The 54554-nt window shown below is 67.3% G+C and carries 57 protein-coding genes and 1 pseudogene; 17 read left to right on the top strand and 41 right to left on the bottom strand.

All coding sequences use genetic code 11. The annotated features are described in order from the left end of the window. Window positions 1–152: 152 nt before the first annotated feature. Entirely contained in the window at window positions 153–2735 is a 2583-nt protein-coding gene (clpB, locus tag G020_RS0102185; RefSeq protein ID WP_024328482.1) for an ATP-dependent chaperone ClpB, read from the bottom strand. A 192-nt stretch (window positions 2736–2927) separates the two neighbouring features. Between clpB and G020_RS0102180 the strand changes: the two genes are divergently transcribed. Both G020_RS0102180 and G020_RS0102175 read left to right on the top strand, forming a co-directional pair. After that, complete coding sequence (locus G020_RS0102180; protein WP_024328481.1) at window positions 2928–5348, top strand: bifunctional diguanylate cyclase/phosphodiesterase; 2421 nt, start codon at window positions 2928–2930, stop codon at window positions 5346–5348. Between the two features lie 129 nt (window positions 5349–5477). Then, window positions 5478–6269: a ferredoxin--NADP reductase gene (locus G020_RS0102175; protein ID WP_024328480.1), complete on the top strand. Its 792-nt coding sequence runs from the start codon at window positions 5478–5480 to the stop codon at window positions 6267–6269. 26 nt (window positions 6270–6295) lie between these two features. Here the strand turns inward: G020_RS0102175 and G020_RS0102170 are convergent, their stop codons facing one another. Continuing rightward, the gene (locus G020_RS0102170; RefSeq protein WP_018946534.1) at window positions 6296–6943 is read right to left on the bottom strand and encodes a DNA-J related domain-containing protein; all 648 of its coding nucleotides are present in this window, start codon (window positions 6941–6943) and stop codon (window positions 6296–6298) included. Beyond that, on the bottom strand, window positions 6940–7353 hold the full coding sequence (locus tag G020_RS0102165) for a YchJ family protein (RefSeq protein WP_024328479.1): 414 nt from the start codon (window positions 7351–7353) through the stop codon (window positions 6940–6942). Before G020_RS0102165 ends, G020_RS0102170 begins: the two co-directional genes overlap by 4 nt. 95 nt (window positions 7354–7448) lie before the next feature. Here G020_RS0102165 and G020_RS0102160 point away from each other — a divergent pair, with 95 nt between their 5' ends. Further along, a complete protein-coding gene (locus tag G020_RS0102160; protein WP_024328478.1) occupies window positions 7449–8288 on the top strand; it encodes an SDR family oxidoreductase in 840 nt (279 codons plus the stop codon). Window positions 8289–8402: 114 nt separating this feature from the next. On the opposite strand, the gene G020_RS0102155 is transcribed toward G020_RS0102160, so the two are convergent. Together G020_RS0102155 and G020_RS0102150 are read right to left on the bottom strand one after the other, a co-directional pair. Further along, a complete protein-coding gene (locus tag G020_RS0102155; RefSeq protein ID WP_019641719.1) occupies window positions 8403–9029 on the bottom strand; it encodes a peroxiredoxin in 627 nt (208 codons plus the stop codon). 243 nt (window positions 9030–9272) lie between these two features. Continuing rightward, a complete protein-coding gene (locus G020_RS0102150; RefSeq protein ID WP_024328477.1) occupies window positions 9273–9881 on the bottom strand; it encodes a DUF938 domain-containing protein in 609 nt (202 codons plus the stop codon). Window positions 9882–10037: 156 nt separating this feature from the next. Here G020_RS0102150 and G020_RS0102145 point away from each other — a divergent pair, with 156 nt between their 5' ends. After that, window positions 10038–10916, top strand: coding sequence for a bifunctional nuclease family protein (locus G020_RS0102145; protein ID WP_024328476.1), 879 nt, complete (start codon window positions 10038–10040; stop codon window positions 10914–10916). A 31-nt stretch (window positions 10917–10947) separates the two neighbouring features. Here G020_RS0102145 and pgi read toward each other — a convergent pair whose 3' ends face one another. Beyond that, on the bottom strand, window positions 10948–12609 hold the full coding sequence (pgi, locus tag G020_RS0102140) for a glucose-6-phosphate isomerase (protein WP_024328475.1): 1662 nt from the start codon (window positions 12607–12609) through the stop codon (window positions 10948–10950). 125 nt (window positions 12610–12734) lie between these two features. On the opposite strand from pgi, the gene glgA reads away from it, so the two are divergent. Continuing rightward, window positions 12735–14213 carry a glycogen synthase GlgA gene (gene glgA / locus G020_RS0102135; RefSeq protein WP_024328474.1) on the top strand — a complete coding sequence of 493 codons (1479 nt, stop codon included), beginning with the start codon at window positions 12735–12737 and terminating at the stop codon, window positions 14211–14213. Window positions 14214–14309: 96 nt separating this feature from the next. Then, on the top strand, window positions 14310–17162 hold the full coding sequence (ppc, locus tag G020_RS0102130) for a phosphoenolpyruvate carboxylase (protein ID WP_024328473.1): 2853 nt from the start codon (window positions 14310–14312) through the stop codon (window positions 17160–17162). A gap of 70 nt (window positions 17163–17232) precedes the next feature. Here ppc and panD read toward each other — a convergent pair whose 3' ends face one another. From panD to G020_RS0102090, 8 genes are all read right to left on the bottom strand, one after another. Continuing rightward, entirely contained in the window at window positions 17233–17613 is a 381-nt protein-coding gene (gene panD / locus G020_RS0102125; protein WP_018871149.1) for an aspartate 1-decarboxylase, read from the bottom strand. 85 nt (window positions 17614–17698) lie between these two features. Beyond that, entirely contained in the window at window positions 17699–18571 is an 873-nt protein-coding gene (panC, locus tag G020_RS0102120) for a pantoate--beta-alanine ligase (RefSeq protein WP_029681186.1), read from the bottom strand. A gap of 33 nt (window positions 18572–18604) precedes the next feature. Continuing rightward, window positions 18605–19399 carry a 3-methyl-2-oxobutanoate hydroxymethyltransferase gene (gene panB / locus G020_RS0102115; RefSeq protein ID WP_024328471.1) on the bottom strand — a complete coding sequence of 265 codons (795 nt, stop codon included), beginning with the start codon at window positions 19397–19399 and terminating at the stop codon, window positions 18605–18607. A gap of 9 nt (window positions 19400–19408) precedes the next feature. Then, the gene (locus G020_RS0102110) at window positions 19409–20059 is read right to left on the bottom strand and encodes a deoxynucleoside kinase (RefSeq protein ID WP_018946545.1); all 651 of its coding nucleotides are present in this window, start codon (window positions 20057–20059) and stop codon (window positions 19409–19411) included. After that, window positions 20056–20646 (bottom strand): 2-amino-4-hydroxy-6-hydroxymethyldihydropteridine diphosphokinase, encoded by a 591-nt coding sequence (gene folK / locus G020_RS0102105; RefSeq protein WP_024328470.1) that lies wholly within the window; start codon window positions 20644–20646, stop codon window positions 20056–20058. The genes G020_RS0102110 and folK overlap by 4 nt, the downstream gene beginning before the upstream one ends. Continuing rightward, window positions 20643–22076 (bottom strand): polynucleotide adenylyltransferase PcnB, encoded by a 1434-nt coding sequence (gene pcnB, locus G020_RS0102100; protein ID WP_024328469.1) that lies wholly within the window; start codon window positions 22074–22076, stop codon window positions 20643–20645. Before pcnB ends, folK begins: the two co-directional genes overlap by 4 nt. A 40-nt stretch (window positions 22077–22116) precedes the next feature. After that, entirely contained in the window at window positions 22117–22566 is a 450-nt protein-coding gene (locus tag G020_RS0102095; RefSeq protein ID WP_024328468.1) for an NUDIX hydrolase, read from the bottom strand. Further along, window positions 22559–22990 carry an RNA-binding S4 domain-containing protein gene (locus tag G020_RS0102090; protein ID WP_019589205.1) on the bottom strand — a complete coding sequence of 144 codons (432 nt, stop codon included), beginning with the start codon at window positions 22988–22990 and terminating at the stop codon, window positions 22559–22561. Before G020_RS0102090 ends, G020_RS0102095 begins: the two co-directional genes overlap by 8 nt. Window positions 22991–23145: 155 nt before the next feature. Between G020_RS0102090 and G020_RS0102085 the strand changes: the two genes are divergently transcribed. Beyond that, window positions 23146–23832 (top strand): glutathione S-transferase family protein, encoded by a 687-nt coding sequence (locus G020_RS0102085; protein ID WP_024328467.1) that lies wholly within the window; start codon window positions 23146–23148, stop codon window positions 23830–23832. A 1-nt stretch (window position 23833) separates the two neighbouring features. On the opposite strand, the gene G020_RS0102080 is transcribed toward G020_RS0102085, so the two are convergent. Continuing rightward, window positions 23834–24337, bottom strand: coding sequence for a YcgN family cysteine cluster protein (locus tag G020_RS0102080; protein WP_018946551.1), 504 nt, complete (start codon window positions 24335–24337; stop codon window positions 23834–23836). Next, window positions 24334–25041 carry a hypothetical protein gene (locus G020_RS0102075; protein WP_018946552.1) on the bottom strand — a complete coding sequence of 236 codons (708 nt, stop codon included), beginning with the start codon at window positions 25039–25041 and terminating at the stop codon, window positions 24334–24336. Before G020_RS0102075 ends, G020_RS0102080 begins: the two co-directional genes overlap by 4 nt. Before the next feature lie 97 nt (window positions 25042–25138). On the opposite strand from G020_RS0102075, the gene G020_RS0102070 reads away from it, so the two are divergent. From G020_RS0102070 to G020_RS0102060, 3 genes are all read left to right on the top strand, one after another. After that, complete coding sequence (locus G020_RS0102070; protein WP_024328466.1) at window positions 25139–26302, top strand: hypothetical protein; 1164 nt, start codon at window positions 25139–25141, stop codon at window positions 26300–26302. 66 nt (window positions 26303–26368) lie between these two features. Beyond that, on the top strand, window positions 26369–26584 hold the full coding sequence (locus G020_RS0102065; protein ID WP_018946554.1) for a hypothetical protein: 216 nt from the start codon (window positions 26369–26371) through the stop codon (window positions 26582–26584). A gap of 19 nt (window positions 26585–26603) precedes the next feature. Beyond that, on the top strand, window positions 26604–27050 hold the full coding sequence (locus tag G020_RS0102060) for a hypothetical protein (RefSeq protein WP_024328465.1): 447 nt from the start codon (window positions 26604–26606) through the stop codon (window positions 27048–27050). A 24-nt stretch (window positions 27051–27074) separates the two neighbouring features. On the opposite strand, the gene G020_RS0102055 is transcribed toward G020_RS0102060, so the two are convergent. Further along, on the bottom strand, window positions 27075–27740 hold the full coding sequence (locus G020_RS0102055) for a tetratricopeptide repeat protein (RefSeq protein ID WP_019021358.1): 666 nt from the start codon (window positions 27738–27740) through the stop codon (window positions 27075–27077). Between the two features lie 247 nt (window positions 27741–27987). Here G020_RS0102055 and G020_RS0102050 point away from each other — a divergent pair, with 247 nt between their 5' ends. Then, window positions 27988–28263: a hypothetical protein gene (locus tag G020_RS0102050; protein WP_018946557.1), complete on the top strand. Its 276-nt coding sequence runs from the start codon at window positions 27988–27990 to the stop codon at window positions 28261–28263. Between the two features lie 189 nt (window positions 28264–28452). Here G020_RS0102050 and G020_RS0102045 read toward each other — a convergent pair. The 6 genes and pseudogenes from G020_RS0102045 to G020_RS0102020 all read right to left on the bottom strand — a co-directional run. Continuing rightward, window positions 28453–28686: pseudogene (locus tag G020_RS0102045) on the bottom strand (TonB-dependent receptor domain-containing protein); the annotation flags it as partial. 39 nt (window positions 28687–28725) lie between these two features. Continuing rightward, on the bottom strand, window positions 28726–29160 hold the full coding sequence (locus tag G020_RS0102040) for a hypothetical protein (RefSeq protein ID WP_024328463.1): 435 nt from the start codon (window positions 29158–29160) through the stop codon (window positions 28726–28728). 36 nt (window positions 29161–29196) lie between these two features. Continuing rightward, a complete protein-coding gene (locus tag G020_RS0102035; protein WP_024328462.1) occupies window positions 29197–30108 on the bottom strand; it encodes an energy transducer TonB in 912 nt (303 codons plus the stop codon). A gap of 3 nt (window positions 30109–30111) precedes the next feature. Further along, window positions 30112–30534 (bottom strand): biopolymer transporter ExbD, encoded by a 423-nt coding sequence (locus G020_RS0102030; protein WP_024328461.1) that lies wholly within the window; start codon window positions 30532–30534, stop codon window positions 30112–30114. Then, window positions 30531–30956, bottom strand: coding sequence for a biopolymer transporter ExbD (locus G020_RS0102025; RefSeq protein ID WP_024328460.1), 426 nt, complete (start codon window positions 30954–30956; stop codon window positions 30531–30533). Before G020_RS0102025 ends, G020_RS0102030 begins: the two co-directional genes overlap by 4 nt. Continuing rightward, entirely contained in the window at window positions 30953–31654 is a 702-nt protein-coding gene (locus G020_RS0102020; RefSeq protein WP_024328459.1) for a MotA/TolQ/ExbB proton channel family protein, read from the bottom strand. Before G020_RS0102020 ends, G020_RS0102025 begins: the two co-directional genes overlap by 4 nt. A 283-nt stretch (window positions 31655–31937) precedes the next feature. Here G020_RS0102020 and cydD point away from each other — a divergent pair, with 283 nt between their 5' ends. Then, the gene (cydD, locus tag G020_RS0102015; protein WP_024328458.1) at window positions 31938–33626 is read left to right on the top strand and encodes a thiol reductant ABC exporter subunit CydD; all 1689 of its coding nucleotides are present in this window, start codon (window positions 31938–31940) and stop codon (window positions 33624–33626) included. Continuing rightward, window positions 33623–35263, top strand: a complete 1641-nt coding sequence (gene cydC, locus G020_RS0102010; RefSeq protein WP_024328457.1) for a thiol reductant ABC exporter subunit CydC — start codon at window positions 33623–33625, stop codon at window positions 35261–35263. The genes cydD and cydC overlap by 4 nt, the downstream gene beginning before the upstream one ends. Window positions 35264–35354: 91 nt before the next feature. Here cydC and G020_RS0102005 read toward each other — a convergent pair whose 3' ends face one another. From G020_RS0102005 to ffh, 12 genes are all read right to left on the bottom strand, one after another. Further along, on the bottom strand, window positions 35355–35837 hold the full coding sequence (locus G020_RS0102005; protein WP_018946566.1) for a peptidylprolyl isomerase: 483 nt from the start codon (window positions 35835–35837) through the stop codon (window positions 35355–35357). A 161-nt stretch (window positions 35838–35998) separates the two neighbouring features. Then, on the bottom strand, window positions 35999–37912 hold the full coding sequence (htpG, locus tag G020_RS0102000) for a molecular chaperone HtpG (protein ID WP_024328456.1): 1914 nt from the start codon (window positions 37910–37912) through the stop codon (window positions 35999–36001). A 33-nt stretch (window positions 37913–37945) separates the two neighbouring features. Beyond that, the gene (locus G020_RS0101995; RefSeq protein WP_024328455.1) at window positions 37946–38839 is read right to left on the bottom strand and encodes a 23S rRNA (adenine(2030)-N(6))-methyltransferase RlmJ; all 894 of its coding nucleotides are present in this window, start codon (window positions 38837–38839) and stop codon (window positions 37946–37948) included. Window positions 38840–38953: 114 nt separating this feature from the next. Then, window positions 38954–39643 carry a sulfur oxidation c-type cytochrome SoxX gene (soxX, locus tag G020_RS0101990; RefSeq protein WP_029681185.1) on the bottom strand — a complete coding sequence of 230 codons (690 nt, stop codon included), beginning with the start codon at window positions 39641–39643 and terminating at the stop codon, window positions 38954–38956. Window positions 39644–39873: 230 nt separating this feature from the next. After that, entirely contained in the window at window positions 39874–40554 is a 681-nt protein-coding gene (gene soxX, locus G020_RS0101985) for a sulfur oxidation c-type cytochrome SoxX (protein WP_024328453.1), read from the bottom strand. A gap of 27 nt (window positions 40555–40581) precedes the next feature. Next, complete coding sequence (gene soxA, locus G020_RS0101980) at window positions 40582–41391, bottom strand: sulfur oxidation c-type cytochrome SoxA (protein ID WP_024328452.1); 810 nt, start codon at window positions 41389–41391, stop codon at window positions 40582–40584. Window positions 41392–41613: 222 nt separating this feature from the next. Further along, window positions 41614–42126, bottom strand: a complete 513-nt coding sequence (locus G020_RS0101975; RefSeq protein WP_024328451.1) for a methylated-DNA--[protein]-cysteine S-methyltransferase — start codon at window positions 42124–42126, stop codon at window positions 41614–41616. A 44-nt stretch (window positions 42127–42170) separates the two neighbouring features. After that, the gene (gene rplS, locus G020_RS0101970; protein WP_024328450.1) at window positions 42171–42539 is read right to left on the bottom strand and encodes a 50S ribosomal protein L19; all 369 of its coding nucleotides are present in this window, start codon (window positions 42537–42539) and stop codon (window positions 42171–42173) included. A gap of 9 nt (window positions 42540–42548) precedes the next feature. Further along, window positions 42549–43316 (bottom strand): tRNA (guanosine(37)-N1)-methyltransferase TrmD, encoded by a 768-nt coding sequence (gene trmD / locus G020_RS0101965; protein WP_024328449.1) that lies wholly within the window; start codon window positions 43314–43316, stop codon window positions 42549–42551. A gap of 7 nt (window positions 43317–43323) precedes the next feature. After that, a complete protein-coding gene (gene rimM / locus G020_RS0101960; protein ID WP_024328448.1) occupies window positions 43324–43833 on the bottom strand; it encodes a ribosome maturation factor RimM in 510 nt (169 codons plus the stop codon). Between the two features lie 16 nt (window positions 43834–43849). Next, complete coding sequence (gene rpsP / locus G020_RS0101955) at window positions 43850–44110, bottom strand: 30S ribosomal protein S16 (protein WP_018870607.1); 261 nt, start codon at window positions 44108–44110, stop codon at window positions 43850–43852. Window positions 44111–44199: 89 nt separating this feature from the next. After that, the gene (gene ffh / locus G020_RS0101950) at window positions 44200–45588 is read right to left on the bottom strand and encodes a signal recognition particle protein (RefSeq protein ID WP_024328447.1); all 1389 of its coding nucleotides are present in this window, start codon (window positions 45586–45588) and stop codon (window positions 44200–44202) included. A gap of 134 nt (window positions 45589–45722) precedes the next feature. Between ffh and G020_RS0101945 the strand changes: the two genes are divergently transcribed. From G020_RS0101945 to radA, 3 genes are all read left to right on the top strand, one after another. Further along, window positions 45723–46523: an inner membrane protein YpjD gene (locus G020_RS0101945; RefSeq protein WP_024328446.1), complete on the top strand. Its 801-nt coding sequence runs from the start codon at window positions 45723–45725 to the stop codon at window positions 46521–46523. A 79-nt stretch (window positions 46524–46602) separates the two neighbouring features. After that, window positions 46603–47883 carry an HlyC/CorC family transporter gene (locus G020_RS0101940; RefSeq protein ID WP_024328445.1) on the top strand — a complete coding sequence of 427 codons (1281 nt, stop codon included), beginning with the start codon at window positions 46603–46605 and terminating at the stop codon, window positions 47881–47883. 1 nt (window position 47884) lies between these two features. Beyond that, complete coding sequence (gene radA, locus G020_RS0101935; RefSeq protein WP_024328444.1) at window positions 47885–49234, top strand: DNA repair protein RadA; 1350 nt, start codon at window positions 47885–47887, stop codon at window positions 49232–49234. 143 nt (window positions 49235–49377) lie between these two features. On the opposite strand, the gene G020_RS0101930 is transcribed toward radA, so the two are convergent. The 6 genes from G020_RS0101930 to G020_RS15190 form a co-directional block, all read right to left on the bottom strand. After that, window positions 49378–50921 (bottom strand): IS3 family transposase gene (locus G020_RS0101930; RefSeq protein ID WP_156002668.1). Its coding sequence is split into 2 segments (ribosomal slippage): window positions 49378–50450 and window positions 50450–50921, totalling 1545 coding nucleotides; the frame shifts between segments, so codons are not numbered across the junction. 144 nt (window positions 50922–51065) lie between these two features. Next, the gene (locus G020_RS15205; protein WP_156002665.1) at window positions 51066–51587 is read right to left on the bottom strand and encodes a hypothetical protein; all 522 of its coding nucleotides are present in this window, start codon (window positions 51585–51587) and stop codon (window positions 51066–51068) included. A gap of 123 nt (window positions 51588–51710) precedes the next feature. Continuing rightward, on the bottom strand, window positions 51711–52343 hold the full coding sequence (locus tag G020_RS15200) for a hypothetical protein (protein WP_156002662.1): 633 nt from the start codon (window positions 52341–52343) through the stop codon (window positions 51711–51713). Window positions 52344–52440: 97 nt separating this feature from the next. Next, window positions 52441–53034: a hypothetical protein gene (locus tag G020_RS15195; RefSeq protein WP_156002659.1), complete on the bottom strand. Its 594-nt coding sequence runs from the start codon at window positions 53032–53034 to the stop codon at window positions 52441–52443. Between the two features lie 85 nt (window positions 53035–53119). Next, on the bottom strand, window positions 53120–53506 hold the full coding sequence (locus G020_RS0101920) for a tautomerase family protein (protein ID WP_024328441.1): 387 nt from the start codon (window positions 53504–53506) through the stop codon (window positions 53120–53122). 105 nt (window positions 53507–53611) lie between these two features. Then, entirely contained in the window at window positions 53612–54079 is a 468-nt protein-coding gene (locus tag G020_RS15190; protein ID WP_156002656.1) for a hypothetical protein, read from the bottom strand. A gap of 255 nt (window positions 54080–54334) precedes the next feature. Here G020_RS15190 and G020_RS0101915 point away from each other — a divergent pair. Continuing rightward, on the top strand, window positions 54335–54554 hold a 220-nt coding region (locus G020_RS0101915), incomplete at its 3' end, for a helix-turn-helix domain-containing protein (protein WP_196800299.1).

Here is a 54554-nt window from a genome sequence, read left to right as displayed (position 1 = left end):
CTTATACCTGACTCGGCACCACTGCTGAACGTGCAACCCGTTGCGGACGCAGCAGCCCCCGGTCAGCAAACAATAATTATCGTTTCCCCGCCCCCTCCCAGAAAAAGCCCGCGCAGGGCGGGCCCTGGAGGTGGGGAAATGCATCGGACGGATCAGGCGACGGCTGCGTACCTGGTGAAGCGGAGCTGGTTGCCCTCCATGTCCACGCGGATGGTATCGCCGGAGACGAACTCGCCGGACAGCAGCTGCTGCGCCAGCGGGTTCTCCAGCTGGGTCTGGATCGCCCGCTTCAGCGGCCGCGCCCCGTATACCGGGTCGAAGCCCGCCTCGCCAAGGTGATCCAGTGCCGCGTCGGAGACCTCCAGCCCCAGTTCGCGCTCCTCCAGGCGTTCGCGCAGATAGCGCAGCTGGATCTCGGTGATCGCACGGATCTGCTCGCGCTCCAGTGGGTGGAAGACCACCACGTCGTCCACGCGGTTGATGAACTCGGGCCGGAAGTGCTGCCCGACGATCTCCATCACCGCGCCCTTCATGCGATCGTAGTTGTCCTCGCCGGCCATCTCCTGGATCTGCTGCGAGCCCAGGTTGGAGGTCATCACGATCACCGTGTTGCGGAAGTCCACGGTGCGTCCGTGACCGTCGGTCAGACGGCCGTCATCCAGCACCTGCAGCAGCACGTTGAAGACATCCGGATGCGCCTTCTCGACCTCGTCCAGCAGGATCACGGAGTACGGCTTGCGGCGCACGGCCTCGGTCAGATAGCCGCCTTCCTCGTAGCCGACGTAGCCCGGAGGCGCCCCGATCAGCCGCGCCACGGAATGCTTCTCCATGAACTCCGACATGTCGATGCGCACCATGGCCTCCTCGGTGTCGAACAGGAAGCCGGCCAGCGACTTGGTCAGCTCGGTCTTGCCGACGCCGGTGGGGCCCAGGAACAGGAACGAGCCGTTCGGACGATTGGGATCCGCCAGCCCGGCGCGTGAACGGCGGATGGCGTTGGCCACGGCGGTGACCGCCTCGTTCTGGCCGACCACGCGCTCGCCGATGGCCTCTTCCATGCGCAGCAGCTTGTCCTTCTCGCCCTCCAGCATCTTCGCCACCGGGATCCCGGTCCAGCGCGAGACGACCTCGGCGACCTCCTCGTCGGTCACCTTGTTGCGCAGCAGCCGGGTCTCCTGGCTCTCCATCTCGTGGGCCATGGCCAGGGACTTCTCCAGATCCGGGATCTTCCCGTACTGCAGCTCGGACATGCGCGACAGGTCACCGGCACGCCGCGCGGTCTCCAGCTCCTGACGCGCGCGCTCCAGTTCTTCCTTGAGCTGCGCGGCGCCGGAGACCGAGGCCTTCTCGGACTTCCACACCTCTTCCAGGTCGGAGTACTCGCGCTCCAGGCGCTCGATCTCCGCCTCCAGCGTGCCCAGGCGCTTCTTCGAGGCCTCGTCGGACTCCTTGTTCAGCGCCTCGCGCTCGATCTTCAGCTGGATCAGGCGGCGCTCCAGCCGGTCCATGGACTCGGGCTTGGAGTCAATCTCCATGCGGATGCGCGAGCTGGCCTCGTCGATCAGGTCGATCGCCTTGTCCGGCAGCTGGCGGTCGGTGATGTAGCGCTGCGACAGCTGCGCCGCGGCGACGATCGCCGGGTCGGTGATCTCGATCCCGTGGTGCACCTCGTAGCGCTCCTTCAGCCCGCGCAGGATGGCGATGGTATCCTCCTGGCTCGGCTCGTCCACCAGCACCTTCTGGAAGCGGCGCTCCAGCGCGGCGTCCTTCTCGATGTTTTCGCGGTATTCGTTGAGCGTGGTGGCGCCGATGCAGTGCAGCTCGCCACGCGCCAGCGCCGGCTTGAGCATGTTGCCGGCGTCCATCGCGCCCTCGGCCTTGCCGGCGCCCACCAGGGTGTGGATCTCGTCGATGAACAGGATCACGCGACCCTCTTCCTGCGAGATCTCGTTGAGCACCGACTTCAGGCGTTCCTCAAAATCGCCGCGGTACTTGGCCCCGGCCAGCAGCGAGCCCATGTCCAGCGCCAGCACGCGCTTGTCCTTCAGGCCCTCGGGCACCTCGCCGTTGACGATGCGCTGGGCCAGACCCTCGACGATCGCGGTCTTGCCGACCCCGGGCTCGCCGATCAGCACCGGGTTGTTCTTGGTTCGCCGCTGCAGCACCTGCACCGAGCGACGGATCTCCTCGTCACGCCCGATCACCGGATCCAGCTTGCCCTGCTCCGCACGTTCGGTCAGGTCGGTGGTGTATTTCTCCAGCGCCTGCCGATTCTCCTCGGCATTGGGGTCGTCCACCTGGGCCCCGCCGCGGATCTGCTCCACCGCGTCCTCGATGGAATCCTTGTTGGCCCCCGCATTGCGCAGCATCTCGCCCACGCCGGCCTTCTCGTCGATGGCGGCGAGGAGAAACAGCTCGCTGGGGATGTACTGGTCCTTGCGCTCCTGGGCCAGCTTGTCACACACGTTGAGCATGCGCCCCAGGTCGCTGGACACGTGCACGTCGCCGGCGGCACCCTCCACCTTCGGCATGCGATCCAGCGCCTCGCCCAGCGCGGAGCGCAGCTGGCGCACGTTGACCCCGGCACGGTCGAGCACGTGGCGGGTGGTGCCGCCCTCCTGATCCAGCATGGCCAGCAGCAGGTGGGCCGGTTCAATGAACTGATGATCCCGGCCCACCGCCAGCGACTGGGCGTCGGAGATCGCGCTCTGGAATTTGGTCGTCAGGCGATCCATTCGCATCGGATTGATCCTCGCTTCAAAATTGGCAACTGACCCGAACGATGGGGCCGCCGCCCCCCCGCTTCAAGACCGAACCCGCAAATTCCCTGTCGAAATGACCGGACTCCCCCGGTCATGGTACGGGATCTGACAGCGGCCCGGGCACTCTGTATCGTCAGTGATCCAGCCCGTCACCCGACAACCGCGATGTCACCTGCGCCGGACTCCCAACGCTACCGCAACCTTTTCGAGCAGGCGCCCGAGGCTCACCTGGTCCTTGATCGAGCCGGGCATGTGGTGGCGGCCAACCAGGCGGCCTGCCGGCTTTTTCACTGCGCCGACGCCGGGGAGCTCGACGGCCGGAGCATCTCCGCACTGGACATGGAAGCCTCGCCCGACGATGTCCGGCGCGTTCACGAAAATCCGGCGCATCACCTGCCCGCACGCTTCGAGACCCGCATGCGGCGTCCGGACGGCAGCCATTTCCCGGCGGAGGTCCGTACCCGCGCGGTGGAACACGACGACGATATCGAGGTCTTCACCACCCTGCGCGACATCACCGGCCAGCGCATCTCGGAGCAGACCCTGCATGACCTCGAAAGCCAGCTGGAGGTCACCGTCGCCAATGCTCCGCTGATCCTGTTCTCCCTCGATGCCGACGGCTACATCACGCTGTCAGAGGGTGCCGGCCTGTACGGCCTGGGGCTGAACAACCACGACCTGGTGGGCGTGAACGCCTTCGAACGCTGGGCGGACCATCCGCAGGTGCCGCAGGACCTGCGTCGCGCCCTCGCGGGCGAGCACTTCGCCAGTGAATTCGATCTCGATGGCCGCCGCCTCAACATCAGCTGGACCCCGACCGCGGAGCCGGACGGCGTGATCTCGGGCGTGATCGGCGTGGCCTACGACCTGACCGACCTGCGCGTTACCGAACGGCACCTGGAAGCGGAACGCGACCGGCTCTCGACCACCCTGGAATCACTGGCCGACGGGGTCATCACCACCGATGCCGACGGCCGGATCCAGTACATCAACCCGGCCGCCGAAGCGCTCCTGGACGTGGACCGGGCGAACGTCCTGGACGCCGATGCGGATCGCACGATCGGTCTCCTGGAACCCGGCCAGGACAGCGCGACACCCCTCGCGGCGCGCTGTCTGCGCTGGGGCCGGCCCCTGGAGTACCCGGAAGGTCGCCTGGAAATCTGCGCGGGCCCCTGCCACGTGCGCGCCACGGTCTCGCCCCTGGGCGGAGCAACGGATGGAGACGTCACGGGCGCGGTCATCGTGCTGCAGGACATGACCGCCCTGTCGGACATGACCAGCCGCCTCAACCACCAGGCGACCCACGATGACCTGACCGAACTGTTCAACCGTCGGGAGTTCGAGCGCCGGGTGGAGTCGGCCCTGTCAATTCCGGGCCGGCACAGGACACCGCATGTGCTGTGCTACATGGACCTGGACCAGTTCAAGATCGTCAACGATACCTGCGGCCACCTGGCCGGCGATGCCCTGTTACAGCGCCTGGCCGAGCTGCTGCCCCGGCACATCCGGGAGAGCGACACCCTGGCGCGCCTGGGCGGTGACGAATTCGGCCTGCTGCTTAACCACTGTCCGGTGGAGCGCGCGCAGGAGATTGCGGAGGAAATCATCGACACGGTGCGCGATCTGCGCTTCGAATGGGAGGGCCGGCGCTTCGACATCGGGGTATCCATCGGCCTGGTCCCGGTGTACGGGGCGCAGAAGGATCTGAACATCCTTCTCAGCCAGGCCGATTCGGCCTGCTACGCCGCCAAGGAAACCGGGCGCAACACGGTGTACCTGTGGCGCGAGGGCGATGATCGCCTGCGCCAGCGCCACGGCGAGATGGAGTGGGTGGGGCGCATTCGCGACGCCCTGGAACAGGCCCGTTTCGTCCCCTTTGCCCAGCCCATTCAGCGTCTGGACCCGGCCGCCGGACACAGCCTGGACCATTTCGAGGTACTGGTGCGGCTGCAGGACGAGCAGGGCGAGCTCATCGCGCCCGGGGCATTCATTCCGGCTGCCGAACGCTACCACCTGATGCCCGAGATCGACCGTCACGTAATCGAGGCGGTGCTGATCGAGCTGACCACACACCCGGACGACTCGATCCCGGTGGCCATCAACCTGTCGGGCCAGTCGCTGGCCCAGCCGGAGATGCTGGACTTCATCGCCGACCGCCTGTCGCACCACGGCATCGCCCCGCGGCGCGTGACCTTCGAGATCACCGAAACCGCGGCGATCTCCAATCACGACCAGGCGATCAGCCTGATCCGCGCACTGCGCTATCTTGGCTGTCATTTCTCGCTGGACGACTTCGGCTCGGGGCTGTCCTCTTTCGGTTATCTGAAGAAACTCTCGGTGGACTTCCTCAAGATCGACGGCAGTTTCGTCCGCGGGATCGCTCAGGACCCGGTGGATGCGGCCATGGTCACGGCCATCCACCGGGTGGGCCGTGTTCTGGGTCTGCACACCATCGCCGAAGGGGTGGAGGACGCCGAGGGCATGGAACGGCTGCGCGCCATCGGTCTGGACTACGTGCAGGGTTATCACATCGCCCGTCCGCGTCCCCTGCGCGACTGCCTGCAGGACCTTCGCACTTCGTCCTGACCAACGAGCGGTTGTCTGCCGGGGATCCCCGTGTTTCGCTGCATGGCCCCGGCGCAAGCCCGCTCATTGGGCACCTCTTTCCTCCGCCTGTTAAATTGTTGACCAGATCACTCGGAGAATAGCCCCGTCATGCCCTACTCGGAACAGCAGATCACGTCCCTGCACCACTGGTCGGACAAGACCTTCAGCTTCACCACCACGCGGCCGGAGGGCTTCGAATTCCGCAATGGCCAGTTCGTGACACTGGGCCTGCGCCCGGAGGGCAAACTGATCCCGCGCGCCTATTCGATCGTGTCGGACCCGTCCAGCGAGGAGCTCGAGTTCCTCAGCATCCACGTGCCCGACGGTGACCTGACCAGCCGCCTCGCCCATGTCGAACCGGGCGACTCGATCTGGATCAATACCAAGGTCACCGGCTCGCTGACGGTGGATTACGTGCAGCCCGGGCGGCACCTGTACATGCTGGCCACGGGCACCGGCATCGCGCCGTTCGTCTCCCTGGTCCGCAGCGACGAAGTGTTCGAACATTTCGAACGGGTCATCCTGGTGCACAGCGTGCGCACCGTGGAGGAACTGGCCTATCGCGAGGAGCTGGAAGCGAAGATCAGCGATCGCTTCCGCTACATGCCCACCGTGACCCGCGAGGATCACGACTTCGCCTGCCCCGTGGCGCAGCAGCCGTTCGACAACAACCAGCGCGGCGCCGAGCTGTTCCGCTCGGGCGAGCTGTTCCGGGCGCTGGATCTGCCGCCCGCGGACCCGGAACAGGATCGCGTGATGCTGTGCGGCAACCCGGCGATGAACCGCGAGATGAGCCAGTGGCTCGAGGAGCACGGCTGGGTACAGACCAGCTACAAGGGGACCGGCACCTACACCGTGGAACAGGCCTTCGTGACCACCATGGACGACGCCGACGACTGAGCCCTCCGGCGGCGGAGCGAGACGTGTCAGTCGCCCAGCAGGATCCAGCGCGCCTCGTTGAGGCGCTGCAGGGTGGCCGTGTCGCCACCCCGGTCGGGGTGGTGGCGCTGGGCCAGGCGGCGGTAGCGGGACTGGATCTCCGCGTCGTCCACCGGATCCGCCAGCTCCAGCACCGCCAGCGCCGCTGCCCGGCGGTCGCCGCCGTCCATCCGCCGCCAGAAGCCGTCCAGCAGGGCCTGCACCGCGGCCGCATCCATGTGATCCAGAGTGCTCAGGTCGAGGTAATAGGCCCGCAAAGGGTCCTCGCGCACCAGGGCCGCGGAGACCGTGCCGGCGGTTGCCGCGGCCCCCGCGCCGTCCGTGGCCCGCGCCTGAATGCCGATATCCAGGCAATGGATGCGCAGCCATTCGCCTTCGGCCGCCAGCCGGTCGCGCAGGCGATAGAGGCAGTGAAACAGCAGGAAATGGGTGCGGAACAGCCCCAGCGGTTCACGCAGGTCGGCCCCGGCGAAGGGCACCACGCCAGCGTCGCGCAGGCGGGCGATCAGCGCGTGCTCGGTCTGTCCCGCAGCCTGCGCACGCACGCCCCGCTCCACCGCCGCCAGCAGCCCCGGATCGACCTCGGTATCCACCCCGGTACGCGCATCCGCGGCGGCAGCGACGACGGGGTTCACGAGGCGTCCGGCGTGTCGCCGTCGATGTAGTACCAGTGGCCGTCGATTCGCCGGAACCGGCTGCGTTCGTGCAGGCGCATGCCCTGGCCGTGCAGCCGCGCGCGGGCGACGAATTCGACCCTCCCGGCGGTGTCGTCGGGGCCGCCGGCTTCGCTGCCGCGCACACTCAGCCCGAGCCAGCGCCGGTCCGGGTCCAGCTCCAGCGAGGCCGGGCGGGTCTGCGGATGCCAGGTCGCCAGGATGTAGGCCTCGTTATGCTCGGTGTAGGCGGTGTAGCGCGAGCGCATCAGCGCCTCGGCGGTCTCCGCCGGGGCCGTGCCATCGATGCGCGGCCCGCAGCACCGCTCACGCGGGCGACCGGACCCGCAGGGGCAGTTCACGCTGTCCGGTTTCGGCTTGCGGCGACCCATCTCGACCCCCGAGAAAAAATGATCAGGACGCGGGAAATCCCCCAACGCCGGAGCAGGGGAGTAGCGTAACCCCCAGCCACACCGGAGTGAACCGCATGGACGATATACTGATCCTCGGCTGCGGAGACCTGGGCACCGGGCTGGCCGGCCGGCTGCACGACGCCGGACACCGGGTCTGGGGTCTGCGGCGCCATCCCGAACGCCTGCCCGGATGGATCCGGCCGCTGCAGGGGGACCTGACGGACCCCGACGGCCTGCCGGAGCTGCCGCGCTCGACCCGGGCGGTGTATTTCATCACCACCCCCGACCAGATGGACGACACCGGCTACCGGCGCGCCTATGTCGACGCCCTGCAGCACGCGCTGGGCGCCCTGGAGCGCCAGGGCCTGCAGCCGGAACGCGTGATCTTCGTGTCGTCCACCGGCGTCTACGGCGTCGATGACGGCAGCCGGGTCGACGAAGACACCCCCGCCCTGCCACAACGCTTCTCCGGACGCCGCCTGCTGGAGGCCGAACGCCTGCTGGAGGCCTCGCCGTACCGTGGCATCCGCCTGCGCCTGGGCGGGATCTACGGACCGGGGCGCGAACGCATGCTGGATCTGGCGCGCGCCGGCCAGCTGGGCGATGACGAACCGCCGACGTGGACCAACCGCATCCACCGCGATGATGCGGTCGGCATCCTGCACCACCTGTTCACGCTGGCCGATCCCGATCCGGTCTATCTCGGCGTGGACACCGAACCGGCCCTGAAAAGCGAAGTGCTGCACTGGCTCGCCGCGCGCCTGGGCACCCTGCCGGCAGACGCGGCGGTCCACCGCGTGGATGCCCGCGACGGGGCCCGCGGCCGGCGCTGCGACAGCCGGCGCCTGCAGGACTCCGGCTACCGCTTCCGGTATCCCGACTATCGGGCCGGCTTCGCCCCGCTGCTGCCCTGAAACCCACGCGCGCCGCACACACAAAAAAGGCCCCGCCCGGCAGAACCGGAGGGGCCCGGAGAGACCCGGCCCGGGGAGGCAGAACCCCGGGACCGGTGGTCGGAACCCGGAGGTTCAGACCTTGGTGTAGCGCAGGTACGAGCGGATCTCGTCGAAGCCCTGCGGGAACTTCTTCTGCGCTTCTTCGTTGCTGACCGTCGGCGGGATGATCACCTTGTCACCCGGGGTCCAGTCGGCCGGCGTCGCGATGCCGTGCTTGTCAGCGGTCTGCAGGCCGTCGATGGCACGCAGGATCTCGTCGAAGTTGCGGCCCAGCGACATCGGGTAGGTCATCATCAGACGGATCTTCTTGTTCGGATCAATGATGTAGACCGAACGCACCGCCGCGGTGTCGCTCTCGCCGGGGTGGATCATCTCGTAGAGTTCCGAGATCTTCTTGTCGGCGTCGGCGACGATCGGGAATTCGAGGGTCGTGTTCTGCGTGTCGTTCACGTCCTCGATCCACTTGTTGTGCTCTTCCACCGTGTCGGTGGACAGGCCCAGCGGCTTCACGTTGCGGTCCGCGAACTGCTTCGCGAGCTGCGCGGTGCGACCCATCTCGGTGGTGCACACCGGGGTGAAGTCGGCCGGGTGGCTGAAGAAGAAGCACCAGGAATCGCCGATCCACTCGTGGAAGTCGATCTTGCCGGTGGTGGTGTCGACCTGGAAGTTCGGTGCGGTATCGCCCAGACGAAGCGTCATATCGCTATCTCCTTTGCTTGGTTCCGTTGATTCGGTTAGTGGCAGATGATCGTTATCGATCATGTGCATCACTATATCGGCGAATTCTTATGATGTGAATTCTATTATATCAATCACACCGATCGCCTAATCCTATGATTCGCCCTGGATCCATTTCCATGGCCATTTCATGGTCAACCATTGGTGTCGCCACCTCGCCCGAAGTTCCCGCCGGACCATGACCCGGTTCACAAACCGTACGGCTCAGACCGGATCCCGCCGCCAGATCAGGATCTGGTTGTTCACCGGCATGTCCACCACCGCCTCCCGGCTCAGGCCATGTGCCTGCGCCAGCGCGTCCAGATCGGCGCGATCGCGCACCCCCATGCCCGGGTCCTGCTGGCGCAGAGAACGGTCGAAGCGCGCATTGGATTCGGCCGTGTGCTCCCCGTCGTGCGCGAACGGCCCGTACAGCGCGAACAGCCCGTCCGGTTCCAGAACCCGGGCGACCCCGGCGAACAGCGCCTCCACCCCCGACCAGTGCAGGATGTGGACCGTGTTCGCGCTGTAGACGTAACGAAACGGACCATCCGGCCAGGGATCAGCGGCGACGTCGAGGGCGCGCGGCGGCTGCAGGTTGGGCGCCGCCGCCTCGCGCCGCCACGCCTCGATCCCCGGCAGGTGTTCGGCGACATCGGTGGGCAGCCACTGCAGATGTCCCAGGCGCGGCGCCATGAAAGCCGCGTGCTGGCCGGTCCCCGCCCCCAGCTCCAGCAGCGCACCCGGACGGATGAACCACCGTTCCAGGACCTCCAGGATCGGCTCGCGGTTCTGTTCGGCCGCCGGGGCATACGGGCGCTGCGTCACTTCCATGGGGTTCTCCGGTCTGCGGTGCGCGGGTTCCGGCCCAGCATAAACGACGCCCGGAGCGGCCACGTGCAAGACCGCACGTTCCTCAGGTCCGCGATGGACCCCGCGGGTGCGGGACTGCCATGATCCGTATTCAGGTCCCTTTTCACGGAGAGCCCCATGTCCCGCTACCCGCATCGTCCCGCCCGCTCCCGGATCGCTGCATGGGCCGCCGCCCTGGGGCTGCTCCTCGGCGCCGTGGCCGCCACCTCCCACGCCGACGCACGCGAGCCGGCCAGCGACCCGGACACCCTCCTGCCGGTGGAGCTGGCCACCGTGGGGGTGGACTCGCACAGCGGCCTGCCCATTGCGCTGCTGCGCGACCCCGAATCCGGGGAGGTGGTACCCATCGTCATCGGAACCGACCAGGCCCGCGCCATCCTGCTGGCCATGCAGGAGGTCGACGTGCCCCGACCGATGACCCACGACCTGATGGTCAGCCTGATGACAGAACTGGATGCGAAGCTCGAACGGGCCATCGTGGACGGGCTGGAAGACGGCACCTACCTCGGCATGCTGGAACTGCGTGTCCCCGGCGAGGGGGCACCACGCCGGATCGACGCGCGGCCCAGCGACGCCCTCGCACTGGCGGTGCGCACCGGCGCGCCCATCGCGGTGGCACCGGAAATCCTCGAGGCCGACGTCCCCTTCGATTTCCAGCCCCCCGGTGACGACGAGATCGTCACCGCGCTGGGCATCACCGTGATCGAGGCCCGTGCGGATCTGCGCGAGGCCCTGGGCCTGCCGGACGAGGCCGGCGTCCTCGTCAGCCGTGCCGAGGGAGCCGCCGCCGAGGCCGGCCTGGAGCAGGGCGCGCTGATCCTGGAGGTCAACGGACGCAGCCCGGAAACCCCGATCGACTTCCTCGAGGCCGTGGGAACCACCCCGGACGAGGAAGAAGCCGAACTGCGCTTCTGGCTGGACGGCGAGACCCACACCATCACGCTGCCCACTGACGTCCCGGTGCTGCCGGACGACGAAGACGCGATTCAGGCCTGAACGCGCGCCGCCGGGTCCCTCCGCGGGCGCTTCAGCGCATGTGCCGGCGCAGCCAGTCGATGCTGGCGGCGGTCGCCGGGTCGTGCGGACCCGGCTCGCCGGCCGGGTCCAGGTCCGCCAGCACCCGGCCGGCCAGCTGCTTGCCCAGCTCCACGCCCCACTGATCGAAGGCGTTGATCTCCCACAGGCTCGCAAGCACGTAGATCTTGTGCTCGAACAGGGCGATCAGCGCCCCCAGGCGCTCCGGATCCAGGTCTTCCAGCAGGATCAGCGTGCTCGGCCGGTCGCCGGGGAAGCTGCGATGCGCCGCCAGCGCCTCGATCTCGGCCGCATCGCGACCGGCGGCGGCCATCTCCGCCCGGGCCTCGTCCTCGCTGCGCCCCAGGGCGAGCGCCTCGGCCTGGGCCACCAGATTGGCCAGCAGCATGGGGTGCTGTTCCGGCAGGTCGTGTTCGGCGCGCGCAACGCCGACGAATTCCGCCGGAACCCGCCGCGTACCCTGATGCAGCAACTGATAGAACGCATGCTGCCCGTCGGTGCCCACTGCGCCCCAGACCAGCGCCCCGGTATGCCCTTCCACCGGCGTGCCGTCCAGCCGCACCCGCTTGCCCAGGCTTTCCATCTCCGCCTGCTGCAGATACGGCGGCAGGAAGTACAGCCGCTCGTCGTAGGGCAGCACCGCGCGCGACTCCGCACCCTGGGTGTCCTGATTCCACAGGTCCACCAGGGCCATGCGCGCCGCGGCATTGTCTTCCACCGTAGCGGTGCGCACGTGCTCGTCCATCTTGTGGGCCCCCGCCAGGAAGCGGCGGAAGCCCTCCATCCCCAGCATCAGGGCTACCGGCAGGCCGATCGCCGACCACACCGAATAGCGACCGCCGACCCAGTCCCAGAAACCGAACATGCGTTCGGGCGAGATACCGAAGGCCTCGACGCGCTCGCGCGCGGTGGAAACCGCCACAAAATGAGCCGCGACCGCGGACGCATCGCCGGCCGCATGCTCCACCAGCCACTCGCGGGCCGCACGGGCGTTGGTCAGGGTCTCCTGAGTCGTGAAGGTCTTGGAGGCGACCACGAACAGCGTGGTCTCCGGATCCACTTCGCGCAGCACCCGGGACAGGGCCTCGCCGTCGACATTGGAAACGAAATGCATGTCCAGCGGGCTTCCCCCGGCAGCCGGGCATGCATGGTCGGCAAGCGCGCGACAGACCATGCGCGGCCCCAGATCGGAGCCCCCGATCCCGATGTTCACCACCGTGTCGATCGCCCGCCCGCTGAATCCCCGGTGCGTCCCGTCGTGCACCGCCGTCACGAACGCCTCCATTCGGTCCAGGACCTCATGCACCACCGGCACCACGTCCTCGCCGTCCACCTCGCAGCGCGCTTCGCGCGGCAACCGCAGCGCGGTGTGCAGAGCCGCGCGCCCCTCGGTGACATTGACCCGCTCGCCCCCGAAGAGACGCTCCAGCGCGGCCGGGATGCCCGCCGCGCGGGCCGCATCGAACAGGCCTTCCCAGGCTCGAGCATCCAGCCGCTGGCGCGTCCAGTCCAGGCGCAGGCCGGCCACCTCGCAGACATCACGCTCCACCCGTTCCGGCTCGCGCACCAGCAGTTCGCGCAGGTGTTCCGGCTCCAGGCGCCGGGCTTCCTTCTGCAGGGCTTCGCGCGCGGCGATTCGATCGGAACGGTTCATGCGGCTACCTCGACGTCCGGGGGGATGGGTACAGCATAATCCGCGACCCGGCGCCCGTCAGCCTGCCCGGCCGTGAACCGGCGCCTCCTGCGTTACACTGGACGCCCCGTTACGGAGAAGCCGTCATGCGCATCCTCTTTGCCACCAGCGAGGTCTTCGGGCTGGTCAAGACCGGCGGTCTCGCCGATGTCAGCGCCAGCCTGCCTGTCGCCCTGCGGCGCCGGCGACAGGACGCGCGCCTGATCCTGCCGGCCTACCCCGAGGCGGTGCAGCGCCTGCGCCGGCCGGTCACCCACCCGGGACCGGAAGACGCTCCGTGGCAGCTGATCGAGGGCCACCTGCCGGGCACGCGCATGCCGGTCTACCTGGTCGACTGGCCGGAATATTTCCAGCGCGCCGGCAACCCGTACACCGCCTCCAACGACCAGGACTGGCCGGACAACGCGCAGCGCTTCGCCGGCTTCGCCCGTGCGGTGGCCCGGGTGGCCGCGGATGACGCCGGGCTGAACTGGACCCCGGAGATCGTCCACGGCAACGACTGGCAATGCGGCCTGCTGCCGATCTACCTGCGCGAGGCCTGCGGCACGCGGGATGCACCGGCGTCGGTATTCACCATCCACAACCTCGCCTATCAGGGCCTGTTTCCGGCCGAAACCGCGACCGCACTGGGTCTGCCCGCCGAGCTCTGGCACCCGGACGGCGTCGAGTTCCACCAGCAGTTGTCCTTCATGAAGGCCGGCCTGATGTTCAGCGACGCCATCACCACGGTCTCGCCCACCTATGCCCGCGAGATCCGGCAACCGGAACACGGCATGGGCCTGGACGGGGTGCTGCGCGCCCGGGCCAACGTGTTCCACGGCATCCTCAACGGCGTCGACTACCGCGCCTGGGACCCGGCCCGCGATCCGCACATCGCCGCCGCCTACGGCCCCGACGACCTCTCCGGCAAGGCCGCCTGCAAGGCCGCGCTGCAGCGCCGCCTGGGGCTGACCGAAGACCCGGACATCCCGCTGCTGGGACACGTCGGGCGCATGGTCGAGCAGAAGGGCATGGACCTGCTGCTGGCGGTGGCCGCCCCGCTGGCCGAGGCCGGGCACATCCAGCTGGCGCTGGTCGGCTCCGGACAGACGGACCTGGAGCACGCCGCGGGCGCCCTCTCGCGGGCCCACCCCGGGCGGGTTGGTGTCCACATCGGCTACGACGAACCGCTGGCCCATCAGATCGAGGCGGGCGCCGACCTGTTCGCGATGCCGTCGCGCTTCGAGCCCTGCGGGCTCAACCAGCTCTACAGCCTGCGCTATGGCACCCCGCCGGTGGTGCATGCCACCGGCGGCCTGGCCGATACCGTCGTCGACGCCACTCCCGAAGCCCTGGAGGACGGCCGTGCCACCGGTTTCAGCTTCACTCCGGACAGCATCCCGGCGCTCGGCGACGCCCTGGAGCGGGCCCTGGCGCTTTACCACGCCCGCGCCGACGGCCGCTGGGAACAGCTGATGCGCACCGGGATGCAGCAGAACTTCGACTGGCAGGTCGCCGCCGGGGCCTATCTCGAACTCTATCGCGAACACCGCCCCCGGGCGCGCGCAGGCGCATCTGCGCTATAATCGCCGGCTTTCGCCGCCGACCGGCACGGGCCGGCAGGCAAGCAACCACCACGGCGGGGCCGGCTGCGGCCGGCCCCCTGCTGCGCGGGCCGCCTCATGAACCAAGCCGATCACAACGACCGTTTCCTGCCCCAGGACAAGGAACTGCGCGCGCGCGTGCGTCTGTTCGGAGAACTGCTGGGCAACGTCATCTGGAAACTCGAGGGCAAGACCGTCTTCGACGCGGTGGAAACCCTGCGCCGTGGATTTGTCAGCCTGCGCAAGGAGGAAGACCCGGAGCTGCGCCAGCGACTGATGGATGATATCACGCAGTTCGACACGACCCTGACCGAACGCGTGATCCGTGCCTTCAGCATCTACTTCTCGCTGGTCAACATCGCCGAGGAAGACCTGTTCTACCGCTGGCGCCGCGCCCAGGTCTCCAGTGGCGAGCCGCTGTGGCTGGGCTCCTTCGACCAGGCCCTGCGCGAACTGCACGACGACGGCGTCACCGCGCAGGAACTGGAGCAACTGCTGGGACAGCTGCACTACCAGCCGGTGTTCACCGCGCATCCCACCGAGGCCCGGCGGCGGACCACCATGGAAAACCAGCGCCGGGTGTTCGAGACCGCCGACCGCCTCAATCAGCCGGGGCTGGGCGACGAGGAACGTCGCCTGATCACCGAAGAGCTGGAAAGCCAGATCCAGATCCTGTGGCGCACCAACGAGGTGCGGGTGAGGAAGCCGGAGGTCCAGGACGAGATCAAGTACGGCCTGTTCTATTTCGAGGAGAGCCTGTTCGAGGCGGTGCCGCAGAGCTACCGCTTCCTCGAGAAGGCGATCCGCCGCATCTACGGGGTCAACCCGGCCGGCTCCCTGCCGGTACGCATCCCCGCGTTCCTGCATTTCGGCTCCTGGATCGGCGGCGACCGCGACGGCAACCCCAACGTCACCCCGGAGGTCACGGCACTGGCGTCGCGCCTGGCCATGGAACAGGTGCTGCGCGAGTACATCAAGCGGGTCAACGACCTGCGCAACGTCCTCACGCACTCCTCCTACATGTGCGAGCCATCGGCCGAATTCCTCGCCAGCCTTCAGGCGGACTCGACCATCTCCAATGCCGTATTCCAGGGCGCCTCCGACCGCTTCGAGACCGAGCCCTACCGGCGCAAGCTCTACATCATGCGCTACCGCCTGCAGGAAACCCTGGCCACGGTCACCCGGCGGATCCGGGGCGAGGCCGCCGTGCTGCCGACCAACAGCGCCTACGCCACGCCAGAAACCTTCCTGCAGGACCTGAAGCTGATCCGTGACTCCCTGATCAGCCACGGTGACCGCAATATCGCCAGCGGCGCGCTGACCGACCTCATCCGCCTGGTGGAGACCTTCGGTTTCCATCTGCATCACCTGGACGTGCGCCAGGAATCCACCGTGCACACCGAGGCGGTCGCCGAGATCCTGCGCCACATCGATCCGTCCCTGGACTACGCGGCCATGGACGAGCCCGCCCGTCAGCGGTGTCTGGCGGAGCTGATTGGCCGCGGCGACGAGCTGCCGCAGCCCGATCGCGCCGCCCTCGACGAACGTACCCGCGAGACCCTGGAAGTTTTCGAGGTCATCCGGCGCATGCGCGGCGAGGTCGGTCCGGACGGCATCGGCACCTACGTCATCTCCATGACCCATGCGGCCTCGCACGTACTGGAGGTCCTGCTGCTGGGCCGCCTGGCCGGACTGGCCGGCGAGCACCCGGAACACGGCGCCTTCTGTCACCTGCGCATCTCGCCGCTGTTCGAGACCATCGAGGACCTGCTGCACGTCGAAGATGTACTGGAAGGCCTGCTCGACAACCCGGTGTACGCACGCCTGCTGGCCGCCTCGGGCAACGTCCAGGACGTGATGCTGGGCTACTCGGACTCCTGCAAGGACGGCGGCATCCTCGCCTCCAGCTGGAACCTCTACGAGGCGCAGAAGAAGATCGTCGGCATCACCGACCGCTACGGCGTGCGCTGCCAGCTGTTCCACGGCCGCGGCGGCACCGTCGGGCGCGGCGGCGGCCCGACCCACGAGTCCATCCTCGCCCAGCCCCCGGCCACCGTGCAGGGTCGGATCAAGTTCACCGAACAGGGCGAGGTCCTGTCGTACAAGTACTCCAACGTCGAGACCGCGGTGTACGAGCTGGGCATGGGCGCGACCGGCCTGATGCTCGCCTCGCGCAGCCTGATCCGTCCGCCGCGCTGCGACCGCGACGACTACCGCGAGACCATGGAAGAGCTGGCGCGTCTGGGCGAGGAGGCCTACCGCGATCTGATCGACCGCACCCCGGGCACCCTCGACTACTTCTACGAGATCACTCCGGTGCAGGAGATCGGCTATCTCAACATCGGTTCGCGACCCTCGCACCGGCGCAAGACCGACCGCTCCAAGAGCTCCATCCGCGCGATCCCGTGGGTCTTCGGCTGGGCCCAGTCGCGCCACACCCTGCCGGCCTGGTACGGCATCGGCAACGCGCTGCAACGCTGGCGCGGCGACGATCCGGCACGCCTGGAACAGCTGCAGCGCATGTATCAGGAGTGGCCGTTCTTCCGTTCGCTGCTGTCCAACTGCCAGATGGCCCTGACCAAGGCCGACATGCGCACCGCCGCCGAGTACGCCCGGCTGTCGCACGACACCGACCTGTCCGAGCGCATCTATTCGCGGGTACGCGAGGAACACAGCCGCACCGTCAACGAGGTGCTGCGGGTGGCTCAGCTGGACGGGCTGATGGAAGAAACGCCTCTGCTGGCGCGCTCGCTGCAGCGGCGCAACCCCTATCTGGATCCGCTCAACAGCATCCAGATCCACCTGCTGCGCCAGTCACGGGGTTTCGAGGCCGAGAACGAAGGGAACGGGGACGCCCGGGAGAACCCCTGGATCTCGCCGCTGCTGCGCTCGATCAACGCGATCGCCGCGGGTATGCGCAACACCGGCTGAGACCGGAGCGGGACACGCACTGGCCGGGGCCCCGGGGCTCATGCAGGGCCCCGGGCCAATAATGCCGTACTCAGGCGGCCTGGACGGGGATATCGTGCCCGGTTCGGGCGATGGCATTGTCGGCGTCGAGATACACCAGATCGGGGGTGAACTCGCGCGCCTCGGCGGCATCCAGCTGGCCGTAGGCACAGATGATCACGCGATCGCCCACCGATGCCTTGTGCGCAGCGGCGCCATTGACCGAGATCACCCCGGACCCGGCTTCCGCCTCGATCGCGTATGTGGTGAAGCGTTCGCCGTTGTCCACGTTGTAGATCTGGATCTGCTCGAACGGCAGGATCCCGGAGGCCTCCAGCAGACGCGTATCGATCGCGCAGGACCCCTCGTACTCGAGCTCACAGTGCGTGACTCGGGCCTTGTGCAGCTTGCCCTTGAGCATGGTGACCAGCATAAGCGTCTTCCGTCGGCGAACGGTCTTTTCACGGGGCCGGAATTATGCGCGATGCACGCGGGAGCGGCAATGTCCCGCGTCCGACTCAGGGCCGGCGATTATCGATCAGGCGCACGCTGTCCAGCCAGGCGGCCCCGAGGATCACGAGGTCCTGCTCGCACAGGGCCTCGCCGGCCACCGGCTCGGCGAGATCCATCGCCCGGCGGATGGCCACGTATTCGGCATCCAGCCCGGCCTCGCGCAGGCGGTCGCAGGCCTCCGCCTCGATCTCGGTGACCCGGTCGGCCGCGCCGCTGCGGTCGCGCCGGCAGACGATGGCGACCTCGTCGAGCACGCGCTTGAGCGCCGGCGCTCGCGCGCGCGACTCCGCGGTCAGCCGGCTGTTGCGCGAGGAACAGGCCAGCCCGTCCGGCTCGCGCACCGTGGGTACCGCATCCACCCGCACCGGCATGTCCAGCGAGCTGACCATGCGCTCGATCAGGCGGAACTGCTGGTAATCCTTCTCGCCGAACAGGGCGATGTCGGGGCGCACCAGGTTGAACAGCTTGGCGACCACCGTCGCCACACCGTCGAAATGGCCCGGACGGAACGCCCCCTCGAGGATCTCCGACAGCACCGGCACGACCACCTTCACCGGCGGCAGCCCGTCGTCCGGGTACATCACCGATTCGTCCGGGCAGAACAGGGCGTCGACGCCGGCATCCGCCAGCCGGCGGGAGTCTTCTTCCAGGCTGCGCGGGTAGTTCGCGAGGTCTTCCTCGCGGTCGAACTGCAGCGGATTAACGAAGATCGACACCACCACGCGCGAGGCCCGCGCCCGCGCCTCGCGCACCAGGGTCATGTGCCCCTCGTGCAGGTGTCCCATGGTGGGCACCAGGGCAATGGTTTCCTGGCTGCCGCGCCGGGTCCACTCACGGCGCATCGCCTGGATCTGTGGTCGATCTCGAAGGATTCTCATGGCCGTCCCGAGCCTCGTCTGAACCGGAGTTCGCTACGAAAAGGTATGCACGCCGGACTCGGGGAAGCGCCCCTCGCGCACCGCGCCGACATAGGCCCGGACCGCACCGGCCAGCGAGCCGCCTTCGGCGAGGAAATCGCGGGCGAAGCGCGGCGGATTCGGGGTCAGACCGATCACGTCGGCGATCACCAGCACCTGGCCGTCGCAGGCGGGGCTGGCGCCGATCCCGATCACCGGCACGTCGCCCGCCCGCGCCACCGCGGTCGCCAGCCCCTCGGTCACGCCTTCCAGCAGCAGGGCCTGGGCCCCGGCCTTCTCCAGCCGCCCGGCCAGGGATTCCAGCTGGGCCGCGGCTTCGGCATCGCGCCCCTGCACGCGATATCCGCCCATGCGGTGCACCGCCTGCGGGGTCAGTCCGAGGTGGGCGCACACCGGGATGCCGGCATCCACCAGGCGTTCGACCACCGGGATCTGGGTCGCGCTGCATTCGATCTTGACCATGTGCGCCCCGGCCCGCATCAACGCGCCCGACTGCGCCAGGGCGGTGGCCGGATCGGCATCGCCCAGGAACGGCAGGTCGGCCATGATCAGGGCCCGGCGTGCCCCGCGGGCCACCGCGGCGGTGTGATAGACCATGTCCTCCAGGGTTACCGGCAGCGTGGTGGCGTGCCCCTGCACCACCATGCCCAGCGAATCTCCGACCAGGATCACCTCCACGCCCTGCTCGTCCAGCAGGCGCGCGAACGCGGCGTCGTAGGCGGTCAGACAGGCAAAGCGCTCGCCGGCCCGCCGACGCTCGGCCAGGGTGTTGACGGTGATCGCCCCCATGCGTGTCCCCTACAGCGTGATCGGCAGCGGGTTGAAGTAGTGTCGCCCGCCCTGGATCGGTTCGAGAAACTGCAGCAGCTGGTCGAAATCGGCCGGGTTGTTCACCCAGTCGATCTCGGTCGCGTTGACGATCACCAGCGCCGGTCCCTCGAAATGATAGAAGAAATCCGCGTAGGCGGCGTTCAGCCGCTCCAGATAGGCGGTTTCGATCCGGCGTTCATAGGCCCGTCCGCGCTGACGGATGCGTTCCTGCAGCACGTCCACCGGCGCCTGCAGATAGATCACCAGATCCGGCTGCGGCAGCCCCTGGCGCAGCCGGCGGAACATCTCGTGGTAGATCTCCAGCTCGTCCGGGGCCAGATTGAGTTCGGCGAACAGCGGGTCCTTGTCCATCAGGTAGTCGGCCACATGCGCCTGCTGGAACAGCCCCTTCTGCGCCACCGGGGTCAGCTGGCGGACCCGCTGCACGAGGAAATACAGCTGGGTGGCCAGGGCATGCTTGGCCGGATCCTGATAGAAACGTTCCAGGAACGGGTTCTCGTCGGGGGCCTCCTGCAAGAGCTCCGCGCGCAGGTGTTCCGCCAGCCGCTGCGCCAGCGAGGACTTGCCGACGCCGATCGGCCCCTCGACCGCGATGAAGTCGAAATGGCCCAGGCTCATGCGCCCGCCCCCGCGCGGCGGCCCGGTGGTGGCTCCACCGCGGCGGCCTCCGCTTCACTGTCGCCCGACTCCTCCACCGGGATCAGGGCGGCGGGGTCAAAGGCACGGGCCAGCGCCGCCAGCGGGCCGCACCCGGGGATCTCCAGCCCCGGTGCCAGCTCCTGCAGCGGCAGGACCACGAAATTGCGCTCGGCCACCCCCGGATGCGGCACCGCGAGTCCCGGCTCGTTCAGCACCCGGTCGCCGTACAGCAGCAGGTCCAGATCCAGCAGCCGCGGCCCCCAGCGCTGGCCGTCGCGCACGCGCCCGCAGCGCTGTTCGATGGCCTGCAGCGCATGCAGCAGTTCGCGCGGCGTCAGGCGGGTATGCAGCCGGGCCACGGCATTGACGTAGTCCGGCTGATCCGGCGGTCCCATCGGCGGATTGCGGTACAGCCGCGAGCGTCCGGCCAGCCGCGTATCGGGCACCTCAACGGCAAGGCGGGCAAAGGAACCGCGAACCTGTGCCACCGGATCCCCCAGGTTGGCGCCGATGCCGATGTAGGCCGACACGGCCGCAGTGCGCCCGCCGGGCTGGATTCGGGTCATGCCGAGTCTTCCCCCGCCTTCTTCCCGCCCGAGCTGCCGGCGCGCCCCCGCGGCTTGCGCTTGCGGCGCTTGCGCTTGCCATCCCCGCCGGAGGCCCCGGTCATTTCCTTGCGTCCGGCCTCGTCCTTTTCCTGCAGTTCGGTCCACCAGCTGCAGATCTGCTCGTCGGCCTCGCCCACCTGCGCCCGCAGGCAGTAGAAATCGTAACCGGCACGGAAACGCGGATGCGTCAGCAGCTTCAGGGCGCGCGCCCCGGAGTGGGTCTCCAGCCGGCTCTGCATGTCCCAGATCTCGCGAATCACCAGCGCAAAGCGGCGCGGGATGGTGATGGTCTCGCCCTGCTCGTCGAGGATCTGCGACATCGCCTGATCCCAGGCCGGCGCCGGGTTCTCGCCTTCCTCGATGCGCGCCGTGGCCTCCCAGTGCAGCGGCGCCCACATCAGCGCGGCATACAAAAACGCCGGGTGCACGCCCTGGTCCTCGGCCAGACGCTTGTCGGTGTTGCGCAGCGCCTCGACCAGGAAAGCACGTTGGCTGAGACCGGCCTCGGGATCGTCGGGGTCGTCGAAGGCCTCGGCGGTGGACGGGAACATCGCCTCGAACAGGCCGAAGCGTTCGAGCTCGTCGAGGCAGGTGACCGCCTCGCCGCTGTGGAACAGCTTGATCGCCTCGTCGAACAGCCGTGCCGGGGCGACCTCCCGCATCAGCGGCGCCAGCCGGTGCATCGCCTCGTCCACCGCCGGGTCGATGCGCAGCCCCAGCTTGGCGGAGAAACGCACCGCCCGCAGCATGCGCACCGGATCCTCGCGCAGGCGCGTCTCGGGATCGTCGCCGATCAGGCGCAGAACGCCCTCGCGCAGGTCCTCGACGCCGCCGGTGTAGTCCAGCACCGAGAAGTCGTTGATGTCGTAGTACAGCGCGTTGACGCTGAAATCGCGCCGGAGGGCGTCCTGCTCGATGGTGCCGTAGCGATTGTCGCGCAGGATGCGGCCGTCGTCGCTCAGGACCACGTCGCCGTCGTCGTCGTCATCGTCCCCACCGGCATCGTGCGGAGCACGGAAGGTCGCGACCTCGATCACCTCGCGGCCGAACAGCACGTGAGCCAGCCGGAACCGCCGACCGATCAGTCGGCAGTTGCGGAACTCCCCGCGGACTTCCTCGGGGGTGGCGTCGGTGGCCACGTCGAAGTCCTTGGGCTCGCGCCCCAGCAGGAGGTCGCGCACGCCGCCGCCGACCAGACAGGCGCGGTACCCGGCGTCGCGCAGGCGGTACAGCACCTTGAGCGCGTTGTTGTCGATGGCCGCGCGCGAGATGCCGTGTTCCTCGCGGGTATAGACGCGCGGCACGACGTGTTCATCGCCGGCGCGCGAAGCGTCGTCGCGGGAATCGGATTCGGCCGGGGCCGGGATTTCGGTATCAGGGCGGGTCACACAGGGCCGTCAGAATGGCTTCGGGAGCGTATCTTAACAGCTAATCCGTCCTTGTTCTCAGTGGAGCCACTTCGCCGGTAAGGCGATAGCGCAGATAGTCGTCCACGATGCGGCGGTGATCGAAGGCCAGTGGCAAACCGGGGTCGCCCGGGTCCAGCCAGGCGCAGTCGCGCGCATCGTCGGCGGCCCGCGCCTGACCGTTCCCCTGAGCCAGATACACCACGCTCACGGTGTGCCCGCGGGGGTCACGATCGGGCGCCGAATACACCCCCAGCAGGGCCTGCAGTTCGACCTGCAGACCGATTTCCTCGCGGGCCTCGCGCTCAGCGGCATGTTCGGCGCTCTCGCCCACGTCGACAAAGCCCCCGGGAAGCGCCCACCCGTGCGGCGGGTTGTGACGCTCGATGACCAGGATCCGGCCGGGCTCGGCGGCATGCCGGATCACCAGATCCACCGCCAGGGCCGGCGTACGCGGGCGTCGGTCACTCATCGGTTCCTCCCTGATCCTGACGCACGAAACGCCGGATCTTGCGGCGCTCGCGTTTGTCCGGACGCCCCGAGGGCGCCGGGGCCCGTGCCTCGCGTTCGAGCCGCCGGCGGGATGCCTCCTGCTCGCGCGACTCGCGGCTCTCCGGGGTTTCGGTATAGAGCTGCTCCGCCTCGGTCGCCGGGCGCCGCCGATCATCCAGCGCCACCACGTCGACCTCCATGGACCAGCTCCCCTTGTGCACCCGTACGCGATCCCCCGGATGCAGCTTGCGTGCGGGCTTGCAGCGCTCGCCGTTGACATGGACCTTGCCGCCGGACACCGCCTCCGTCGCCAGGGCGCGGGTCTTGAAGAAGCGCGCCGCCCACAGCCACTTGTCCAGACGCAGGCTGGACGCAGGCGCCGCCGCTGGACCCGTCCGGCTCATGAGCACCCCCGCGGGGAGGTAGCGAACGCCCCGCGCACATCCGGGACAGGCCGGCCCGGGCTTTTATCCGCGGACCGGAGCGACCAGAATGCCGCCTTCATGCACCGATATTTCCGGAGGGGGAACCGGTCGCCCGCGGGCCACCGGGCCATGCCATGGACTTTCCGCATCTGCACCTGGTCAGCTTCGATATTTGTCCTTTCGTCCAGCGTAGCCTCATCACGCTGAATTACAAGGCAGCGCCGTACGAACTCACCCGCATCGACCTCGCCGACCCGCCCGACTGGTTCCGGGAACGCTCGCCGCTGGGCAAGGTCCCGATCCTGATCGTGAACGGGGACACGGTCCTGTTCGAATCGGCGGTCATCAACGAATACATCGACGCCGTTACCCCGCCCGAACGCCTGCCTCCGGAACCGCTGGAACGCGCCCGGGCCCGCGCCTGGATCGAGTACCTGTCGGAACAGACCTTCGCGCAGTACCGCTGGATGACCGCGGCCGACGAGGACGCCTTCGAACGGGCCGCACACGAGGCGGCACGAGGTCTGGAGCGGCTGGAACGCCAGATGGCCGGCGACCACGCGCTGGCCGGGGCGGAGTTCTCGCTGGTGGACGCGACCCTGGCGCCGCTGCTGATGCGCTACGCGCTGCTCAACCACGAAGACAGTCCCTGGGACCCCGAATCCTTCCCGCGCCTGGCGGCGCGCTGGCAGTGGCTGGAGGCGATGGACGCAGTACGCGACTCGGTACCGGCGGATTTCTCGCAGCGCCTGGCCACCTACCTGGATGGCCAGACCGGCACCGCGCCCCGGCAACTGGCGGCCGCACTGCGCCGCGGCTGAATCACTCGCATCCCCCGGTGGCATCCGACGCCGGCTGCAACAGGCGGGCGGCCAGCGGAACCTCGCCCGGCCAGTCCACCACGTAATCGATGATCGGCAGATCCGGGGCATCGCATTCGCGCAGGACCCGCCCGGCCACCGACACCCCGGCGCGGCGCACGCTGTCCGGGTCGCCGGTCAGCAGCGGGTGCCAGCTGGGCAGGGGCTGCCCGGCAAAGCGCAGGCGATAGGCGCAGGTGGGCGGCAGCCAGTCGTATTGCGCCACCTTCTCCAGGGTCAGCTGCAGACAGTCCGGCACGGACTCGCGACGCCGGGCATAGTCGGAGCAATGGCCGGTCTCGCAGTCGAGCAGGTCGCAGGCCAGCCAGGTGTGGGCCAGTTCGCCGGTATCCTCGTCCTCGAACTTGTGCAGGCAGCAGCGCCCGCAGCCGTCGCAAAGGGCCTCCCATTCGGCCGCGTCGAGTTCCTCCAGCGGGCGCTGGTAAAAGGGCCGTTCGCCGCTCACGGCGTCTCCGCCCGGTGGTCCTCTTCGCCCAGCCGCCGGCGCCCCTCTTCCTGCAGGCGCTGCTCGACCCGGCTCCAGCGCTCCTGCGTGGTGTAGTGCATGGTCGGCCGTCCGCGGTCGGGCAGCAGCACGGCCACACCCTGATCGGGATAAAGCCAGTAGGCGTGGTCGCTGTCGATCTGCATGCGCTCGGCCGGCTCGCCGAAATGCCGGCGCAGCAGATCCGCGTCCCAGCGTGCCCGGGGGATATAGCTCATCTCCACCACCGGCACGTTACCCAGCGATGCAAGGGTGTCGTCGTCCAGGCCGTAGCGCCGGGCACCCGACGGCATCGGCCGTTCGGAGGTCGTCCCCGCCTCGATACGGTCCAGGTCGGCCTCGTCCAGATCGGGGCGCAGGATCAGGTTGGTCTCGAACGGCTCGATGCGGGCGTTCACGTAATACGCCTCCACCGAGCGCGTCCCGTCGGGATCCTCGAACATCCGGATCTCGGGCACCGGCAGCCGCCCCATGAGATCCGCCATGGTGGTCTCGCCCAGGGTAATCCCCAGCACCCGCGTGTGCTGCCGGTCCAGCACCTCCACCTGCCAGGGCAGGCTCTCGAACTGCCGGGTCTGCTGCCCGCCGGGCTGCATGTAGACGAACATCGCCAGGGCCAGAATGCCCGCGAGGACGACCGCCCCGATGGTCCAGCGTAGATTCATGCCGACTTCTGCTCCCGAGCCACCCCTGCGCGAATCCTCGCGGGGTCGCTATACTGGGCGGCTCGCAAACCACCCGGCGCCCCGCGTCCGATCACGCATGATCTCACGTTTGTCTGCCTGGATCACGGCCCGCTCGGTCCCGTCCGCATACACCGGCCGTACCCTGATCATCGCCTCGCACCGCGAACTCGCGCGGGCGCCCGACTGGCTCGCCGGTCTCGGCGAGGCCCTGGGCCCGCTGCTGCTGGGCGTCAGCGATGCCCCCCGCGACAGGGAGGCCGCCGTGCCCGGAGCCCCCGAAGACCTTCCGGCGGTGGCCCTGCCCCCCGAACTCGCTCCGGCGCGCCTGGCCCGCCTGCGCCCCCGGGCCGTGGTGCTGCTGGGCCCGGTCGATCTCCCCGGCGAGGCGCTGCGGGCCACTGTGGCCGCCGGGGCCCGCGTGGCCTGGATCAACGCCGAGGGCCCCGCCCCGGAAGGGGTCACCTTCGCCACCGTGCTGTCCGCGCGGGATGGCGCCGTGGACCCGGCACTGGGCGCCGAGACCACCGGCGACCCGCTCGCCGGGGCCGTATCCCTGCCCCCCGCACCGGAAGACCCGGATCCCGAGCGGGCGTTCTGCGAACGCTTCGCCGAATACCGCGAACGCGGCCACCCGATCCTGCTGGCCCCGAACACCGGCCCGGACGAGGAGGCGTTCGCCTTCGCAGTGCTGTTCGCGGTCCTGCAGAAGACCGCCGCCCTGCTCCTGCTGGCGCCGGCGGACCCCGAACGCCACGAGCCGGTCTACCGCGACGCAATCAAGTACTCGCTGCCGATCGTGCGCCACAACCGGTTCATGACGTCGTATGTCCCGCGCAAGAACCGGGTCTACTACATCGAGGATCCGCAGACCCTGCAGGCCGCCTACGCCTGCGCCGACATCACCCTGCCCGGGGGTACCTTGGCGGCCACGCGGACCCCGCCGGATCTGGCACGCCCCCTTGCCTGCGGCAGTGCCGTGGTGACCGGCCCGGCCGCCAGCGGCGACGCCCCGGAAGACGAGGTCCGTCTGCGTCGCGCCGCGGAGACCACCGGCCTGATCCGCCGCGGAGAAGATCCCGATGCCGTGGCCGGGGCGATTCTCGAGACCCTTTCGACCCTGCCGGATGCCGGGCAGCGCCAGACGCGGCTGACTCGATGGCTGGAACGACAGGCCACGGCCCGCGATCGGGTCACGGCCCGCCTGGCCGAACATCTCGGGGCTGCCCCCGCGGCTTCCTGAGCGCCCTTAGCATATCTCCCGGGGTCTGGTCTATAATTCGAGACAAGTGCGAATCCGGACCGGAAAATGATCGACGGCAGCAGCGGCCTGCAGGGCATCCAGAAGGGCATGACGCAGATGCGTCAGCAGGCCCACACCGTGGCCACCGAGAACGCCGGCAGCCGCCAGAGCAACACGGCGATGGTCGAGATGAGCGCGAGCCAGCGTCACGTGGAAGCGAACGTGAAGACCCTGCAAGCCGAAGACCGCATGATCGGGAGCCTGCTCGACGTCCGTGCCTGACGCGGAAGCGAGGGACACCATGGAAGCACCGCTGACCAATCCGGCACCACCGACCGTCCCGGCCACCCGGCCGAGCGGTTCGGACCGCCTGGGTCTCGGCCAGCTGTCTGCGCCATCGGAGTTCGATCGCCCGCTGAACGACCCCGAAGCCGGGGCCGCGCGCCGTCCGATCGAGGACCGCGCCGAGCAGCAGCGCAACCGCAACGGGGACGAGGGCGACCCGCGTGCCGACCTGGTCCTGCCCCGCAACGACCGCGAAATGGCCGGCCAGGCGCGCCTGGCGGCCGAGATCGAGGCGTTTCAGTCCGGCACGACCGACGACGCCCGTCCGGGCGAGGAGCGCATCGCCGACGGTGGCGTGCTGGAGGATTCCGGGGTCGAGGCCCTGCGCCGGCGTGTGGAACTGGCCTTCAGCTTTGCCGGCCCGGCCGAGGAACCCCGCCGCGAGCTGAACATCGTCGTCTGACCGCGGCGGTGCCGCCCTGCGGACTCAGGCATCCCCGCGCCGGGGGAACTCCGCCAGCCACTCCTGCGCCCGCTCCCCCGCATGCAGCCGCTCGTCCGCGTTGAGTTCGCGTGCCACCCGCTCGCGATAGCGCGCCGCACTGGCCACGCCCATCTCCGCCGCGATCGCATACCACTTGAAGGCGGAGACATCCGAGCGCTCCACGCCCTCGCCCATCGCGAACAGCCGCGCCAGGTTGGCGGCCCCGCGGCCCTCGCCGGCCTCGGCCGCCAGCAGATACCACTGCGCCGCCTGCTCGGCGTCCTGCGGCAACCCGCGCCCCTCGTCGAACTTCAGGCCCAGGTTGAACATCGCCTGCGGATTGCCGCCCTCGGCGGCGGCATGGAACCAGCGCGCCGCCTCGTTCGGGCTGGCCTCCACGCCGTCGCCCTGTTCGAACAGCACCGCCAGATTGAACGCGGCATCCGGCCAGCCCGCCTCGGCCGCCTGCAGATACCAGATCGCGGCACGCGCCGGGTCGCGCGGCATGTGCGTGCCTTCATCCAGCAGCACCCCCAGGTTGTAGGCCGCAAGCGGATCACCCGCGGTGGCGGCCTGCTGCCAGCGGTCCACCGCCCGCGCGGTATCTCCGTCCCTCCAGGCCGCGCGCGCCTGCTCGAGCAGCCCGCGCGGATCATTTGATGCATTCATGGTGCGAACTCGGTTCGGGGCATGTCGGCCGGCAATGTACCGACCGGACAACGCAGCGTCGATGTCCCCCACGGCGGTCGGGCACGCGAACCACAGAGTGTGACGCCATTCTCTTTTTTCACCGGCATCCCGCTTGCGTGCGGATCCGGCCGGCGCGGCTCGGGAACTCACCCCCGGGGGCAGGAGACACAGGGGTAACGGGACCCTGTCCCTGATTCTTACCCTTGTCCCAATGAGGAGGACCTCAATGAAACGTTCCACGAAACTGCTGGCTGCCACCGCCATCGTGCCCTTTGCCCTGCTGATCGCCGGCTGCGGCGGTGACGACATGGGCATGGACGAGTTCGAAGAACAGCAGATGGAAGAAGGCGCGCCGCCGGCCGAGGACGGCATGGAAGGTGGCATGCAGGAAGGCGCCCCGCCGGAAGGTGACATGGGTGGCCAGGGAATGGAGCCCGAAGGCGATGGCATGGACGACGGCATGGGTGGTGACATGGAAGGCGACGACGAACCCCAGTTCTGATCGTCCCGCCCGAATGCTCCGCCGGGGCGATGCGAACGCATTTCCCGGCCACCGGGCCCGACCGGAAACCTTCTCCGGTCGGGCCTTTTATTGCTTCCCGCCTGCAACCTGCGAGCGGGGACCGGGGGTCAGGAACGCCTGCAGCTCAGCACCGGTGCGTCATTCCTGCGGAAATCGTCCGGGGGTGATATAGCGCCCGCCCAGCTCCCAGTTGATACTGGTCTCGGGGGCGGTACCGGACCCGGCTCCGCCTCCGGCCGGCGGAAAGCCGCGATGCACACCGGCCAGCAGCTGCCAGCGATCGTCCAAGTCAAAGGTCATGGAAGCTCCGGGCAGCCATTCGCTGCAGGCGTTCGACCGCCGGTAGTCCACGGTATTGCGGCTGGCGTCCGCGTACTGTACCCGTGAGGTCTTCACGTCTTCTCCGGAGCCGCTCCGGAGCGGAGCTGCCCGAAGCACAACTCAACGAATCAGCGGCTGATCCGCCAGACTTTCGATCTCGATGCGGTCGGCACAGTCCGCGACCGCGCCGTCGGGGCCTTCGCAATCGGCGACGTCGTTGACGAGGATGCGCCCGACGCGATCACAGGACGTATCCGTCATGCGGAAGGCCCGCACCGAGGTGCTCCCCGCCCGCAGCGGTGCCATCTCGAGCAGCGTCCGGCTCTGGATGATGCCGTCATCGCCGAACACCACCAGATCCAGCTGCAGCGACTCCAGCGCCTGATCCAGGCCGTTCTCCAGTACCAGATGGGCGCGACAGTCGTCGCCGTCGGGCTCCAGCTTGTTCAGCTGGACGCCGATCCCGCCGCCGTCCTCCGCCAGTGCCGGCAGCGCCAGGACCAGCCCCAGCACGCCTGCCGCGAGTCCGCCGTGAATCTGCCGCTTTCGTGTCATCTCGCCTGCCTCCACAACGCGTCGATCCGTCGTTCCTCAGCGCACCGAAAAATTCACCGGCACCACGATCTCGTAGCCGTCCAGACCGATACTGTCCGGCGCCGGAAACGGGTCGGCCCGCTGCACCATGTCTTCCACCGCGCGATCCAGGATCCCGGAGCCGGAACTCTCCTGGATCTCGTAGTCGATCACCGAACCATCACGGGCGAGCTGCAGCCGGACCTCCACGGTACCTTCCTGCCGGCGACGCTGGGCCGCTCTGGGATAGCGCTTGTGCTGCTCGACCCAGGCCTGCAGTTCGGCAAGGTAGTCACTCTCCGCCCCGGGGTCGCCACCGCCCGTGGCATCGGTCTCGGCGGCCCCCTCCGCGTCCCCGGAGGGGCCGGACTCGTCGGCCGTCGGATCCGCTTCGCCCGGCTCATCGGCCACGGCATCGGTTTCGGCGACCGTCTCGGCCGTTCCCGCAGGCTCCGGTTCGGGCTCCGGCTCCGGCTCCGGCTCGGGCTCCGGCTCGGGCTCCGGCTCGGGCTCCGGTTCCGGCTCCGGCTCCGGCTCGGGCTCCGGCTCGGGTTCCGGCTCGGGTTCCGGCTCGGGTTCCGGCTCGGGTTCGGGCTCCGGTTCGGGCTCGGGCTCGACCTCCTCCGCTTCGCGGACCGGCTGGCGTTCCGGCTCCCGAGCTTCGGCCACCTCCGGCCGGACCGGCTCGGCCGGGGCGGGCTCGGGCATTTCGGGCTCGACCGGTTCGGCCTCGGCCGTCTCCGCGGGCGGCTCCGCCGCGGCGGCCGGGGGTGCGGAGCCCCCGGCCGCCATGGAGATCTCCAGGCCGCCGACCCCGGCGTCCTCGGCCCCGGTGGGTGGCTCGCGCAGCAACAGGGCCATCGCGACCAGTCCGTGCAGCACCACGGCCAGGATCAGTGCGACCACCCAGTGTCGAATGCCGGGCTGCATGCTTCAGGTCTCCGGCACGGTCAGCAGATCAATACGCTCCACGCCCGCCTCGCGCAGGCGTTCGAGAATGCCGACCACCTCGACGGCCTCGGCGCGCCCGTCGGCCTTCACCCGCACCCGGGCGGCATCACCGTGACGCCCCAGGTGCTCACGCACCAGGATCATCATGCCCTCGAGGTCGGTTTCGTCCTGATTGACGGCCAGGCGCCCCTCGGTACCCACGATCACCATGAATTCGTCGGGGCCGGGCTGGCCATCCACCGCGGACTCCACCGGCTCGACCTCGAACGGATCCACCGCGCTCAGCTGCCCCGCCACCATGAAGAAGATCAGCAGCAGGAACACGATGTTGATCAGCGGCAGTATGCTCTCGTCGTCGTTGCGCGGCCGGTGCGCGACCTGGAAATGGCGACGCTGGCCGATCATGAGCCACCCTCCCGGATCACGGACAGGTCGCGGACCCCGGCATCGGCCAGCGCCTCGAGGATCTCGACGGTGCGCTGCATGTTCACCCCGGCCACCGGCATCACCAGCACGCGGGTGTCGGCATCCTCCGCCAGCCGCGCGGACACGCGTTCGCGCAGTTCAGCGGCGGGTACCGCAATGCCGCCCAGACGCAGGTCATCGGGCCGCACCTCCACCAGCATTGCGCCTTCCATGGAGCCGGCTCCCCCGGCCTCGGCCGGGGCCTCCAGCTCCACGGCGCGCCAGTCGAGGAAACTGGAGGCGAGCATGAAGAACACCAGCAGGATGAAAACGACGTCGATCAACGGCGTCAGGCTGATCAGGTTGCGCCGGCGCGGGCGACCGGTATCCAGCATCGGCTGTTCCGCCGGGGCTCCGATCATCGCTCGTCGGGCTCCAGGGCCGGGTTGTGCGCGGCCTGCGTGCGCCTGCCCGCGGCGTACAGTTCCCCGATGAACAGACGCGTGACCGCGTCATCCATGCGATGCGCCACCCGCTCGACCCGGGTCTCCAGCCAGTTCAGTGCGGCCACCACCGGAATGGCCACGGCCAGTCCCACGGCGGTAGTGAGCAACGCTTCCCAGATCCCGCCGGAAAGCACGGCGGGATCCACCTGACTGCCTGCCTCTTCCAGCGCCTGAAAGGCCCTGATCATGCCCATCACCGTGCCCAGCAGGCCCAGCAGTGGCGCCAGCGCGCCGATCACTTCCAGCGGCCGCAGACCCTGGCGCAGGGACTGGATGGTCGCGTTGCCATAACGCACGACCTCTTCCCGCACCATGGCCTCGGGGGCACCGGCACGCAGTCCGCGGATGCCGCGCGCCACCGCGCGGGCCGCCGGGTTGGGCGTGGCTTCGGCGTGCCGGATGGCGGCCTCCGGGTCCCCGCCGTGGAACAACTCCAGGGCCTGTTCGGCCGGACGCACGTCGGTCACCCGCAGCTGCCACAGCTGCCACAGCTTCACCAGTACGAAGGCCAGCGCCACCACCGACGCCACCAGCAGGATGGCCACCACCGGCCCGCCCGCATCCAGAAACCCGGCGACACGTTCGCCCGCCAGGGACTCGATCATTGCATTCATGTTCTGTCCTGATTTTTTGCCGGGGAGGAGGTCAGGGCGTATGCGCAGGGCGTTGCAGACACATACAATCATTCTTGATGGACCCGCCCCTTGGCAATGGGTGGATGGCGCGACATTACCGCTAATGAGAATGGTTTTCAACACTATTCCTTTTGGGTAACCGCCCCCCCCCCCCCTGCCGGGCTCCGGTACATTGATCAGCATTTTCTTATAGATTAGTTTCGATTTCCGGGTCGAGTCAGGCTCGGCCCCGCAGACCCCGTCCTCGCAACGAAGGATTTCGATGCCCGCCGACGCCCCCGACTCCGGCCTTCCACGCCCCGGCCCCTGGCTGCAGGCGCGCATGCGTCCGCACCGCCACTGGCTGCTGGGCGCCACCGCCGCCGGGCTGGGTGCCACCCTGGCCACCGTGGCCCTGGCCGGCCTGATCGCCTGGGCAGTCCACATGGCGCTGTTCGCACCGGAACGCCTGCCACTGGGAATGGTGCTGGCGGGCGCGGCGGTGGCGGCTGTCTTGCGCTATGCCCTGCAGGCCCTGCGCGATGGCGCCGGCCATCGTCTGGCGGATGCGGTCAAGCGTGAACTGCGCGAGGAACTGCTGGACGCGGCCCGGCGCGACGGCCCCGTCCATCTGGCGCACCGCGCCCCTTCAGGGGCCTGGGTCGATCACTACCTGCGGCGGGTGGAAGATCTGACCGGCCACTACGCGCGCTACCTGCCCGGCACCCGCATGGTGATCCTGACCCCGCTGGTGCTGCTGCTGACGGTCGCCTGGCTGGACTGGCTCGCCGCCGGCCTGCTGCTGCTCTCGGCGCCGCTGATCCCCGCCTTCATGGCCCTGGTCGGCATGGGCGCCGAACAGATCCACCGCAGCCAGCAGGACGAGGAGAACCGCCTGGCCGGGCATTTCCTCGACCGCCTGCGCAGCCTCGACTTCCTGCGCCGCGCGCGCGCCACGCACGCGGCCCGCGAGGCGGTGGTGTCCGCCAGCGACGAACACCGCCGCCTGACCATGCGCGTGCTGCGGGTCGCGTTCCTGTCCTCGGCGATCATGGAGTTCTTCAGCGCGGTCGCGATCGGCCTGCTGGCGATCTATATCGGTTTCGGCCTGTTCGGGGCCATCGACTACGGCCCGGCCGGCAGTCTGACCCTGTTCACCGGTCTGTTCATCCTGGTCCTGGCGCCGGAGTATTTCCTGCCCCTGCGCCAGTTCGCGCAGAGCTATCACGACCGGGCCGCCGCCCTGGCCGCGGCCGAGTCCCTGGCGCCGCTGCTGCAGCCGGCCGGTGGACCCGCCACCGCCCCGGCCGGGGCGCCGGACAGCCCGCGCACGGCGGTACACCTGGCCGGAGTGCAGGTGCAGTATCCGGATAGCGCCCGACCGGCCCTGCACGACATCGACCTGCAGATCGGGCGCGGGGAACACCTGGCGGTGACCGGCCCCAGCGGCTCCGGCAAGTCCACCCTGCTGGCGCTGCTGGCCGGCTTCCTGCGACCGGCCGGCGGCGAGATCCGCGTAGCAAGCGACCTGCAGCGGTTCGTGTGGATCGGCCAGGACGCCCACCTGTTCCACGGCAGCCTGCGGGACAATCTGCAGCTCGCCATTGCCGAACCGGTAAGCGACGCGGCGATGAATGACGCCCTCGCCCGCGCCGGGCTGCCGGTAGATGACCCGCAGCTTCCGGACGGGCTGGATACCGCCATCGGCGAAGGCAACACCGGGATCTCCGGGGGGCAGGCCCAGCGCATCGCGATGGCCCGCGGGATCCTCGCCGGGCATCCGCTGTGGCTGCTGGACGAACCCACCAGCGCGCTCGACGAGGCGACCGAGGCCGCCCTGCTGGACACCCTGTTCGCCCTGGCCGCCGAACACGACATCACCCTGGTCATCGCGGCCCACCGCGAGGCCGTCCGGGAACGTGCCAGCCGGGTGGTCCGGCTGGCCGAAGGCCGCGTGGAGAGCCTGGCATGACGGACCGCGAATATCTGCAACGCCTGTTCGCCTCGCGTCTCGGCTGGAGCCTGCTGGCCTGGCTGCTGCTGGCGGTGACCTGGGTCAGCGGCATCGTGCTGCTCGCCCTGTCGGGCTGGTTCATCACCGCCACGGCGCTGGCCGGGGCCGGCATGCTGGCCACTCTGGACATCTATTCACCGTCCGGCGGGATTCGTGCGGCGGCGGTACTGCGCACCGTGGCCCGCTATTTCGAGCGCGTGACCGGACACGAAGCGGTCCTGCGCATCCTCGCCGACCTGCGCGCGACCACCTTCCGCCAGCTGGCGCGCTGGCCGGCGCGGCGTCTGGCGAATCTGCGCAGCGGCGACCTGCAGGCCCGGCTGACCAGCGACATCGACACCCTGGACGCCATCCCGCTGCGGGTGGTGGGACCGATGGTCGGGGCCCTGCTGGCGCTGGTCAGCGCAGTGGCGATCGCCCTGTGGCTGGCCCCGCCGCAGGCGGCGTTGCTACTGCTGGTCGCCGCCGCGATCACCCTGATCACGGCAGCGATCGCCGCGGCCGCCGGCCAGCGCCACGGCCGCCGGCTCGTGCGGGAAGAGTCCAATGAACGCGTGGCCCTGCTGGACTACTTCGGCGGGCTGCCGGAGCTCACCGCCTTCGGCCGCCTGGAGGAGCACCGGGCGGCCCTGGCCCGCCGGGCCCGCGAGGGTGCCGCGCGGCGCCTGACCCAGGAACGCGCGGGGGTGCTGGGCGAACAGGGCGTGCAGCTGGTGGTGATGCTGACCACCCTCGCCATGCTGGGCTACGCGCTGCATGCCTACGCCGAGGGGCTGATCTCCGGGCCGGTCGCGGTGCTGCTCACCCTGATGACCCTGGGCCTCAACGAGGCGCTGGGCAGCCTGCCCGGCGCCTGGTGGCGCCTCGGCGAGAGCCTGGAAGCGGCCCGGCGCCTGCGCGAGACCGAGGCCGGAGCCGAGGCTCCGGAGCCCGCCGGGGCAGAACCGGTCGAACTGCCCCCCGGCCCGCTGGAGGCGCGTGGCCTGAGCGTCGGCTTCCGCGCCGACCGCCCGCTGGCCGGCCCGCTGGACATCCGGCCCGAGCCCGGGTACCCGCTGGTGGTTCACGGGATCAGCGGGCGCGGCAAGACTGCCCTGCTGGAGACCCTGGCCGGCGAGCTGACGCCGACCGGCGGCGAACTGCTGTGGGGCGAGCGGGACCTGACCACGCTGGACCCCGATACCCGCCACCGGGTAATCGGCTACCTGCCCCAGCGCGTGCGCCTGCTGGACGACAGCCTGGCCGCCAACCTGCGACTGGGGCAGCCGGAACTTTCCGCTGACCGGCTGTGGGCCGTGCTGGATCAGGTGCGGATCGCGCCGCTGCTGCAGCGCATGGGCTACAGCCTGGACTATCCGCTGGGCGAGGATGCCGGCAATCTTTCCGGCGGACAGGCACGCCGGGTGGCGCTGGCCTGGCTGCTGCTGCAGGACCGGCCGGTCGCCCTGCTGGACGAGCCCTTCGCGGGACTGGACGAAGCCACCGAGGCGGCGATCCTGGAGCGCATCGGCCCCTGGCTGGAGGCGCGTCAGACGGTCATCGTGACCCACGCACCCCGGCGCATGCCGGCGCACTGGCCACGGCTGGCGCTCTAGGGAAGCGGGAGAAGGAAGAAAGTCCCGGCGGCCGCGGGGCTGCGACCGCCGGGGGATCCGGACCGGACGGGGGCCGGCCCGGCAGGCAGGATCAGTGCTCGTGACCGCCCGGCCCGTGGGCGTGGCCATGCTCCAGCTCTTCGGCGGAGGGTTCGCGCACCTCCACCACCTCGACGTCGAAATTGAGCGTCTGGCCGGCCAGCGGATGGTTTCCATCCACCGTGGCGGTGTCGCCCTCGACGTTGGTGACCGTCACGGTCAGGGGGCCGTTTTCGGTCTGAGCCTGGAACTGCATGCCCGGCTCGATCGAGTCGACGCCCTGGAAGGCCTCCATCGGGACTTCCTGCACCATGGCGTCGATCTTTTCGCCATAACCTTCTTCCGGCGGCACGGTGGCCTGGACCTTGTCGCCGGCGGCCTTGCCTTCCAGCTCGCGTTCCAGACCGGGCACGATCTGGCCATTACCGTGCATATAGGCCAGCGGCTCGCGGCCTTCGGAGCTGTCGATGGTCTCGCCATCGTTGTTGGTGAGCTTGTAGTGGATGGACACTACGGAATTCTGCGCGACTTGCATGGACACTGCTCTCTTGAAATGTGGCCCGACAGGGTAACCCGACCAGCCCCCTCGCGTCACAGTCCCCGCTGACAGTGCCCGAATCCGCTCCGGGGCACACCAACGAAAACGCCGGGCACTGGGCCCGGCGCATGCACTGACCGTCCGCGACGGAACGGGGGTCAGCCGGCCTGCAGCAAGAACCGGTTGAGCCGGTGGACAAAACCCGACGGGTCCTCCAGCTGCCCGCCCTCGGCCAGCAGGGACTGTTCGAACAGCAGCGAGGCGAGGTCGTTGAAGTCGTCGCCTTCCGCCGTCTTCAGCCGTTCCACCAGCGGGTGCTGCGCATTGACCTCCAGCACCGGCTTCGAGGAGAAGGTCTCCTGTCCGGCCTGCTTCAGCAGTTCCTGCAGATACAGCGCCATCTCGTGCTCGCCGAGGACGATGCAGGCCGGCGAGTCCACCAGCCGCTTCGACGGGCGCACGGAGTCGACCCGGTCACCCAGCGCGCTCTGGATGCGCTCGGGCAGGTCGCCCAGTTCGTCGTCCTTCCGGTCCTCGGCGTCGTCCGTATCATCGGAATCCTGCTCGCCGATGATGTTGTCCAGATCGAGATCGCCCTTGGCGACGTTCTTGATCGGCGTACCGTCGAACTCGCGCAGGTTGGACAGCAGCCACTCGTCCACCCGGTCGGACAGCAGCAGCACCTCGATGCCGTGCTTGCGGAACACCTCCAGGTGCGGACTGTTGCGCGCGGCGGCGGCGTTGTCGGCGCTGATCACGTAGATCGCGTCCTGCCCCTCCTTCATGCGGGCCTTGTAGTCCGCGAAGGAGACGTTCTGCGTGTCATCGTCGTTGTATGTGCTGGCAAAGCGCAGCAGGCCCGCGATCTGCTGCTGGTTGGCGAAGTCCTCGCCGGGGCCTTCCTTGAGCACGCGGCCGAAGTTGTCCCAGATCCCGGCGTATTTCTCCGGCTCGTTCTTCGCGATGTTCTCCAGCAGGCCGAGGATCTTCTTCACCGAGCCGGACCGGATGGAATCCACCAGGCGGTTGTCCTGCAGGATCTCGCGCGAGACGTTCAGCGGCAGGTCGGCCGAGTCCACCACCCCGCGCACGAAGCGCAGGTAGTTCGGCAGCAGCTTCTCCGCGTCGTCCATGATGAACACGCGCTTCACGTACAGCTTCACCCCGTGGCGTGCGTCGCGATCCCACAGGTCGAACGGCGCCCGGCCGGGGATGTAGAACAGCGTGGTGTACTCCTGGCGGCCTTCCACGTGGTTGTGGGTCCAGGCCACCGGGTCCTCGAAATCGTGCGCGATGTGCTTGTAGAACTCGCGGTATTCCTCGTCGGAGATCTCGCTCTTCGGCCGCGTCCACAGTGCACTGGCACGGTTGACGGTCTCCCACTCGTCCGTGGGATTGCCTTCGTCGTCCTGCTTGCGCATGCGGATCGGGAAGGCCACGTGGTCCGAGTAGCGCCCGATCACGTGGCGCAGGCGCATCGGCTCGAGGAACTCGTCGGCGTCTTCCTTGAGCGTCAGGGTGATCTCGGTGCCCGGTTCCGCGCGCTCGCATTCGGCGAGGGTGTATTCGCCATCGCCCTTCGACTCCCAGCGCGTGCCGGCCTCGACCCCGGTACCCGCGCGCCGGGTCTCCACGCGCACGTGGTCGGCCACGATGAACGAGGAATAGAACCCGACCCCGAACTGCCCGATCAGCTGGGCATCCTTCTGCTGGTCGCCGGTCAGCTTCTCGAGGAAGGCCCGGGTACCCGAATGGGCGATGGTCCCGATCTGCCGGATCACCTCGTCGCGCGACATGCCGATGCCGTTGTCGCGCACGGTCACGGTGCGGGCGTCCTTGTCCACGTCCACGTCGATGTGCAGCTCGGCCGGCTGCGGGATCGCATCGGGGTTCGCGGTCGCCTCGAAGCGCAGCTTGTCGCAGGCATCCGCGCCGTTGGAGATCAGCTCGCGCAGGAAGATCTCGCGGTTGGAATACAGCGAGTGGATCATCAGCTGCAGCAGCTGGCTGACCTCGGTCTCGAACTGGCGGGTTTCCGCCTCGGCGGCTTGCTCGGTCCGGGTTTCGGTCATGGGGTTACGACTCCGTGATGGGTTCGGATGGGTTCAGTTACTGGTAACACGCCGGAGTCTGGGGTCGCCGCGACCTTCTTCAAGCCCCTCGGCGCGATAAAGCGCCCCCTCGCCCTCCGGGTCGAGGCAGCCGAGCACCGCAGGCAGCGTCGCGGCCAGTTCCTCCTCCAGCTGCCACGGCGGACGCAGCACCAGCATGCCGGATCCCGCGAGCCCGGGAGACGCCCCGCGCTCCGTGCCGGGATCATCACGCTGGCGCAGTTCGCTGCGCAGCCAGGGGATGCTCCGGGTGCACAGCCGTTCGACCAGGGCATGATCCGGACGTCCCGCCAGCACCGGATACCAGACCAGCACCATCCCGGTGTTCCAGCGCTCCAGGATGATCTCCGCCATCTCCGCGATTTCACGGTATTCGGCCGCGCGTTCGTACGAGGGGTCCAGCAGGGCGAACCCGCGCCGCGGCTGCGGCGGGAACAGCCCTCGGGCGGCCTCGCGCGCATCGCGCCGGTGCACATGGCAGCGCGCATCCCCGGCGAACGCGCCCTGCAGGCGTTCGTGGGCCTCGGGGTGCATCTCGCACGCCACCAGTCGGTCATTCTCGCGCAGAGACGCGCGGATCAGCGCCGGTGATCCCGGATACCCGTCGGTCCCGGCCACCTGCTGCACGGTCTCCAGAAACCCGGTCACCGCCTCCGGCAGCGCGGCTTCGCAGGCACAGGCGCGCAGGCGTTCGATCCCGGACACCGCTTCGCCGGTCTTGCGCGCCCGCTCGCCGTCCAGGTCATAAACTCCGGCCCCGGCATGCAGATCCAGCGCCACGAACGGCTTGGTCCGCCGCTGCAATGCCGCCAGCACCGCACGCAACACCAGATGCTTGTGGATATCGGCGAAATTGCCCGCGTGGTAGTCGTGCTGATAGCTGAGCATGGTTCGCTCCCTTACGCCCCGGCCATAAAAAAACCACCGCGGCGGACCACGGTGGCTGGACTTCCTTGCGGCCGGCTCCGGCTCACGGAGCACGGCGCCCGCTGCGGGTGCAGTTTACTGGTTTACCGGGGACTCCGGGTCCAGCAGATAGGCCATGATGTGGCTGATCTCCCGCTCGCTCAGCAGCTCGTTGGCACCGAACCGGGGCATCTCCGTACAGGGGAAATACTGGTGCGGATTCGAGATTACCTCGTGCGCATACCGCAGCGACGCCTCGTCGGTACCCCGGCCGTTCCCGTACCCGGCCAGGCTCGGCCCGATCGTACCGTAGATCGGCTCGTTCGGATCCATCTGATGACACGCATAGCAGTTGCCCCCGGGGGTACGCGTGGAATGGTCGTCATTGCGATGACCCACGCGGAAACCGTAGCCCGAACGGGCCAGCTCTGCGCCCCGCTCCCAGTCACCCAGACGCGGTCCCCCGGTGGGGGCCTCGTAGCTTTCCCGGGCGAGCGCAATCACCTCCTGCACCTGATCGTCCGGAAGCTCCCCTCCGACCACGGAACACGCACGCTGCAGGTCATCCTGTTCCATGCGCCCGCGGGCCGAACCACCTTCCTGAACGGGCTGATCCAGTCGATAGCTGTCCGATTCGAACACGATGTGTTCAACGAGTTCGTCCGTTTCCATCGCGGCGATATCAGTTTCGCCCTCGCCGGCGTCGCCGAAAAACTGACACCCGGTGGTGAATAACGCTGCCGACACGGCAAGCGGCAACCCCCAACGTACGCTTTGGCCTGGCATCCCTGATGTCTCCCCGATTCCGTTTCGCCCTCGAACCCGCGACCGCAGCCACGCCGGCGGCACCGGCAGAGTGCACTGCGGCGCCCGGCTGACCCCGGCTCGCGGGTGCGATGGTGAATAATGTCTGGTCCCGTGGCGAATGCCCCGGGAGGGGGCCGCCGCGAGGAACGCGGCGGCCCGGGTCACGATCCGCCGAACGGATCGTCATGCAGCCTTGCGGCCGCTCCGGATCAGTTGTTGACCGGGGACTCCGGATCCAGCATGTAAGCCATGATATGGCTGATCTGCTCCTCGCTCAGCAGCCCCTGGAAGCGGGGCATTTCCGCACACGGGAAGTACTGATGCGGATTGTTGATCACCTGGTGGACGTACTCGCGAATCGCCTGGCTGTCGCCACGGGTGGCGCCGTAATTCACCAGGCTCGGCCCGATGGTGCCCTGAGTGGGACCGTCCTCGTCGAAAACGTGGCAGTTGACACAGTTGCCGCCGGCTTCCCGGGTCGAATGATCATCGATGTTGTGACCGATCCGATAGCCGTAGCCGGAGAACGCGAGTTCTTCGCCGCGCTCCCAGTCGCCCAGTTCGAGGTCGCCTTCGGGAGCCTCGTACTGCTCACGAGCCAGGGCCACCACGCGGCCGGCGGTCTCGCCGTCCGGATCACCCTCGATCGAGCAGGCCGCCTGGATCTCGTCCTGGGTCATGCGTTCTTCCATGGTGCCGCCTTCCTGCGGGACCTGATCGAAGCGGAAGCTGCCCGACTCGAAGATCATGTATTCGGCCAGCTCGTCCGCACTCATCGCAGTGATGTCGACGTCGTCCGACTTGTTGCCCTCGGCCACGGCGCAGCCCGTTGCCAGCGCGACGGTTGCAAAGGCGGCCACACCGGCCGCAACAGTATTTTTCTTGAACATGCTTGCTGTCTCCTATTGCGTCCGGGGTTACCGCTTGAGGTCGGGCAGGATCGCCGGCTCGCCACGCGCCGCGTCATTCCAGAAAGCGATGAGCGCGGTGTTGGCCATCGAGTCCGGCTTGATGGCGGCATGACGCATCTGCCACACGCAACCACGGATGCGGTGGTTCTGACTGCGGACGTTGTCGTGCCCGGCACGCTGGGCCGGCCAGGAGACCGCCTTGGTCCATTCCTGGGAGTTACGCATCTCGGGCAGGACCGACGCACGAATGCGCTTGCCGGACTGACCGTGACAGGAGGCGCAGTTGAAGTCCTGGGCTCCGCCGCGACGGAAGAACAGCTTCTCGCCGGCCGCGATCATCGCCTGCTCCTCGGGATGCTCGTTCTGCGGCTGCCACTCCATGCCGGAAGACTGCATGGCGATATAGGTGGTCAGCTGCATGATGTCCGAACCGCTGCCATGACGCTGGGCAATGGCGGCATCATCCTCGTCGAACCCCTGGATCTCCTTCATGCAGTGCACCAGGCGCTGCTCGAAATCCATGACCTTGCCGACGTCCTCGAAGTAACGCGGCAGCTCCACGTAGGCGCCTTCCAGCACGCCCTCGCCCTTGCCGAAGTCGCAGGATTCGAGCGACGCGTTGTTCGGCCCGCGCTCCTCGTAGAACAGCTGCTCGCCATCTTCCGCCACCCACAGGGCGGGGTTGTCCGGCATCATCATGATGTTCTGTTCACTCTGATGCAGATACGCCGAATCGGGATTGGCGTCGAGCAGCTTCTGCAGGACATCCGCCGGGTCCTGCCATTCGCCGGCCTGGGCAGCGCCCCCGACCGCCATTGCTACGGGCAAGGCGAGCAATGCTTTCTTGAACATGGAAACCTCCATCACACGGTTTTATTCGATGGGCCCGGGTCTCCGTCGCCCGAACCTACGCTGCAGAGTGCGGAATGCGTGAACACCGTGTCAACAAACAAACGCTATATTAGCGTTTCCTAAAAGTCTGTTTTTCAAGGCTTCTTGCAGTCCGGCACCGACAGGCAGACGCCCCGGCGAAAGGATCTATTCCCCTTTTGGCAAAAAGTTCCCGTTGATTTCGGTTTTCCGGTCAGCTTCGTGTCTCAGGAGGGCCTGTTTGGCGCCGGCCAGGGGCCCCGCGAGCTGGCCGGCGTACCCCCCCGCGGATCCACGATCGGGGGCGGCGCCGGCCGGCAGGACACGATGACAGGGGATGAACAGGGGCCAGGGATTGGCGCGACAGGCCTGGCCCACGGCCCGCGGCGAGGAGCCGATGGCGCGGGCGATCTGGCCGTAGGTGCGGGTTTCGCCGACGGGGATGCGGGTCAGCGCGTGCCAGACCCGCTGCTGATGCGGGGTGCCGGGCGGCAGGCAATCGGGCGGAACCCAGGCACGCGGGTCCCGGGCGTAGCCCTCGGGGGCGAAGGGCAGGCGCAGCGGGACGGAAACCCGCGTCTCATGGCCTTCCCAGCCGAGCAGGAGGAGGGAGTTTTCGGGATCGCAGGCATACACAAAGGCCAGCGATGCACCCGGGAGGATGCAGCGCCGGCCCTGCATGCGCTCGTGCGGGGGGTCCGCGGGACCAACCGCGGCCCGGAGGGTCAGCCGCGACCCTTGGCCCGGGCGCGGACGTCCTCCTTGATGCGCGCGGCCTTGCCGGTACGATCGCGCAGGTAGTACAGCTTGGCACGACGGACCTTGCCGCGACGCTTGACCTGGATCTCGGCGATCTGCGGGCTGTGGGTCTGGAAAGTGCGCTCCACTCCGTTGCCGTAGGAGGTCTTGCGCAGCGTGAACGCGGAGTTCAGACCCCGGTTGCGCTTGCCGATCACCACGCCCTCGAAGGCCTGCAGGCGCTCGCGGTCGCCTTCCCGGACCTTGACCTGCACCACCACGGTATCGCCCGGGCCGAAATCCGGGACATCGGATTTCATCTGCTCGGCTTCCAGTTGCTGAATGACGTTATTCATTGCTCGACCTCAATCATCGCTCTCGGAGCGGACGCCACCTCGCGGGTGACGCTCGCGGTATTCGTCCAGCAGGGCCTGATCCGTGCCCCCCAGTTCGAGCCGGGCCAGCAGATCCGGCCTGCGGCTCCATGTACGCCCCAGCGCCTCACGACGGCGCCAGCGGCGGATCGCGCCGTGGTCGCCTCCAAGGAGGACGCCGGGGACGCGGTGTCCGTTCAGTTCCTCCGGCCGGGTGTAGTGCGGACAGTCCAGCAGGCCCTCGCTGAAGGAATCCTGCTCGGCGGAATCCGCATGCCCCAGCACCCCGGGCCGGAGGCGGGCGCAGGCATCGATGATCGCCATGGCACCCAGTTCCCCGCCGGAGAGCACGTAGTCTCCCAGCGAGATTTCTTCGTCGACTTCGGCTTCGATGAAGCGTTCGTCGATCCCTTCGTAGCGGCCGCAGACCAGCGCCACCCGCGGCCTTGCCGCGAGGGCCCGGACCCGCGCCTGATCCATCGGCCGTCCCTGCGGGGTCAGCGCGACCACGTGCAGCGGCTCGCGACCATCGGCCCGGGCGGCGTCCAGCGCCCCCTTCAGCGGCGGCACCTGCATGACCATGCCGGGGCCGCCGCCATAAGGCCGGTCGTCCACCGCCTGGTGCACCCCGCTGGCCCAGTCCCGCGGATTCCAGGTCCGCAGGTCCAGCTGCCCGGCCTCCACGGCCCGGCGCGGGATGCCCCATTGCGTCACGGATGCGACCAGCTCCGGGAACAGGGTGATGACGTCGAAGCGCATCGCCGCGTCAGTATTCCGGATCCCAGTCCACCCGGATCCACCCGCCCTCGAGATCGACCTCGAGGATGTACGGACCCTGCACCCAGGGGATCAGCCGCTCGCGTTCGCCGCTCACGACCATCACGTCATTGGCGCCGGTCTCCATGAAACCGGTGACCGTCCCCAGCGGCGTGCCGTCGACATGTTCAACGGACAGGCCCTGCAGGTCGGCCCAGTAGTATTCGCCTTCTTCCGCCGGGGGCAGCCACTCGCGCTCGATCGCCAGCTCGGCCCCCATCAGTCCGTAGGCGGCATCGCGATCGGCCACCCCGGCGAACTTGATGACCACGCCGGGGCCGTGCGCGCGGCCGCTTTCAATCTCCACCAGCCGCCACCCCTCGGCCTGCTTCATCCACAGGCGGGGGAAACCGGTGATCGCGTCCCGCGGCTCGGTCTCGGAAAAGATCCGGACCCAGCCCCTGACGCCGTAGACCCCGGAGACGCGTCCGACGCGGATGCGCTCACCCGCCTCGCTCACCTGCGTCTCCCGGAAGTCAGGCCGCCGCAGCCTGCTGCTTGCGGTACCCCTTGACCAGGTGCTCCACGCGCTCGGACATGCCGGCGCCGTGGCTCAGCCAGTAATCGACCCGCTCGAGGTCGATCTTCAGCGGGATTTCCTGACCGCGGGCAACCGGATTGTGAAAACCGACGCGCTCGATGTAGCCGCTGTCGCGGCGGGCGCGGGAGTCGGTCACCACGATCGAGTAGAAGGGGCGCTTCTTGGCGCCGCGGCGTGACAGACGAATTGTAAGCATGAAGTCTTGAACCCCGTGAAGTTCGGTTTCGCGAGAAAACGCGCGATTATAACGAATTGCAGCGCCAAGACAAGGCCGAAGCCCCGTCGTCAGCGTTTCGGCAGGCCCCCTCCGGGGCCTCCAGGGCCGCCCATGCCGCCCATTTGTCCTCCAAGGGCCCGCATCATCTTCGATGCGCCGCCCTTGGAAAATTTCTTCATCGCCTTGCTCATCTGGGTGTGCTGCTTGAGCAGGCGGTTGACGTCCTGGATCTGGCAGCCGGAGCCCGCGGCGATGCGGCGCTTGCGCGACCCCTTGATGATGTCCGGGTGGCGGCGTTCCTCGTCGGTCATCGAGGAGATCACGGCCTGCATGCGCCGGATCTCCTTGTCGCCGGCCTGATTCTTGATCGCCTCCTGCATCTTGCCGCCGCCGGGCAGCTTTTCCAGCATGCTGCCCATGCCGCCCATCTTCTCCATCTGGGCCAGCTGTTCGCGCAGGTCGTTGAGGTCGAAGCCGCGCCCCTTCTTCAGCTTGCGCGTGAGCTTTTCGGCCTTGTCCTGATCCACCTGGCGCGAGGCCTCCTCGACCAGGGAGACCACGTCGCCCTTGCCGAGGATACGGGACGCGATACGTTCCGGATGGAAGGGTTCGAGCCCGTCGGGGCGCTCGCCGGTGCCGATGAACTTGATCGGCACCCCGGTGATCTGCCGCACCGACAGGGCGGCACCCCCGCGGGCATCGCCGTCGGCCTTGGTCAGCACCACGCCGGTCAGCGGCAGGGCATCACCAAACGCGCGCGCGGTGTTGGCCGCGTCCTGCCCGGTCATGGAGTCGACCACGAACAGGGTCTCCACCGGTTCGACCGCTGCGTGCAGGCTCTGCACCTCGGCCATCATGTCCTCGTCGACGTGCAGGCGCCCGGCGGTGTCCACCAGCAGCACGTCGACCCCTTCGCGGCGGGCCCGCTGCACCGCGTCGGTGGCGATGTCGTCGGGCTTCTGCGAGGTGTCGCTGGGGTAGAAGGCCACCTCGACCTGGCCGGCCAGGGTCTCCAGCTGCTGGATCGCGGCGGGGCGGTAGACGTCGCAGCTGACCACGGCCACGCGTTTCTTGTCGCGCTCGCGCAGGAGCTTCGCCAGCTTGCCGATACTGGTGGTCTTGCCCGCACCCTGCAGGCCGGCCACCAGCACCACCGCCGGCGGCTGCGCGGCCAGATTGAGGGAGGCGTTCTCGCCACCCATGGTCGCGACCAGCTCGTCGTGCACGACCTTGATCAGGGCCTGCCCCGGCGTCAGGCTGCCGATGACCTCCTTGCCCAGCGCCTTTTCCTTGACGTCCTTCACGAACTCGCGCACCACCGGCAACGCGACGTCGGCCTCGAGCAGGGCCATGCGCACTTCGCGCAGGGCCTCCTGGATGTTGTCCTCGGTCAGGCGCGCCTGACCCTTCAGGCGCTTCATCGTGTCCTGGAGGCGACTGGAAAGGCCGTCGAACATGGGACGTGTCTCCTGCGGATGAAATCGGCGGGGAGCGGCCCGCATCGAATCCGACATTATACCCGTGACCGGGGGTCTCCTGCAGCGCGCGGTGACGAAGTGCATTCGCGGGCGTGACAAGGGATAATCCGCGCATGACCACGATCGCCGGAACCATCGCCGTTTTTCTGTACCTGATCGCGCTGGGCTACCTGGCCCTGGGCATACGCGACCGACCGCTGGCCGCCGGGCAGCCACGCGGACCGCTGGCAGTGTGGCTGCTGGCGCTGGTCGCCCACGTGGTGGCGCTGGTGCCGGCGGTTGTCACCGGCACGGGCTGGAACCTGTGCCTGGGCAATGCGCTGTCGGCGTCGATGTGGCTGGTGGCGGCCCTGCTGTGGGTCACCGCCCTGCGTCACCCGCTGGCCAGTCTCGGGATGGTGGTCCTGCCACTGACCCTGCTGGCCGCGCTGACCGCGCTGCTGTGCGACGGCGACGCCCGCTACGCGACCTCGGCCGGCATCGCGGTGCACGTCCTGTTTTCCGCGCTGGGCTGGGCTTTTCTTGCACTATCCACCGCGCAGGCCGCGGTGATGACCGCCCAGCACCGCGCCCTGCACGATCACCACACGCGCGGGATCGTGCGCTACCTGCCGCCGCTGTTCTCCATGGAACTGTGGCTGTTCCGCATGATCTTCATCGGCTGGCTGTTCCTCGGGCTGAGCCTGCTCTCGGGCTTCATCTTCGTCGATGACCTGTTCGCTCAGGACCTGGTGCACAAGTCGGTGCTGTCGATCCTGGCCTGGCTCATCTTCTCCGTGCTCCTGCTGGGGCGCTGGCGCCTGGGCTGGCGCGGGTCGCGCGCGCTGGCCTGGACCACCGGCGGCTTCGTCGCGCTGGTGCTGGCCTACTTCGGCACCAAGCTGGTGCTGGAGGTCATCCTCGGGCGCGTCTGAGCCCCTGCCCCGGCGCTTGACAGCCTCGCGGGGCTTGCCTGAAATGGAGTCAGCCCACCCCTGACCGCAGGTCGCCCCGTTGCAAGAAATCCCGCTGTCCGTCCTGTTCGGCGCGCTGGTCGTGCTGTTCCTGCTGTCGGCCTTCTTCTCCGGGTCGGAGACGGCACTGATGGCGCTGAACCGCTACCGCATGCGGCATCGCGCCCAGACCGGGCACCGCGGGGCGGCGGATGCCGCACACCTTCTGGAACAACCGGACCGGCTGATCGGGCTGATCCTGCTGGGCAACAATTTCGTCAACATCCTGATCGCCCAGATCGCCACCATCATCGGCTGGCGGCTGTTCGGGGACACCGGCGTGGCGATCGCCACCGGCATACTGACCCTGACCCTGCTGATCTTCGCCGAGACCGCGCCCAAGACCCTGGCGGCCCTGCACAGCGAGCGGGTCGCCTACCCCGCGGCACGAATCTACCGCATCCTGATGCGGGTGCTGTGGCCGGTGGTATGGCTCATCAACCTGCTGGCCAACAATTTCCTGCGGCTGTTCGGGGTGCCGGTGGATGCCCGCCAGCGCTCGGCCCTCAATGCGGACGAGCTGCGCAGCGTGGTCTCCGAGGCGGGCTCGCTGATCCCTCCGAACCACCGCCGCATGCTGCTCAACCTGCTGGATCTGGAGCGGGCCACGGTCGAGGACATCATGATCCCGCGTAACGAGATCGTGGTGCTGGACCTGACCGAGCCGTGGAACGAGGTCCTGGATCAGCTGCTGCACGGCAGCTTCACCCGGTTGCCGGTGGTCGAAGGCGAGCTGGACCGAGTGCTGGGCTTTCTGCACCTGCGCGACGTCCTGCCGCTGATCGAACGTGACGAATTCGGCCCCGAGGCGCTGCGCCAGGTGGTGACGGCACCCTGTTTCATTCCCGAAGGGACGCCGCTGAACCGCCAGCTGATCAACTTCCAGCAGCAGCGTCGCCGAATCGGCCTGGTGGTGGATGAGTACGGTGACATCCAGGGACTGATCACCCTGGAAGACCTGCTGGAGGACATCGTCGGCGAATTCACCACCGACTCGCCAACCATGAGCGACGATATCCTGTTCCAGGAAGACGGCGCGGCGATGGTCGACGGCGGCATCCACCTGCGCGAGCTCAACCGGCTGCTGGCCCTGGATCTGCCACTGGACGGCCCGCGCACCCTCAGCGGCCTGATCGTGGAGCACCTGGAGAGCATCCCGGAAGCCCCGGTCAGCGTGCGCATCAACGGCGTGGTGATGGACATCGTACAGATCAAGAACAACACCATCCGCACCGTGCGCATCCCGCCCGAACACCACAGCCCGCCCCCCCCGGAAGACTGACATGGCCCGCAGCAAGACCCAGTACATCTGCCGCGCCTGCGGCGCGACCTCGCCCAAATGGGCCGGCCAGTGCGGGGAATGCGGCGCCTGGAACACCCTCGAGGAGGCCGCGCCAGTCGCCTCCGCCGGACCGCGCGGCGGCGGCTATGCCGGCGAGAGCGCACGCATCACCCGGCTGGGCGAAGTCGAGACCGGAGAACTGCCGCGCACCTCCACCGGCATCTCGGAACTCGACCGCGCGCTGGGCGGCGGCCTGGTCACCGGCTCGGTGATCCTGATCGGCGGCGATCCCGGCATCGGCAAGTCCACCCTGCTGCTGCAAACCCTGGCCGCCCTGCCACCGGAGCAGACCCTGTATGTGACCGGCGAGGAATCGGCCCAGCAGGTGAGCATGCGCGGGCAGCGCCTGGGGCTGGACGTGGACGGCCTGCGCCTGCTGACCGAGACGCAGGTCGAAAACATCATCGCCACCTGCGAAAGCGAACGCCCCGGGGTGCTGGTAATCGACTCCATCCAGACGCTGTTCACCGCCGCTTCGCAGTCCGCACCGGGTTCGGTCAGCCAGGTGCGCGATGCCGCCGCGGCCCTGGTACGGCTTGCCAAGCAGCGCGGGATCACCGTGATCCTGGTCGGCCACGTGACCAAGGACGGGCAACTGGCCGGCCCGCGCATCCTCGAACACATGGTCGACACCGTGCTGTATTTCGAGGGCGATCCGGACGGGCGCTACCGCATGCTGCGGGCGGTCAAGAACCGCTTCGGCGCAGTCAACGAACTGGGCGTGTTCGCGATGCTGGAGACCGGACTGAAGCCCGTCTCCAACCCCTCGGCGATCTTCCTGTCACGCCACGAGAACCCGGTGCCCGGCAGCGTGGTGATGGTCACCCGCGAAGGTACGCGCCCGCTGCTGGTGGAGGTCCAGGCCCTGGTTGCCGAGAGCCACGCCTCGCAGCCGCGGCGCATCACCGTGGGCCTGGAGCAGAACCGCCTGACCATGCTGCTGGCCGTGCTGCATCGCCATGGCGGGGTGGCCCTGTTCGACCAGGACGTGTTCATCAACGTGGTCGGGGGGGTCCGCGTAACCGAGACCGCCGCCGACCTGCCGATGCTGGCCGCCGCACTGTCCAGCCTGCGCGACCGCCCCCTGCCGCAGGAACTGCTGGCCTTCGGCGAGGTGGGCCTGGCCGGGGAGATCCGCCCGGTCCCGAACGGCGAGGAACGCCTGCGCGAGGCCGCCAAGCACGGCTACACCCGCGCCATCGCCCCCGCCGCCAACGCCCCGCGCAAGCCGATCAAGGGCATGGAGGTGGTCGCCGTCTCGCGCCTGGGCGAGGTCCTCGACGCGCTGTAGCCGAGCCCCCGGCCTACTGCGCACTCGCCAGCCCTCACCCCAATCGGGCACCTTCTCTCGCGGGATGCAACCAGCCGGGACCTGACAGTTATTCTATGAATTCAGGGTCAACGTAGATGACGCCTGAGAGGTTTCTCGGTTCTTTAACAATTGGCCGCCGTTTCCGGATTCAAGGCGACGGCCTCCGGTAGACCGAAGTCCCGGATTGCCCCGGCCCAGCGTTCCGGGTGGGCATCACGTGCTCGCTGGTAGGTGGCCTTGCGGTTCGCCAGGATCCGAGTGGCCTCGCCACGATGGCGCTGGGCCGGCGTGACGTATTTCAGTGCGCTGTGCCGGTGTTCTTCGTTGTACCAGTGCACGAAGGTAAGCATCCATTCGCGAGCTTGCTCGAGCGTGGCGAAGCCCTTCGACGGGAAGCCCGGGCGGTATTTCAGCGTCCGGAACAGTGCCTCGGAGTAGGCGTTGTCGTTGCTCACCCGGGGGCGGCTGCGCGAGGGTGTGATCCCAAGGTCGTAGAGCTTCTGCAGGAATGTCGCCGCCTTCATGGGACTGCCGTTATCGGAATGCAGAATCAACGGCTTGTCCCTCGCGGCCAGGTGCTCCCGCCAGTGGGCTTTCTCGATGAGCTCACTGGCCAGTTCGCCGTTCTCGGCGACGTGGACCTCATGACCGACGATCTTGCGGCTGAATACATCCACGATCAGGTAAAGGTACCACCAGGTCCCGCAGGCCGGTCCGGGGAGCCAGGAAATGTCCCAGGACCACAGCCGGTTCGGTGCATCCGCCACGTGGGTTGTGGGTGGCCGTCTGCCGTGAGCCGCCTTGTGACGGCCGCGGTGATGATTCTGGTCGTGATCGCGCAGCACCCGGTAGAACGTCGACTCCGAGGCGATGTAACGGCCCCGGTCGGCCTGGTCTGCGACGATGTAAGCCGGCGGCTGACTGCGGTAGCGGGGCTCATTGCAAAGATCCAGAATCACCGTGCGCTCCCGTTCTGCGAGTTTGTTGTGCGGCTCCGGGCGTTTGGCGTCCGCACGGCCGTCCGAGCGCACACCCTCAGGTCGGCTCCAGCGCTGGTAGGTGCGAACACTGACGCCGATGATGGCGCAAGCTTTGGCCAGCCGGGCTCCGTCGCGCTGCGCCTGTGCAACCAAGGCGACGGTGTGCTGGCGATCCGGGAGGCTGGTCAGTCGTCCTCGTCGTTGCGGCCCCAGATCGCCTCGGCTTTTTTTGACAGCGTCAGCAGCGCTGCCGTCTCCGCCAGGGCCTTGTCCTTGCGCCTGAGTTCGCGCTCGAGCTTCTTCATGCGCTTGTGCTCGGCCTTACGCTCCTGGCGAGAGCGTTTGTCCTGCTCGGCCGCATTGGCGTTCGCTTCCATGCAGGCCTGCCGCCAGGCTTCAACCTGCTCGGGGTAGAGCCCCTTCTCGCGGCAGTAGGCGCTGAACTCCGCCTCGCTCATGGGCGCGGTCTCGAGCACGACGCGGAACTTCTCCTCGCTGCTCCAGCCCTCCGGGGTGGATCCTCGTGATGGCAAAACCTGTCCTCGCTCACGGGCCTGTTTGCGCCAATTGTACAGGGTCGCCGGGGAGATCCCCTCGGCCTCGGCCACTTCAGGAACCGTGAGGTTCATCGGCGGTGCCAGCTTGCGCAGGACGGCTTCCTTACGTTCGGCGGAGTAGTGCTTCATCGTTGTCACCTGCTGTTTGCGTTGAGGCGACAACTACGTTGACTGATAGGGTGGTTGATGGTTGATGGTTGATTAGGCATTTAACGCCAGTGGTAACGGGCGCCAACGGAGCGCAGCGTAGTTGGCGTCCCGTTGACCACTTTGTTAAACAAGATTCGATTGCTTGTCGAAGTTGTCTACTGCCTTCCTTTTATTCTCTCGTACTAGAAAGCTAATCCCGATTAACTCATCCAACCGTGCATTTACTTCAGCTTCATCGATACCTTCTTCGTTGGCTCTGACCTTCCTTATTTGATCTTCCAGAGCATCTTCTAGTGTTATAGCGCTAAGCAATTCGTCTTTTGCTTTTTTCTTATCCGTAACCGCCATGCTTTGTACTTTAAGAACCACACCACTTGCAATTAGACCGCCACCCGCAGCTGCGACGGTAAAGCCAACGATCTTAGCGGCCAGCTCAATATTCGGAAATATCGCTGCCACGGCCGGTGTAGCTCCCATAAACTCTAATACATGGACAAAATACGCTCCCACTCCTGCCAAGAATATGCCCCACATGACGATCAAAAACGGCTTCCGGAAAAAGCTGCCATTGAGCACTCCCCAAGGAGCCACTACAAAAACTAAAACTGAAAAAACTGCTAGCAATAACACACCATCTCCAATCACCAAAAAATACCTTTTCTTGTAATAGCGACCAGCTAAAAATACTGTTTAACGCCATGCGCAGCGGGCGGTTTTTGGAGCGTAGCGGAACAAACCGGTCCGACTGACGCTATTGGTTAGGCATTCTTAGACAATTCCGAGGCGGTGAGCCTTTTGCAAATACAGCCAGTAGTCATGATCACCCCGCTCAAGTTCGGAATCCGCTCTTCGCTTCATATCTTTAACTGAGTACAAAAGCTCCGGATTAGAGGTATACGCGCCATCTACAAACTGTAGATCTACAGGTAACGATTGTGCATTACGAGGAGAAAACAAATTGTTCAGTTCGTTGATGCATAACCGGCGCTCTCTATCAGGAATTGAGGAAAGAGACTCTGAGAACGAGTGGACATTCGTGCCGTGTTCTTCGTCAGTCGTAAAGCAAACGTCACCTGAATCTGTCTGAATTTTGATCGGATTCTCTTTTATTCGAAGACCGCCGAACATTCGTTTTCGTCTTTCCCTGTGAGCCCGAGTTTGTGCTTTACGTTCCATCTGGGGATTCTGCACAGAGTATGCTTTTCGTACAGCTCCAAAGCGCCCAATAGTGTCTATGATAGATGGAACAGAAAGCTGTCCGGTATCGTGTACTAACGCAAGCCAATTCTCTCCATAGAACGCATAGGCAATGCATGAGGCTATATTTCTCGTATAAACCCCTGATGCATCAGCTTTGTTTATTAGTACTGCACCATCCTGAACTACCTCAATAAAACTCATGCTGTGACTCCACTAATACTGACTAACGCCAAGCTAAGCGGCGGCCCGTCAGGGACGTCCGGTGAGGCCGAAGGCTGGAATGAACTTAAGCGATTTGTTAACCAAGGTTGATCGCCAAGTACGCTTGCCACGCTCCCACTCCAAAGAGGCCGTACGCGGAAAAGACACCCAGTACGGCAACTATGTGACCACCAACACCAACTCTCCGACTCCAGGAGCCAAACTCGCCACCATAGCCAGCTTGTGAAAAATACGTAGCACCGGCGGCAATGGCTGCAGCGAGCACTCCCCAGACGAATTGCAACAGTGCTAGAGAAAGGCCGCCAATACTTAGCGACACACTTTCACTGGCGAATAAGCGGCCAAGAAACGCCAAGATAGCCACGGCAGCACCACCGTTTATTAGCAGTGCACTTTTGAGCGCTGACTGGCCTACCGTTATTACTGACCGAAGCATCTCAAGGTTGTGCTCGTACTGATGTTGGCGCGCCGTTATCCAAGCGTTTAAATCGGCTCGGTACTTCTCCATGTTCGCTTCCCCTGCATTCACCCCCTCAGGAGACTCATTAACAGCCTCCTCTAAACGAGCTGCGTATGCTTCTAGGTCTTTTATGGAGACCTTATCAATCCCGTTCTGTTTCGTGCTTTCTATAGCACCTTTGAATATCTGGACTACTTCTGAAGATTTCATAATTGGTTAACGCAAAGCTAAGCGGCGGCCCGTCAGGGACGTCCGGTGGACGGCCGTCAGGCCGAGAACGTACTTAAGCGATTTGTTACACATTGACTGAGTACTTGAGGTCACGTGCCTCGTCTCCAGTCATGCCCCGAAATCCCCAACAGTGGGCAGGTTGCTCCTTAATTGTCACTTCGATATCCACAGGAGATATGCCAACCACAGACTCAATCTTGCTGAAGAGCTCCTTGATCAGAGCTTTTTGAGTCTCGGGGGCCCGCCCCTGCATCATGTTGATCTCGATGGCAGTGTAGGCAGGCGTTCTGCCACCTGGGTAATAAAAATCCTCGGCCTCCATTGGGATAAAACGATGAGCCCGCTTGTCTTCCGGCATTCCGAGTACGGACTGCATGCATCCGTGAATGACTTCGGAGAGCTGAGCCTTGACCGGATTAAGGTGTTCTTTGATTCCATAGATGACTATCACGATGCCTCCTGCAATTTGTAACGCCAGCCAGCATGCGCGGCTACGAAATGGAGGCGAAGCCGAAATGTAGTAGGCGTCGCCGTGCCTGGCCTTGTCATAAACCACTCACAAAACATCAAGGGCATCCTGAACTACCTGGCGAACTTTGTCTCTTCGCTTAGCAGTTTGCTGATAAATATACTCTGAGGAACCAGAAGCTCCCGGTGATGCCTTTTCAATGTCATCAACCTCAGTGGCAATCAGGCCCAATACCCCTTGGGACTGCTTCTCTTTGTAGAGATCAGCGTATTTCTGCCATTGCTTAGAAAATCTCTGCCGCTTTCCTTTTGGCATATGAACCATAAGCTTCCTAGCTTCCTCGTCATGCTCTGGAAAATGCTGTGTAACCAGAGTTGTCGGATGGGCATCTTGAGACTCTAGTTCTCGAAGGAATGGAACCAAAAGCTCTTTGAACGCCCTCACCTTATTGCGATAGTTCTCTCCTTCACTCCTGCTGGTCGTGAGTCTATGACCTAGCCATAAACCCAGTAGGCCTACCAAGACTGCACTGATCGAGATTTTCCAGTCAATCACCGAGGGTTCCTATGGTTTATAACAGTAGATTAGACAGAATCTGTTATATTGGGGATATACAGAGTCTGTGTATCACCTGAGCCTCGCGGCACCGCCCCTCTCTCTGGTGGCTTCTGCTCCGACAGTTTAGCCATGATCGGATCATGGCTAAATGTCAGGTCACGCCTGATTGCATACCGCGAGAGAAGGCACCCCTGTTTCATGCCCGGGAGTGGATGAGTATTGTGCCCGATGAGCGAACGGGAGGCTGACCGCATGGCGAGTACCATCCATTCCAACGCCCGCACCACACCCCGGATCCGGCAGGAACTGCAGGAGGCGCCGGCCGGCGTCAGCGACCCGGAACTGGCCCGGCGCTACGGCATCAGTCGCATGACGGTGCGCAAGTGGCGCCGCCGGCGCACCGAGGTGGAAGACCGGACCCATCGTCCGAAGACGATGCACACGACGCTCACAGCGGAACAGGAGGCGATCG

Source organism: Thioalkalivibrio sp. ALR17-21 (assembly GCF_000420185.1).
Taxonomy (GTDB): domain Bacteria; phylum Pseudomonadota; class Gammaproteobacteria; order Ectothiorhodospirales; family Ectothiorhodospiraceae; genus Thioalkalivibrio; species Thioalkalivibrio halophilus.
Note: the sequence above shows the minus strand (reverse complement) of the source record. Positions and strands in the feature narration are given on the sequence as shown.

What these genes read in the sequence shown, in the direction of transcription:
- clpB (WP_024328482.1), bottom strand. Translation starts at nt 2,735, where the DNA reads ATGGATCGCCTGACGACCAAATTCCAGAGCGCGATCTCCGACGCCCAG.
- G020_RS0102180 (WP_024328481.1), top strand. Translation starts at nt 2,928, where the DNA reads ATGTCACCTGCGCCGGACTCCCAACGCTACCGCAACCTTTTCGAGCAG.
- G020_RS0102175 (WP_024328480.1), top strand. Translation starts at nt 5,478, where the DNA reads ATGCCCTACTCGGAACAGCAGATCACGTCCCTGCACCACTGGTCGGAC.
- G020_RS0102165 (WP_024328479.1), bottom strand. Translation starts at nt 7,353, where the DNA reads ATGGGTCGCCGCAAGCCGAAACCGGACAGCGTGAACTGCCCCTGCGGG.
- G020_RS0102160 (WP_024328478.1), top strand. Translation starts at nt 7,449, where the DNA reads ATGGACGATATACTGATCCTCGGCTGCGGAGACCTGGGCACCGGGCTG.
- G020_RS0102155 (WP_019641719.1), bottom strand. Translation starts at nt 9,029, where the DNA reads ATGACGCTTCGTCTGGGCGATACCGCACCGAACTTCCAGGTCGACACC.
- G020_RS0102150 (WP_024328477.1), bottom strand. Translation starts at nt 9,881, where the DNA reads ATGGAAGTGACGCAGCGCCCGTATGCCCCGGCGGCCGAACAGAACCGC.
- G020_RS0102145 (WP_024328476.1), top strand. Translation starts at nt 10,038, where the DNA reads ATGTCCCGCTACCCGCATCGTCCCGCCCGCTCCCGGATCGCTGCATGG.
- pgi (WP_024328475.1), bottom strand. Translation starts at nt 12,609, where the DNA reads ATGAACCGTTCCGATCGAATCGCCGCGCGCGAAGCCCTGCAGAAGGAA.
- glgA (WP_024328474.1), top strand. Translation starts at nt 12,735, where the DNA reads ATGCGCATCCTCTTTGCCACCAGCGAGGTCTTCGGGCTGGTCAAGACC.
- ppc (WP_024328473.1), top strand. Translation starts at nt 14,310, where the DNA reads ATGAACCAAGCCGATCACAACGACCGTTTCCTGCCCCAGGACAAGGAA.
- panD (WP_018871149.1), bottom strand. Translation starts at nt 17,613, where the DNA reads ATGCTGGTCACCATGCTCAAGGGCAAGCTGCACAAGGCCCGAGTCACG.
- panC (WP_029681186.1), bottom strand. Translation starts at nt 18,571, where the DNA reads ATGAGAATCCTTCGAGATCGACCACAGATCCAGGCGATGCGCCGTGAG.
- panB (WP_024328471.1), bottom strand. Translation starts at nt 19,399, where the DNA reads ATGGGGGCGATCACCGTCAACACCCTGGCCGAGCGTCGGCGGGCCGGC.
- G020_RS0102110 (WP_018946545.1), bottom strand. Translation starts at nt 20,059, where the DNA reads ATGAGCCTGGGCCATTTCGACTTCATCGCGGTCGAGGGGCCGATCGGC.
- folK (WP_024328470.1), bottom strand. Translation starts at nt 20,646, where the DNA reads ATGACCCGAATCCAGCCCGGCGGGCGCACTGCGGCCGTGTCGGCCTAC.
- G020_RS0102095 (WP_024328468.1), bottom strand. Translation starts at nt 22,566, where the DNA reads ATGAGTGACCGACGCCCGCGTACGCCGGCCCTGGCGGTGGATCTGGTG.
- G020_RS0102090 (WP_019589205.1), bottom strand. Translation starts at nt 22,990, where the DNA reads ATGAGCCGGACGGGTCCAGCGGCGGCGCCTGCGTCCAGCCTGCGTCTG.
- G020_RS0102085 (WP_024328467.1), top strand. Translation starts at nt 23,146, where the DNA reads ATGGACTTTCCGCATCTGCACCTGGTCAGCTTCGATATTTGTCCTTTC.
- G020_RS0102075 (WP_018946552.1), bottom strand. Translation starts at nt 25,041, where the DNA reads ATGAATCTACGCTGGACCATCGGGGCGGTCGTCCTCGCGGGCATTCTG.
- G020_RS0102070 (WP_024328466.1), top strand. Translation starts at nt 25,139, where the DNA reads ATGATCTCACGTTTGTCTGCCTGGATCACGGCCCGCTCGGTCCCGTCC.
- G020_RS0102065 (WP_018946554.1), top strand. Translation starts at nt 26,369, where the DNA reads ATGATCGACGGCAGCAGCGGCCTGCAGGGCATCCAGAAGGGCATGACG.
- G020_RS0102060 (WP_024328465.1), top strand. Translation starts at nt 26,604, where the DNA reads ATGGAAGCACCGCTGACCAATCCGGCACCACCGACCGTCCCGGCCACC.
- G020_RS0102055 (WP_019021358.1), bottom strand. Translation starts at nt 27,740, where the DNA reads ATGAATGCATCAAATGATCCGCGCGGGCTGCTCGAGCAGGCGCGCGCG.
- G020_RS0102050 (WP_018946557.1), top strand. Translation starts at nt 27,988, where the DNA reads ATGAAACGTTCCACGAAACTGCTGGCTGCCACCGCCATCGTGCCCTTT.
- G020_RS0102040 (WP_024328463.1), bottom strand. Translation starts at nt 29,160, where the DNA reads ATGACACGAAAGCGGCAGATTCACGGCGGACTCGCGGCAGGCGTGCTG.
- G020_RS0102035 (WP_024328462.1), bottom strand. Translation starts at nt 30,108, where the DNA reads ATGCAGCCCGGCATTCGACACTGGGTGGTCGCACTGATCCTGGCCGTG.
- G020_RS0102030 (WP_024328461.1), bottom strand. Translation starts at nt 30,534, where the DNA reads ATGATCGGCCAGCGTCGCCATTTCCAGGTCGCGCACCGGCCGCGCAAC.
- G020_RS0102025 (WP_024328460.1), bottom strand. Translation starts at nt 30,956, where the DNA reads ATGATCGGAGCCCCGGCGGAACAGCCGATGCTGGATACCGGTCGCCCG.
- G020_RS0102020 (WP_024328459.1), bottom strand. Translation starts at nt 31,654, where the DNA reads ATGAATGCAATGATCGAGTCCCTGGCGGGCGAACGTGTCGCCGGGTTT.
- cydD (WP_024328458.1), top strand. Translation starts at nt 31,938, where the DNA reads ATGCCCGCCGACGCCCCCGACTCCGGCCTTCCACGCCCCGGCCCCTGG.
- cydC (WP_024328457.1), top strand. Translation starts at nt 33,623, where the DNA reads ATGACGGACCGCGAATATCTGCAACGCCTGTTCGCCTCGCGTCTCGGC.
- G020_RS0102005 (WP_018946566.1), bottom strand. Translation starts at nt 35,837, where the DNA reads ATGCAAGTCGCGCAGAATTCCGTAGTGTCCATCCACTACAAGCTCACC.
- htpG (WP_024328456.1), bottom strand. Translation starts at nt 37,912, where the DNA reads ATGACCGAAACCCGGACCGAGCAAGCCGCCGAGGCGGAAACCCGCCAG.
- G020_RS0101995 (WP_024328455.1), bottom strand. Translation starts at nt 38,839, where the DNA reads ATGCTCAGCTATCAGCACGACTACCACGCGGGCAATTTCGCCGATATC.
- soxX (WP_029681185.1), bottom strand. Translation starts at nt 39,643, where the DNA reads ATGCCAGGCCAAAGCGTACGTTGGGGGTTGCCGCTTGCCGTGTCGGCA.
- soxX (WP_024328453.1), bottom strand. Translation starts at nt 40,554, where the DNA reads ATGTTCAAGAAAAATACTGTTGCGGCCGGTGTGGCCGCCTTTGCAACC.
- soxA (WP_024328452.1), bottom strand. Translation starts at nt 41,391, where the DNA reads ATGGCGGTCGGGGGCGCTGCCCAGGCCGGCGAATGGCAGGACCCGGCG.
- G020_RS0101975 (WP_024328451.1), bottom strand. Translation starts at nt 42,126, where the DNA reads ATGCAGGGCCGGCGCTGCATCCTCCCGGGTGCATCGCTGGCCTTTGTG.
- rplS (WP_024328450.1), bottom strand. Translation starts at nt 42,539, where the DNA reads ATGAATAACGTCATTCAGCAACTGGAAGCCGAGCAGATGAAATCCGAT.
- trmD (WP_024328449.1), bottom strand. Translation starts at nt 43,316, where the DNA reads ATGCGCTTCGACGTCATCACCCTGTTCCCGGAGCTGGTCGCATCCGTG.
- rpsP (WP_018870607.1), bottom strand. Translation starts at nt 44,110, where the DNA reads ATGCTTACAATTCGTCTGTCACGCCGCGGCGCCAAGAAGCGCCCCTTC.
- ffh (WP_024328447.1), bottom strand. Translation starts at nt 45,588, where the DNA reads ATGTTCGACGGCCTTTCCAGTCGCCTCCAGGACACGATGAAGCGCCTG.
- G020_RS0101945 (WP_024328446.1), top strand. Translation starts at nt 45,723, where the DNA reads ATGACCACGATCGCCGGAACCATCGCCGTTTTTCTGTACCTGATCGCG.
- radA (WP_024328444.1), top strand. Translation starts at nt 47,885, where the DNA reads ATGGCCCGCAGCAAGACCCAGTACATCTGCCGCGCCTGCGGCGCGACC.
- G020_RS15200 (WP_156002662.1), bottom strand. Translation starts at nt 52,343, where the DNA reads ATGAGTTTTATTGAGGTAGTTCAGGATGGTGCAGTACTAATAAACAAA.
- G020_RS15195 (WP_156002659.1), bottom strand. Translation starts at nt 53,034, where the DNA reads ATGAAATCTTCAGAAGTAGTCCAGATATTCAAAGGTGCTATAGAAAGC.